Source organism: Klebsiella sp. A-Nf5 (assembly GCF_002810545.1).
Classification (GTDB): Bacteria; Pseudomonadota; Gammaproteobacteria; order Enterobacterales; family Enterobacteriaceae; genus Klebsiella; species Klebsiella variicola.
Map to the genome: position 1 here is coordinate 1 of NZ_PIOG01000069.1, position 57,405 is coordinate 57,405.

Genomic DNA, 57,405 nt, shown 5'->3' on the forward strand with positions numbered 1-57,405 from the left:
CAGCGAGACGGTGCCGGCGCTGAACGCAGGCAGCACAGAGCCAGCGAAATAATTGCAAACCACGGAATGATAACCCCCAGCACAAACCAGATCCCGGAGCGGCCGATATCATGCATCCGCCGACAACCGATCGCCAGCAGGGGGATCGCCATCAACAGCAGCCAGAGCGCGGCAAAGGGAATGACAACAAAGCTGAGGATGCCGTAGTGAGGGTCAACAAGGGTGGCCAGACACCAGGCCGCCAGCGGCGTAGTGGCGATCAATACATTGATGAGAAAAAACGTCCAGAACTGCTGCCGGCTGGCGCGGCCGCTAAAATTAAAGGTCTCTTTCCAGCCGCTCAAATACGCCTGTCCACAGGTCATTGCTTCTTTCCTTGAAAATCGAGTGATTTATCACGGCGCCAGGGCAATCACCTCCGCTGCCCAGCGCTGAAACCCTTCCACGTCGATATCGAGCGCCACCTGGGCGTTCGCCGGCTGACCCAGTCGTCCTTCGATATCCACCACCGTGGTGCCCGCGGTCCAGGTCCCCTGCGTCTCCACCGCCACAAAGCACGGCTGGAGAGTGAACAGTTCCGGGCGCGCCAGCCACGCAATAGCGCAGAGATCGTGCATTCGCAAACCACTGCTCATGCTGCCGCTGCGATAGTGACTAAACAGGGCATGAAGCATTTTACCGGTCTGGTTCAGCGTCGGTAGCGTCGCCAGGTAATCTGCCGCCAGCAGCGCCCGGTTGGTGACGTCCAGCCCGCACATCACAATCTCCAGCCCGCTGTGGAATACTTTCGCAGCGGCTTCCGGGTCGATAGCGATATTGAATTCCGCATTCGGCGTGAAATTGCCCCGCCCCGCGGAACCGCCCATGATCACCAGTCGGCGAATATTGAACACACATTCCGGATACTGGGTCAGCAGCAGCGCAATATTAGTCAGCGGACCAATCGCCACCAGGGTGATCGGCTCGGCAGCGTGCATCAGCGCATCGCGGATCGCCTGGAAGGCCGGCTTCGCCAGCGGTTGACGTTGATGCTCAACAAAGTCATACCCCTCCATGCCGGATTCGCCATGCACCGAGGCGGCGTCGCGTAACGGACGTACCAGCGGCATCGACGCTCCCTGCGCCAGCGGCACATCGGCATTCCAGAAGTGCAGCAGCTGCAGCGCGTTACGAGTCGTCTTCTCCACCGAGACATTGCCCGCCACGGTGGTCATCAGTTGCAGGTCCAGCTCGGGCGCGAACAGCGCCGCGGCAATGGCGGCAGCATCGTCGATGCCCGGGTCAGTATCAAGAATGATCGGTAAGCGCATGGTTTCTCCCTAAAAAAAATGCCAGACGTTAAGTCTGGCATCTTCTCATACTGCTGGAGGAAAGAACTTACTCTACTTCACGGACATCCACACGCAGCTCTTTCGGCACTTCAAAGACGATATTCTCTTCCCGGCCTTCCAGTGGCACGGCTTCGCCGCCGCCCAGCTCCTGCAGGCGGGTAATGACGTTCTGCACCAGAATATCCGGCGCCGATGCGCCCGCTGTCACGCCGACGCAGGCCGCATCCTTGACCCACGCTTCCTGAATATCAGAGGCGTCGTCAATCAGGTAAGCCGCTTTGCCCATTCGCTGCGCCAGCTCGGCGAGGCGGTTAGAGTTTGAGGAGTTTTTCGACCCGACCACCAGCACCACGTCAGCCTGCTCCGCCAGCGCGCGCACGGCTTCCTGGCGATTGGTGGTGGCATAGCAAATGTCATCTTTGCGCGGACCGACGATTTTCGGAAAACGCGCGCGCAGGGCGTCAATAACGTCAGACGTATCGTCGACGGAGAGCGTGGTCTGGGTCATAAACGACAGCCGGGCGTCATTTTTGACTTCCAGCGTCAACACGTCTTCCGGCGACTCGACCAGGTACATGCCCCCTTCCGGGTTATTATACTGCCCCATAGTGCCTTCGACTTCCGGGTGGCCGGCGTGGCCAATCAGAATCGACTCTTCGCCGCGGCGGCTGGCGCGGGCGACTTCCATATGGACTTTCGTCACCAGCGGACAGGTGGCATCGAACACCGTCAGGTCGCGGCTCTTCGCTTCGTTGCGTACCGCCTGCGAAACGCCATGGGCGGAGAAAATCAGGATCGCGCCGTCCGGCACTTCGCTGATCTGTTCGATAAAAATGGCGCCGCGCTTGCGCAGGCTATCCACGACATAGCGGTTGTGCACCACTTCATGGCGAACATAAATCGGTGCGCCATACAGCGTCAGCGCGTTTTCTACAATGCTGATAGCGCGGTCAACGCCAGCGCAAAAACCGCGCGGGTTAGCCAACAGGATCTGCATGTTACTCCTCCAGCGCCGGATCGATCTCCAGCACTTCAATATCAAAATGAACGGTGCGCCCGGCCAGCGGATGGTTGAAGTCGACGGTGATGGAATCGCCGTTGACTTCGCGGATCACGCCAGGCATTTCGCTGCCATCCATTGCGGTAAAGAGCATAATCGCGCCGATTTCCGGCTCGCCAGCGTCGATAAACTCACGGCGAGAGAAATACTGAATCAGGTCCGGGCTCGTTACGCCGAAGGCGGCGTCAGGCTCCAGCGAAAAGGCTTTTTTCTCCCCCTCTTTCAGACCGAGAAGCTGTTGCTCCAGCCCTTCAGACAGAGAGGTGTCGCCGAGGCGAAACAGCGCCGGTTTGCCGTTGCTGCGCGTGGACTCGGCGGTGGAGCCGTCGTCCAGTTTCAGTGTGAAGTGCACCAGTACCGCGCTGTTGCTCTGTACGGATTTAGACATGCAAATTGCTCGCTTGTTTTAGGTCACCGGTTGCCCGGTGGCGCTATGCTAACCGGGCCGACGGGCGGCCACAAATTCTGTAGGCCGGGTAAGCGTAGCGCCACCCGGCATTGACATTTACGCCTGCTCTTTCGCGGCCGGTTTCGGCAAGAGACCTTCCAGCACAATCAGCGCTGCGCCGATGCAGATCGCACTATCGGCGAGGTTGAAGGTGGCGAAATGCCAGTCGCCGACGTAGAAGTCGATCATATCGACCACGAAGCCGTGCCACAGGCGATCGAACAAGTTACCCAACGCACCACCGATAATCAGGGCGTAGGCAATATTGTTCAGCTTTTGCGTCGCCTTCGAACGGTACATCAGTACCGTCAGTACCACACAAATGCCGAGCGCGATCCCGGAAAAGAACCAGCGCTGCCAGCCGCCGCTGTCGGCGAGGAAACTAAACGCCGCGCCATAGTTGCGGGCATAATGCAGATTAAGCGACGGGAACAGCGGAACCGTCTCCCCCAGAGCGAAGTTCTGGAGGATCAGGAATTTGCTACCCAGATCGATAATCAGCACGGCTACGACGACCCACAGCCAGCGTAGCCCCGTTGAACAGATCGATTTACTCATCAGGCGAATTTACGTTGCTCGCCGTCACCGGCGACGTTACTGACACAGCGACCGCAGATTTCTGCGTGTTCCGCTACCTTGCCGACGTCGCTGGTGTAATGCCAGCAGCGTGGGCACTTCTCGCCCTCGGCTTTGCTCAGGACCACTTTCAGCCCTTTCAGCAGATCGCTCTGCCAGGCATCAGCCGGCGCCTGGGCATAATCGGCAACGTTGGCGCCGGAGGTCAACAGGACAAATCGTAATTCATCGCCCAGCGCGTTGAGCTTGGCCGCCAGGTCGGCATCGGCATACAGCGTGACCGCTGCTTCCAGAGAGCCGCCGACTTTCTTATCCGCACGCGCCTGCTCGATCACCTTGTTGACTTCGCCGCGCACCTTCAGCAGCTCATCCCAGAAACCGTCGTTCATCGCTTCGTCGTCGGCCAGGCCGAACAGACCTTCATACCACTCGCCGGTGAAGACATATTTCTCACGATCGCCCGGCAGGTAGCCCCAGATTTCGTCCGCGGTGAAGGACATGATCGGCGCCATCCAGCGCACCAGCGCTTCCACGATGTGGAACAACGCGGTCTGGCAGCTGCGACGCGCCACGCTGTCCGCTTTCGCGGTGTACTGGCGGTCTTTGATGATGTCGAGGTAGAACGAGCCCATCTCGATGGAGCAGAAGCGCATCAGGCGCTGTACCACTTCATGGAAGTCGTAGGATTCGTAGGCTTTCAGGATATCTTCCTGTGCCGCCTGCGCGCAGCCGACCGCCCAGCGGTCCAGCACCACCATCTCTTCCGGTTTAACCATGTCTTTCGCTGGATCGAAACCGTTCAGGTTCGCCAGCAGGAAGCGGGCGGTGTTACGGATACGACGATAGCTGTCCGCGGCGCGTTTGAGGATCTCATCGGAGACCGCCATTTCGCCGGTGTAGTCGGTGGAGGCCACCCACAGACGCAGGATATCGGCGCCCAGCTTGTTCATCACGTCCTGCGGGCTAACGGTGTTACCGATAGACTTGGACATTTTGCGGCCCTGGCCGTCGACGGTGAAGCCGTGGGTCAGTACCTGGCGATATGGCGCTTTGCCTTTCATCGCCGTGGAGATCATCAGTGAAGACATGAACCAGCCGCGATGCTGGTCAGAGCCTTCCAGATACATGTCCGCGGCGTGACCGGCGAATTCCGGACGCACATCAACCACGGAAGAGTGGGTCGACCCGGAGTCAAACCAGACGTCGAGGGTATCCGGCACTTTCTCGTAGCTGTCGGCGTCATCGCCAAGGATGTCGCGGGAATTGAGATCCCACCACGCCTGGATGCCGTCAACCTCAACGCGTTTTGCCACTTCTTCCATCAGTTCGAGGGTACGCGGGTGCAGTTCGTGGGTTTCTTTGTGCACGAACAGCGACATCGGCACGCCCCAGGTACGCTGACGGGAGATACACCAGTCAGGACGGTTAGCGACCATCGATTCGATACGCGCCTGGCCCCAGTCCGGGATCCACTGCACGCCTTTGATCTCTTTCAGCGACTGCGCGCGCAGACCTTTCTGATCCATGCTCACGAACCACTGCGGGGTGGCGCGGAAGATGATCGGTGATTTGTGGCGCCAGCAGCACGGATAGCTGTGCTGCATTTTTTCCACGTGCAGCAGCGCGCCGCTGTCACGCAGCATCTCAACGATGATGTCGTTGGCTTTGAAGACATTGATGCCATCCAGAGACGGATAGGTACCAGGCAGGTAAGCACCGTCCGGGCCAACCGGGTTGGCGATTTCCAGACCGTATTTCTGGCTGATGGTGTAGTCGTCCGGACCGTGGCCGCCGGCGGTATGCACCGCACCGGTACCCGCGTCCAGCGTCACGTGGTCGCCAAGGATCGCCGGCACTTCGAAATCGAGGAACGGATGCTTAAAGCGCATCAGTTCAAGCTCAGCGCCTTGTACCGCCGCCAGGATGCGGTAATCCGTCGCGCCGATGCGCTTCATCACGCTCTCAACCAGATCTTTCGCCAGGATCAGCGCCTGACCGTCAACCTGCACCAGCGCATAGTCGAATTCCGGCGACAGAGAGATGGCGCGGTTAGCCGGCAGGGTCCACGGCGTGGTGGTCCAGATAACCAGCGACACCGGGCCGTTGACGTCGGCCACGCCGAATTTCGCCAGTACCGCGGCTTTATCTACCGCGTGGAACGCCACGTCGATAGACGGAGACGTTTTGTCGTAATACTCCACTTCCGCTTCCGCCAGCGCGGAACGGCAGTCAACGCACCAGTGCACCGGCTTAGCGCCTTTATGCAGGTGACCGTTGCCGATGATTTTACCCAGCGCACGGATGATGTTGGCTTCGGTTTTGAAGTCCATGGTCAGGTACGGACGCGACCAGTCGCCCAGCACGCCCAGGCGGATAAAGTCTTTACGCTGACCGTCGATCTGCTCAGCGGCATATTCACGGCACTTGGCGCGGAATTCAGCGGCGGTGAATTTCTCACCCGGCTTACCGTATTGCTGCTCGACTTTCAGTTCGATCGGCAGACCGTGACAGTCCCAGCCCGGAACGTACGGCGAGTCATAGCCCGTCAGTCCTTTGGACTTAACGATAATGTCTTTCAGAATCTTGTTAACCGAGTGACCAATATGAATGCTGCCATTCGCATAAGGAGGGCCATCATGCAGAATGAAGGTTTTTTTGCCTTTTTTGGCTGCACGAATGATGCCGTACAGGTCATCATCGGTCCAACGCGCCAGCATTCCCGGTTCGCGTTTGGCGAGGTCGCCACGCATAGGGAACCCTGTTTCCGGCAAATTCAGGGTCGATTTATAGTCACTCATCAGATTCTCGGTTCCGTATTTCGGTTTGATAAACACCAGTGGCTCAGGCCAGCCTGGTGAGCCCAAATAATTCGCGGGCCGTTAACTCATCACGTGCGATTTGCGCCTTCAGCTCGTCCAGCGACGCAAACCGCTGCTCATTACGTATTTTTTTACGCAGTACTACATTGATATGGCGACCGTAGAGGTCCATTACAACGTCCAACAAATGTACTTCAAGCTGCTGACGCACCCCCGATACCGTTGGACGGGTGCCAATATTGGCGACGCCCGCTATCGGTTTGTCGCCCAGCCCTGTTACTTCTACCGCATAGACCCCTTTAACCGGGGAAACCTGACGACGCAGCGGTAAGTTCGCCGTCGGAAAACCTATGGTACGGCCCAGTTCATCACCATGAACGACGCGTCCGGAGATGCTAAACGGATGGCCCAGCAGCGTCTCCGCCAGCAGGAGATCGTCATCGGCCAGCGCCTGGCGCACCGCCGTACTGCTGATACGCACCCCACCCTCGCAGAAGGTCTGGGTGCTGGTCACGTCGAAGCCGTATTCCGCTCCGGCCTTTTGCAATAACAAGAAATCCCCCTGGCGACCAGCGCCAAAGCGGAAATCATCACCGACGGCAAGGAACTGCACACCCAGGCGGCGCACCAGCAGTTCACTGATAAAATCCTGCGCGGTCAGCGCGGCGAAACGGCGGTCAAACCGCACGCACAGCACATAGTCGACCCCGCTTTCTGCCAGATAGCTCAGCTTCTCACGCAGTCGGGTTAACCGCGCCGGGGCTTTATCGGCGGCAAATAGCTCCAGCGGCTGGGGTTCGAAAATCATCACCACCACCGGTAAACCGCGCTGGCGGCCCTCTTCGCGCAACCGCTGCAACAGTGCCTGATGCCCGCGATGCACGCCGTCAAAATTGCCAATGGTCAGCACGCACCCGTGCGGCGCCTGACTGAGATTATGTATGCCGCGTATCAGCTTCATGTCTGGCTCAAAACAGTGAAAATCGTCCGAGTATACCTTGTACAACTGTCAACGTTAACCAACGATTGCGCCTCGGCAAAGAAAGTTCTCAGGAATTCATTCACTCAGCGAGAGAAAGCCGGAAAACTGCCCCTGCCCCGCGATTTTTATGGTGGAAAAGCTGTATTCGCCTGCAACAAGCTGGTAGAATCTTGCGCCATCACTACGTAATGAAGCGCTGTGGTGTTAAACGGCGCTTATTTGCACAAATCCATTGACAAAAGAAGGCTAAACGGGCATATTCCTCGGCCTTTGAATTGTCCATATAGAACACATTTGGGAGTTGGACCTTGGCTAATATCAAATCAGCTAAGAAGCGCGCCGTTCAGTCTGAAAAGGCTCGCAAGCACAACGCAAGCCGTCGCTCTATGATGCGTACTTTCATCAAGAAAGTATACGCAGCGATCGAAGCTGGCGACAAAGCTACTGCACTGAAAGCATTTAACGAAATGCAACCAATCGTGGACCGTCAGGCTGCTAAAGGTCTGATCCACAAAAACAAAGCTGCGCGTCATAAAGCAAACCTGACTGCACAGATCAACAAACTGGCTTAATCGCCTGCTTGCTGAACTTTGTTAAAGAAACCCGCGAAAGCGGGTTTTTTTATGCCTGTCATCTTCCCCGGTAGCGCGCACTGGCGCGACCCGAGCCACGCCAGCCCACGCCTGCAGGCTATCGGGGTTCGGTAAACAGTGACGAATAATCGCGATTACAAATGCGCTGTACCGCCGGATGCTGAATCATCCGTTCGGCAAAGATGGCGTGATACTCCTCCATCACGCTATCCATGCGGCCAATCTCGATAATCGATTCATCGTGGTAGAAATCATGCGCGTAGAGCGTCGGCGCGACAAATATCGCATTATGTGCGGCACCGAAGGCTTTCATGAGCGCCGCATCGTCAAACTCACCGAGGATCTCCACCTTCAGGCCCTGTACGTTAATCCAGTTCAGCAGTTTACGTCCCAGCATCGAACGCCGACCGGGGATCAGCAGCCGTCGCTCCTCCAGACAGGCCGGAAACGGCTTCGTCGGCGCCGGGTTCATGCACCAGAAGCTGACGCTGCACTCGCCAATCTTCACCGAAAATAGCCCTTCCTGCTGCGTCGAGTCGATCGGACAGTCAGAGATAATCATATCGAGCTTATGCTGGCTCAGTTGCTCCAGCAGCAGTTCATGGGTGGATTCAAAACAGCGCAGATGGATCTGCTCACTCTCGACGACAGCGGCATCCAGCACGCCGCTGACCAGCCGCTTGGATAAGGCATCAGCGACGCCAACATCAAACAGCAGATTCGACTCTTTGCGGTAGTTGACGATGTCGAGCATCTCCTGGCTCAGGGTAAACATGCGGTCGGCATAGCGGAAGACCAGTTCGCCCAGTTCGCTCGGCTCCAGTCCCCTTCCTTTTCGCTTAAACAACTTACCCTGCAGGCGCTCTTCCAGGGCTTTGATCTGCCCGGTAATCGTCTGCGGCGTCAGAAACAACGCCTCCGCCGCGCCAACGACGGATCCTTCTTTATACACGTGCCAGAAGTAGTACAGATGGTTGTAGTTGATATGTGACATGCTTCTCTCCCTGATAATGTCCAGGAGAGCCACGCAGGCTCTCCTGCAGAAAGGTTATACCGCGAGGCGAGTATCCGTCACGCGCTGACGCAGTATGAGGTATCCGACGACCGCTGATAGCACTGAGCCGATCAGGATGCCAAGCTTGGCCCAGTTGATCAACGCGGGGTCGACGCTGCCAAAGGCCAGGGTGGCAATGAAAATCGACATCGTAAAGCCAATCCCACACAGAATACCCACCGCCATGATCTGCTTGCAGGTGGTCCCCTCCGGCAGCGATGCCCACTTCAGCTTCAGCGCCAGCCAGCAGAACAGGCTGATCCCCAGCGGCTTGCCGATAAACAGCCCAGCCATGATGCCCAGCGGCAGAAGTGACGTCAGTCCGGCAAGGGTGACCCCCTGCAGCGAAACCCCAGCGTTAGCGAAGGCGAACAGCGGCAGGATCATAAACGCGACCCACGGGTGCAGAACATGCTCAAGCGCTTTGGCTGGTGACTTGCCATGCTTTTCCTCGAGCGGGATCATAAAGCCGACGATCACCCCGGCAAGGGTCGCATGAACGCCAGACTTCAGCACCGCCGTCCACAGCACCGCGCCAACCAGAATATAGATCCCGGTACGCCGCACGCCACTGAGGTTCAGGGCCACCAGCACCGCGATCGCCGCCGCCGCCACGCCCAGCGAGAGCATGGACAGGTCGTGGGTATAAAACAGCGCGATAATCACGATAGCCCCGAGGTCATCAATAATCGCCAGCGCCATCAGGAAAATCTTCAGCGCCGTCGGTACCCGGCTCCCTAACAGCGCCAGCACACCGAGGGCAAAGGCAATATCCGTCGCCGCCGGGATCGCCCACCCCTCTCTGGCGACAGGATCCTGAGCGTTAAAAGCCAGATAGACCAGCGCTGGCACAACCATCCCGCCGAGGGCGGCAATCACCGGAAACACCGCCTGACGGCGGCTTGCCAGCGAGCCCTGAATCAGCTCACGTTTGACCTCCAGGCCAATCAGTAAAAAGAACACCGCCATCAGGGCATCATTGATCCATAACAGCATGTTCTTATTGATCTCCAGCGCCCCTACACGCAGCTGGACTGGCGTATCAAGGAAGGAGTGATACAGACCGCTGGTCACGCTGGTATTGGCCATCACCATCGCCAGCACGGCGGCAATGATTAAGACAATGCCGCCGGAAGCATCGCTACTAAAGAATCGTTGCAGATGTTTCACTTTTACTTTCATCCTGTTGGTGAATAACTCGATAAAAGCATAATACACACACTGATAATTCGAAAAAATCAGATTTAAATTGCTTTAACATTCGTTTTTTACGAATAAAAGAGGAGGCATAAGGCAAAAAAAACCCGGGCAGCAAGGCCCGGGCCGGATATCAGTAAAAGCGCAATTAGCGGGTCAGGTCGTCGAAGAATTTCTTCACACCGTCAAAGAAGCTTTTCGAACGCGGGCTGTTGTTTTCCCCGGTCGGACCGCCGAAGCTCTCCTGCAGCTCTTTCAGCAGTTGCTTCTGCTTCTCGTTCAGCCCTACCGGCGTCTCCACCACCACGCGGCACAGCAGATCGCCCTGGGCGCCGCCGCGAACGGATTTTACGCCTTTGCCACGCATGCGGAACAGCTTGCCGGTCTGGGTTTCACCCGGCACTTTCAGGCTAACGCGGCCATCGAGCGTCGGCACTTCAATCTCACCACCCAGCGCCGCCATCGTGAAGTTGATCGGGACTTCGCAGTACAGGTTATTGCCTTCACGCTCAAAGATAGCGTGCTGCTTCACCTGGACCTGAACGTACAGATCCCCTGCCGGGGCGCCATGCTCACCGGCTTCGCCTTCGCCCGCCAGACGGATCCGATCGCCGGTATCCACACCTGCCGGAATTTTAACCGACAGGGTTTTCGTTTTCTCTACGCGCCCGTGGCCATGGCATTTGTTGCATGGATCTTTAATCAGCGTACCGCGTCCCTGACAGTGCGGGCAGGTCTGCTGTACCGCAAAGAAGCCCTGACGCATCTGCACCTGGCCTGCGCCATGACAGGTCGGACAGGTCTGCGGCTTGCTGCCGGCCTTGGCGCCGCTGCCGTGACAGACGTCGCACTCTTCCAGCGTTGGAATACGGATCTCTTTGGTGACGCCACGCACCGCTTCTTCCAGCGTCAGCTCCATGTTGTAACGGAGATCGGCGCCGCGCGCCGCGCGCTGACGGCCACGTCCGCCGCCAAAGATATCGCCGAAGACATCACCAAAGATATCGCTGAAATCCGCACCGCCGCCAAAACCGCCGCCGCCGCCCATGCCGCCCTGCTCAAAGGCCGCATGGCCATACTGATCGTAGGCCGCACGCTTCTGGGCATCAGTCAGGATTTCATACGCTTCTTTGATTTCTTTAAACTTTGCTTCGGCCTCTTTATCACCCTGATTGCGGTCCGGGTGATACTTCATGGCCAGGCGCTTGTAAGCCTTTTTGATTTCACGCTCTTCCGCTGTTTTGGAGACGCCTAAAATCTCGTAGTAATCTTGCTTTGCCATCGGTGTTTTTCAGCCCCTTAACATGCGTGCACGGGCGGAGAGGAAACCTCTTCGCCCGTGCCAGTGTTTTACCCGTTCAAAGGGCGATTATTTTTTATCTTTCACTTCTTCGAACTCAGCGTCGACAACATCGTCGTCTTTCGCGTTGCTCGCCTGAGCGTCAGCGGAACCCGCCTGCTGCTGAGCGTGCTGCTGCTGAGCAATTTCCATCAGCTTCTGAGAAGCCTGCGCCAGCGCCTGCATTTTCGCTTCGATGTCCGCTTTGTCTTCGCCTTTCAGGGAAGTTTCCAGCGCAGTCAGCGCAGACTCGATAGCCGTTTTGTCATCAGCCGGCAGTTTGTCGCCTGCTTCTTCAACCTGCTTGCGAGTGCTGTGCAGCAGATGGTCGCCCTGGTTACGGGTCTGTACCAGCTCTTCGAACTTACGGTCAGATTCGGCGTTAGCTTCTGCTTCGCGAACCATTTTCTGAATTTCTTCTTCATTCAGACCGGAAGACGCCTTGATGGTGATCTTCTGCTCTTTACCGCTGTTTTTGTCTTTCGCGGAAACGTGCAGGATACCGTCAGCATCGATGTCGAAGGTGACTTCGATCTGCGGCATACCGCGCGGCGCCGGGTTAATACCATCCAGGTTGAACTGACCCAGTGATTTGTTATCGGACGCGCGTTTACGCTCACCCTGCAGCACATGGATGGTTACCGCAGACTGGTTGTCTTCTGCGGTAGAGAACACCTGGCTGTGTTTCGTCGGGATAGTGGTGTTTTTGTTGATAAGCGCTGTCATCACGCCGCCCATGGTTTCGATACCCAGCGACAGCGGGGTAACGTCCAGCAGCAGAACGTCTTTAACTTCACCCGTCAGTACACCACCCTGAACCGCTGCGCCGATCGCCACAGCTTCATCCGGGTTAACGTCTTTACGCGGCTCTTTACCGAAGAACTCAGCCACTTTCTTCTGCACCATCGGCATACGAGTCTGACCACCAACGAGGATAACGTCGTTGATATCGGAAACGGACAGACCGGCATCCTGCAGGGCCACTTTCAGCGGTTCGATGGAACGGTTAACCAGATCTTCTACCAGGCTTTCCAGTTTCGCGCGAGTCACTTTGATGTTCATGTGTTTCGGACCGGTCGCATCTGCAGTGATATACGGCAGGTTAACGTCGGTCTGCTGAGCAGAAGACAGTTCGATCTTCGCTTTCTCAGCGGCTTCTTTCAGGCGCTGCATGGCCAGCGGGTCGTTACGCAGGTCAATGCCCTGATCTTTCTTGAACTCATCAACGAGGTAGTTGATCAGACGCGTATCGAAGTCTTCACCGCCCAGGTGGGTATCACCATTGGTCGCCAGTACTTCGAAGGTTTTTTCGCCGTCAACTTCGTCGATTTCGATAATAGAGATATCGAAAGTACCACCGCCGAGGTCGTATACCGCGATAGTGCGGTTACCGACTTCTTTATCCAGACCGTAAGCCAGCGCAGCCGCGGTCGGTTCGTTGATGATACGTTTGACTTCCAGACCGGCGATACGGCCGGCATCTTTGGTTGCCTGACGCTGCGCATCGTTGAAGTAAGCCGGTACGGTGATAACCGCTTCAGTTACCGGTTCACCCAGGTAATCTTCAGCCGTTTTCTTCATTTTTTTCAGCACTTCAGCAGAGATCTGCGGCGGTGCAGTTTTGGTGCCTTTCACATCCAGCCATGCGTCGCCATTGTCTGCGGCAACAATTTTGTATGGCATGATAGAAACGTCACGCTGAACTTCTTCGTCCTGGAAGCGGCGGCCAATCAGGCGTTTAATCGCAAACAGGGTGTTTTGCGGGTTTGTCACTGCCTGACGTTTAGCCGGCTGACCAACCAGAGTTTCACCATCCTGGGTATAGGCAATGATAGAAGGCGTGGTGCGATCGCCTTCGGCGTTCTCCAGCACGCGTGCAGTAGTGCCATCCATAATCGCTACACAAGAGTTGGTAGTACCCAGGTCGATACCAATAATTTTACCCATCTAAACGTCTCCACTAAAAATTCGATCAACATGTGGTTGTGAACCTGTAATAAGGGCGAAACGTGCGGTTTCAACTGCCCAGACATCATTTTTTTTCAGGTTCTTCACTGCGGTTGACTACAAGATGGGGTCGCCCACCCCGGCATCAAGGGGCAAGCCTAAAAATTTTTTGCACCGGGCCCCGACCTGAGTCGTGAAAAGCGTCCCGAGCGACATTGTCAGGCGCCAAAAGAGGCAGCGAAATGCATATATAAATGATGAATGTAAAAACAAAATATATTCATAATATCATTGACATAACCCGCAATACTTGCGCGCTAATGGCCCCACGCCCCTGGTGATAATATCCCTCGCCGTCGCACTTTACTTATTCAGGGGACAGATTGATGAAACCACTATTCCGGATTTCCGCGGGGCTTATCCTCGGCTTATCGTTTATCACCTCGGCGGCCGCCAATGACCATAAAATCCTCGGTGTGGTAGCCATGCCGCGCAATGAAACCAACGACCTGACGCTGAAACTCCCGGTCTGTCGGGTCGTCAAACGCATTCAGCTCAGCGCCGAGCGCGGCGATGTACAGCTCTCCGGGGCGACGGTCTACTTTAAGGCCAGCCGCGGCGCCAGCCATACGCTGAACGTCCCCGCCGGGATAAAAGAGGGCAGCACCTCCGGCTGGATCAACATCAATAGCGATAACGACAGCAAACGCTGTGTGAAGAAAATCGCCTTCTCCGGCCACACGGTCCACTCCTCAGATATGGCCTCATTAAAAATTATCGGCGACGACTAACCTCGTTATCCTGAGGAGGGATGATTTATGCATATTAACTATCTGGCAGATGACGATCTGGCCTTTCTTCCTGAGTGCAGCGAGGCGCATCTGGAAGCTTTTACCCGTATTCTGACCCACGGCGAAAACGGCAAACCCCGCCTCTCCAGCACGCTGCTGCGCAACGAGACCTTTTTAGCAATGGAGGGCCACCCTGAACGCTATCGCCGCAACTGGCAGCTGATTGCCGGAGAGCTACAGCATTTTGGCGGCGACAGCATCGCCAACACCCTACGCCGCCACGGCAAATTTTATCGCGCGATCCTGCTGGATGTGTGTAAACGGCTGAAGGCGAAGGTCGACAAACAGATGACGACGCCGCAGATCGAACAGCAGTTACTGGAACATTTCCTGCAGCACAGCTGGAATAAGCTGGATGCGGAGCAAAAGGCACAATTTCTTGCCGCGGTGGATTGCCGGAGCCATGAGCTGGAAAATCTGTTGCCCCATCTGCTGAGGCACCGCAAGCTAAGCGAAGGGGTCGCCCTGTTGCTGGACGAGCGCTTAACCGCCATTCTGCGCACCCATGCCGCCGTAAGCGTTATTGGTCATGGTCTGGTGCGCGGCGCCGGGCTGGGCGGGCCGCTCGGCGCCGCGCTGAACAGCGTCAAAGCGGTGAGCGGCAGCGCTTACCGGGTCACCATCCCTGCGGTCCTGCATATTGCCTGTTTACGGCAAATGATCCAGCCGCCGTCGGGCGCAACAGAAATTGGTGAAAAATACCCCGCCAGATCATAGACAGCCCTTCAGCGCCTCATTATTATGCCGCGCCCCGCCGCCAAGTCGCGGGGTAATGCTTCCCTTTTAATGATAATTTTGAGGAATTATGGGCAACACTAAGTTGGCTAATCCGGCACCGCTGGGCCTTATGGGCTTCGGCATGACCACTATTCTGCTTAACCTGGCGAATAGCGGCCTGTTCGCATTCGATGTAGCTATCCTGGCGATGGGCATTTTTTACGGCGGCATTGCGCAAATTTTTGCCGGCCTGCTTGAATACAAGAAAGGCAACACCTTTGGCTTAACCGCTTTTACCTCCTACGGCAGCTTCTGGCTGACGCTGGTGGCTATCCTCCTGATGCCGAAAATGGGTCTGGCGGAAGCGCCTAACGCGCACTTCCTCGGCATGTACCTCGGCCTGTGGGGCGTCTTTACCCTGTTTATGTTCTTTGGCACCCTGAAAGCAGCCCGCATGCTGCAGTTTGTCTTCCTGAGCCTGACCGTGTTGTTCGCGCTGCTGGCGATTGGTCATCTGGTGGATAACGAAGGCATTGTGAAAGTCGCTGGCTGGGTCGGCCTGGTTTGTGGCGCCAGCGCTATTTACCTGGCGATGGGTGAAGTGCTGAACGAGCAGTTCGGCCGCACCGTGCTGCCGATCGGCGAACCACGTTAATCGTCCGCCGCCGTCCTGTCACAGGGCGGCGGCAGGTCATCATCGGTAGACCAGACTCAACGCTGCAGTTCCCCTTCCGGCAATCCCGCCGACGCCGTCATCCCCTGACGCAGCCAGATACCTAATCCTAGCCCCATCAGCGAGAGGGCCAGCACATACCAGGCTGGCGCCATCGGCGACACGCCCATCAGCATGGTGACCGCAATCGGCGTCAGGCCGCCAAAGATCGCGTACGACAGGTTGTAGGAAAATGAGATGCCGGTGAAGCGCACTTCAGCCGGAAAGGCCCGCACCATGACATAAGGCACCGCCCCTACCACCCCGACGCAGAGCCCCACCGTGCCGTAGAGCAGAAACAGCCGCTGCGGGCTGGCGCCGGACAGGTGGTAAAATGCCCAGCTGGCAACCGCCAGCAGCAGGCTGCCGACGATGAAAGTCCGGCTGGCGCCAAAGCGATCCGCCGCCAGCCCGGCGAGCAGACAGCCGATGCACAACATAATCGTGGCGATGCTATTAGCCTGCAGGGTAATCGCCGGCGCAAAGCCATAGTGTTTCTGCAACCAGACCGGCGACATCAGGATCACCACCACCACGCCCGCCGACAGCAGCCAGGTCAGCAGCATAGAGACCACCACCGCCTTCTGGTGCTTGAGCGCCACCGCTTTTACCGGCAGCTCCTGCGCCAGCGCTTTACGCTGCTGCATCTCAAGAAAAATCGGCGTCTCCTGCAGCCAGCGACGCAGATACATCGCAATCAGACCAAATACACCGCCCAGCAGAAAGGGGATCCGCCAGCCGCCGTCGTGGATCCCCTGCGGCGTCAGGCTGGTGTTGATAAGCGTCGCCACCACCGACCCCAACAGAATGCCAACCGTCAGGCCGGCCGTCAGCGTACCGCAGGCGATACCAATGCGTTTTTCCGGGACATGCTCAGCGACAAACACCCAGGCGCCAGGAACCTCGCCGCCGATTGCCGCCCCCTGCAGAATACGCATCAGCAGCAACAGCAACGGCGCAGCAATGCCCACCGAGCTATAGGTCGGCAGCAGGCCAATCGCCAGGGTCGGCAACGCCATCAGCAGGATGCTGAGGGTGAACATTTTCTTGCGTCCCACCAGATCGCCAAAGTGGGCCATGATGATCCCTCCCAGCGGGCGCGCCAGATAACCAGCGGCGAAAATGCCAAAGGTCTGCACCTGGCGCAGCCATTCCGGAATATCAGCGGGGAAGAAGAGTTCGCCGACGACGGCGGCGAAGAAAACGAAGATGATAAAGTCATAAAACTCCAGCGCGCCGCCAAGGGCGGCCAGCGTCAGCGTTTTATAATCCTGGCGGTTGAGCGGTCGGTTTGCATATGACATAACGCGATTTCATCCTGAGGTGTGCAGCGTGTTTTATAGCGTGTAAAGTAAACAGCACTATATCGTAAATAAAACGGCACACCATCAGCGATGCAGGTTATGTCACAAATGCATCAAATTCAGGATAAAGTTTCGCGCCTGGCGCTCTTTGGACGAAATGCTTCTACCACACGGCCATCAGTTTCGACATAAGGGCCCTCGAGCAACTGTACACAATAAGGTACACTTGCAAAAATACCGTGCACCAGAACCTTGCCGTCAGCATCTTTTACCCCTTCGAGGGTTTCCTGAATCGCTTTCGGTTGTCCGGGAAGGTTAAGGATCAGCGCCTGCTTGCGGATCACCCCGACCTGCCGGGAAAGGATAGCCGTCGGCACAAAGTGTAGGCTAACCTGGCGCATTTGCTCGCCGAAGCCCGGCATCTCGCGATCGGCAATCGCCAGCGTTGCGTCAGGCGTCACATCGCGACGCGCAGGGCCGGTTCCGCCGGTGGTCAGCACCAGATGGCACCCCATCTCGTCAACCAGTTCGCACAGCGTTTGCTCAATGATCACCTGCTCATCCGGAATCAGGCGGGTTTGCAGTTCGAAAGGGGTGGTGAGGGCACGCGCCAGCCACTCTTCCAGTGCCGGGATGCCTTTATCCTGATAGACGCCGCTGGAGGCGCGATCGGAGATGGAAACTAAGCCGATTCGTAAGGTATTCATGGTTATTCCGTTCAAACTGTGGCGTTAAACGAAATGATACACTGCCGGAGACGGGACAGACAGTGTAATGTGGCCGACGGGCGTCGGCCACCTGCGGGATTACAGCAGTTCGCCGATCATTTTTTCCAGTTTTTCCTGGTCGATCGCAAACTTACGGATACCTTCCGCCAGTTTGTCTACCGCCATCGGATCCTGGTTATGCTGCCACAGGAATTCAGATTCGGTAATACGTTCCGGACGCGCTTTCACTTCACCGGTATAAACCAGTTTACGCTCAATCGCGCCTTCGCTTTCAGACAGCTCTTTCAGCAGCGCCGGAGCGATGGTCAGGCGGTCACAGCCGGCCAGTTCCAGGATTTCGCCAACGTTACGGAAGCTGGCGCCCATCACTACGGTTTCATAGCCGTGCTGCTTGTAGTATTCGTAGATTTCGCTAACGGAAACCACGCCCGGATCTTCTGCCGGCGCGTACTCTTTCTTGTCGGTGTTCGCTTTGTACCAGTCGAGGATACGGCCCACAAACGGCGAAATCAGGAAGACGCCCGCTTCGGCGCAAGCGCGAGCCTGAGCGAAGGAGAACAGCAGCGTCAGGTTACAGTTGATGCCTTCTTTTTCCAGCTGTTCAGCAGCGCGAATGCCCTGCCAGGTGGAAGCCAGCTTGATAAGAATACGATCGTTGCTGATGCCCGCGTCGTTATACAGCTTGATGATGCGCTTGGCTTTCGCGATAGACGCTTCAGTGTCATAGGAGAGGCGTGCATCCACTTCGGTAGAAATGCGGCCCGGGATCAGCTTCAGGATTTCGAGACCGATGTTCACCGCCAGCTTGTCGGAAGCATCGAGGATCTGCTGCGCGCGATCGCTGCTCTGGCTACGTGCCCAGGCCACAGCGTCGTCAATCAGCTTACGGTACTCAGGGATCTGAGCCGCGCCGAGAATCAGGGAAGGGTTAGTGGTGGCATCCTGAGGCTGATACAGCTTCATTGCCGCAATATCTCCGGTGTCAGCGACGACAGTGGTGTACTGACGCAGAGAAGTTAATTTATCCGTCATGATATATTTCTCTTAAACAGCAGTTAAGGGGATGTAACCGGTCTGCCCAGATGATAACACGCTGCCGGGTCAGCGCAACCGCCGACGAGAGAAGAGCGCAGAGTGTGATAAACTGCGCCGCTTAATTTGCTGAAAGCGAAAGGATTGTCACTTAATTGGTAACGCTTACACAAGCGTACCGGCATGGACAAGAGGATGTTTAATGCCTGATTTTCTCTCATTTATCAATGAAATACTCTGGGGCTCAGTGATGATTTATCTGTTACTGGGCGCGGGTATCTGGTTTAGCTGGCAAACCCGGGGTATTCAGTTCCGCTACGTGCGCAAATTCGGCCGCAGTCTGAAAAAAAGCCTGCACCCGCAGCCGGGTGGTTTAACGTCCTTCCAGGCGCTCTGTACCAGTCTTGCCGCCCGGGTCGGCAGCGGCAACCTTGCCGGGGTGACGCTGGCGATCGCCGCCGGCGGGCCTGGAGCCGTATTCTGGATGTGGGTTTCCGCCCTGCTCGGCATGGCCAGCAGCTTCGCTGAGTGTTCCCTTGCCCAGCTATACAAAGAGCGCGACAGCCAGGGGCAGTTTCGCGGTGGCCCGGCGTGGTATATGGCGCGCGGCCTCGGCATGCGCTGGATGGGCGTTCTGTTTTCGATCCTCCTGCTGCTGGCCTATGGATTTATCTTCAACACCGTGCAGGCTAACTCGGTGGCCCATGCCCTGCACTATGCGTTCGATCTGCCGGCGGCAGTCAGCGGCGGCGTGCTGGCCATTTTCGTTTTCCTGGCCATTCTCCGTGGCCTGCGCGGCGTGGCGCGCCTGATGCAGTGGCTGGTGCCCGTCATGGCGCTGCTGTGGATCGCCACCAGCTTGCTCATCGGCCTGTGGCACATCACCGCCCTGCCGACCATTTTTGCCACCATCTTTCGCTGCGCCTTCGGCTGGCAGGAAGCTGCCGCCGGCGCGGTGGGCTACTCCATCAGCCAGGCGCTGACCAGCGGCTTCCAGCGCGGCATGTTCTCCAATGAAGCAGGGATGGGTTCTTCGCCTAACGCCGCCGCGGCCGCCGCCTCCTGGCCGCCGCATCCGGCAGCGCAGGGGATCGTACAGATGATTGGCGTGTTTATCGATACCATCGTGATCTGTACTGCCAGCGCGATTATCGTCATGCTGGCGCCGCGCCCCGACAATGAATATACGCTCAATGGTATTCAGGACTTGCAACACGCAATGAGCGTGCTGATCGGCGGCTGGGGAGCGGATTTTATCGCCCTCATCGTGCTGCTGTTCGCCTTTAGCTCTATCGTGGCCAACTACGTGTATGCAGAAAATAATCTGGTCTTTCTGCGTCTGGACAAGCCGCGCTATATCTGGGCGCTGCGTATACTCACCGTCCTGATGGTGCTGCTGGGAACCCTGGTTAGCCTGCCCGTCGTCTGGCAGAGTGCGGATATCATCATGGCGATGATGGCGATGACCAACCTGACAGCCATCCTGCTGCTCTCCCCGACGGTGCGGATTATCGCCAGCGATTATCTGCGCCAGCGGCGGCTGGGCATCCAGCCCACTTTCGATGCGGCCCGCTACCCGGATATTCACCAGCAGCTGGCCCCGGGCGCCTGGAATGAACTGCCGCGCGAATAGCGCGGCAATCGCAGCTATCGATCCCACCATGCACTTTTTTTGTTAAAATTCGTCGAAATTACCTGCAAGGACTGGATATGCTGATTCTGATTTCACCTGCTAAAACGCTCGATTATCAAAGCCCGCTGGCAACGACTCGCTATACCCAGCCCGAACTCCTCGAGTATTCTCAACAGCTTATCGGCATCGCCCGTCATCTGACCGCGCCACAAATCGGTAAGCTGATGAGTATAAGCGACAAGCTAGCGGATCTTAACGCCACCCGCTTCCACGACTGGCATCCTGACTTTACGCCGCAAAATGCCCGTCAGGCGATCCTCGCGTTCAAGGGCGATGTCTACACCGGCCTACAGGCAGAAACGCTCACCGAGGACGACTTTGACTTCGCCCAGCGACACCTGCGCATGCTCTCCGGCCTGTATGGCGTGCTGCGCCCGCTGGACCTGATGCAGCCCTACCGCCTGGAGATGGGGATCCGTCTGGAAAACCCGCGCGGCAAAGATCTGTACCAGTTCTGGGGCGATACCATTACCGAGAAGCTGAATCAGGCACTGCAGGCCCAGGGTGACGATATCGTCATCAACCTGGCTTCCGATGAGTATTTTAAATCGGTGAAAACGCAAAAACTGCAGGGCCAGCTGATCAAGCCGGTGTTCCTCGATGAGAAAAACGGTAAATTCAAAGTGATCAGCTTCTATGCAAAAAAAGCGCGCGGTCTGATGAGTCGCTACATTATCGAAAATCGCTTAACCCAGCCGGAGCAGCTCAAGGCATTTAGTAGCGAAGGCTATTTCTTTGATGCGGACGCGTCGGAGAAAGGTGAAATGGTGTTTAAACGCCACGAGCAGTAAGCCTGAATGCCCCCAGCCTCGGGCCGGGGGCAAGAATAATCAGTCGTCGTGGTGATGCCGCTCGTGCCCATGGCCATGATGACCTTGATCGTCATCGTCGTCACGATCGTGGTGGCGATAATCATCATGCGGACGCCAGCGATCATCGCGCCAGTCGTAATGTTGAGCCCACCAGTCACGATCGCGCCAATGATCGCCATCCCAGTAATGCCCATAATCATCGCGATCGCCGATTTGCAGTTTCACCGCCGGGATCAGGGTGATTTCGTCAGCATGAACCAACGCAGGAGCGACCAGCAGCATAGAAAGTGCCAGCAAAACAGGTTTCAGCGTTGTCATAAGTTACCTCTTCTCTCCGTCCCCATTATGGGTCGATAACAAAATATTAACGCTACAAAACTATTCTGTTTATTCTCTGCAATCTGAATCTAGAGTCCGCCGCATTTATTGCTCGTCTGTACACAATATCTCCATTTTCGAGCGAAAAAAAACCGGGCACGAGGCCCGGTTTAGCAGAGAGCTGAACGACAATACTAGCCCATCATCAGCTTACGCAGCGCGGCGAAATCCGCCGGCAGATTGTGGGACAGCAGCGGCAGATCGGCGCGGTCGGCCAGCTCTTTCGGCAGCGGCAGGGTCTCCTGCAGGATCTCTTCCACGCTCTCTTTGAATTTCGCCGGATGCGCGGTGCCGAGGAACAGGCCGTACTCTCCCGGCTGCAGCTGATCGCGCAGCGCGCGCCAGGCAATCGCCGCGTGCGGCTCAGAGATGTAGCCGATGGCCTTCAGCTCACGCATCGCTGCTTTGGTGGTCTCATCATCGACCGCAGCATACCCCAGCTCGCTCAGTTGCCAGATTTTACGGCGGAACAGCTCTTCGACGCGTGGCCAGTTGTTCGGCTGGCTGACATCCATGGCGTTGGACAGCGTCGCCTGGGTGGCTTTTGGCGCCCACTCACCGCCCTGCAGATAACGGGGAACGGTGTCGTTCGCGTTGGTAGCGGCAATAAAGCGCTTAATCGGCAGCCCCAGCGACTTGGCCAGCAGACCGGCGGTTAGATCGCCGAAGTTACCGCTTGGTACGGAAATTACCAGTTGATTGCGGGCTTCCTGCGGCAGCTGCGCCGCCGCTTCGAAGTAGTAGCAGATCTGCGCCAGCAGGCGGCTGATATTGATGGAGTTAGCCGAGTTGAGCCCCAGCGCGACCTTCAGCTCTTCATCGTCAAACGCCTGCTTCACCAGCGCCTGGCAGGCATCGAAGTCGCCGTCAATCGCCACGGTTTCAATGTTGCCGCCGAGAGTACAGAACAGTTTCTCCTGCAGCGGACTGATCTTACCGCGCGGATAGAGGATCACGACCTTAACGTTCGGCAGACCGTAGAAGGCATGCGCCACCGCCGCCCCGGTGTCGCCAGAGGTTGCAGTCAGTATGGTGACCGGCTTATCACCGGCTATATGGGTCAGCATTTGCGCCATAAAGCGGCCGCCGAAATCCTTGAACGCCAGCGTGGGGCCATGGAACAGCTCCAGACAGCCGACATCATCCTGAACCTTGCTTACCGGTGCCGGAAACGCAAACGCCGCGCCGACCCGTTGCTGCAGAACATCTTGTGGGATCTCATCGCCGATAAAGGCCGATAAAATTTTGGCGCTGCGGGTGACAAAATCCTGCGCCAGCATGTCGTCGATTTCTGTCAGGCTGAATTCCGGCAGATCGTGCGGAAAGAACAGGCCCTGATGTTTGCCAAGTCCCTGGGTGACGGCCTGCGCAAAGCTGACCTGCTCGTTATGATCTTTTAAGTTATACAGTTTCATTGGTTATCCCACTACGCGTGCGCCCGCCGTGTCCAGCCGGCAAATATGAACAAAGCCTTCCTGATTCTGCAGATAGTGCGCGCCAAGCCAGTCGGCGACGCGCTGTGCGGTGTCCGGTTTATCACACAACGCAAACAGCGTCGGGCCAGAGCCGGAGATGCCGCAAGCCTGCGCACCGATCTCCATTGTCGCCTGGCGCGCTTCGCTAAAGCCCGGCAACAGTTTGGTACGGTACGGTTCGGCAATGACATCTTTCATCAATTTTGCCGCCAGCTGCGGCTGGCGGGTGTAGCAGGCATGAATAAAGCCCGCGAGGTGGCGACCATGGGCGATACAATCCTGGCGGCGGTATTGTGCCGGCAGAATCGCCCGCGCTTCGGCGGTGGATACTTTAATCCCCGGATAGGCCAACACCCACAGCCACTCATCAAACCCCGGCACCTGCTGGCTGATAATCCCGTTATCTTCGATCATCAACTGCATGCCGCCAAGATAGCACGGCGCCACGTTATCGTAGTGAATGCTGCCGGAGATACGCCCTTCCATCTCCCCCATCAGCGCCAGCATCCGCGTCTCGTTGAGCGGCTTACCGCAGAACTCGTTCATGGCCACCAGCGCGGCGACCACCGAGCAGGCGCTGGAGCCGAGCCCGGAGCCGATCGGCATGTTTTTTTCCAGGGTCATCGTCACCGGTACCGTCTTACCGATCTCCCGGCAAAAGCTTTCCCAGCACTGATAAACAATGTTTTCCTGCGGCGCCGTCGGCAGCTTACTGGCGAAGCGTCCCAGATTGTGCAGACTGAATTGCTCCGCCGCTTCAACTGTGACGTTATCGCCCAGCAGCGTGCCATCCACCGGCGTGACCGCCGCGCCCAACACATCAAACCCGACGCTCATATTGGCACTGGAAGCCGGGGCATATACTTTGACCATCTTAAACTCCTAACTTCCAGGACAAGGTGCGCAGCAGGTCGGCAAATACGCCGGCCGCCGTGACGTCGTTCCCGGCACCATAGCCGCGCAGCACCAGCGGCAGTGGCTGATAATAGTGGCTGTAAAAGGCCAGCGCGTTCTCACCATTTTTGACTTTGAATAACGGATCGTTGCCGTCAACGGCGGCAATTTTCACGCGGCAGGTACCATCCTCTTCGATGTTACCGACGTAGCGCAAGACTTTACCTTCATCACGTGCCTTAGCAACCCGCGAGGCAAACCCATCGTCCAGCGAGGGCAGACGGGCCATAAAGGTGCCGACGTCGCCGCTGGCGTCGAAGTCCGCCGGCAGCGCCGACTCCACGATAATGTCCGACAGCTCCAGTTCACGCCCGGTCTCACGGGCCAGAATCAACAGCTTACGCGCGACATCCACCCCGGATAAATCGTCGCGCGGATCCGGCTCGGTATACCCCATCTCACGGGCCAGCGCCGTCGCGGCTGAGAAACTCACCCCCTCGTCCAGCTTGCCGAAGATAAAGGACAGAGAGCCGGAAAGGATCCCGGAGAAGTGGCGCAGCTCATCGCCGGCGTTGAGCAGGTTCTGCAGGTTCTCAATCACCGGCAGGCCAGCGCCAACGTTAGTGTCATAGAGGAACTTGCGGCGCGAGCTGCTGGCCGCATGGCGCAACTGGTGATAGTAATCCAGCGAAGAGGTATTGGCCTTTTTGTTCGGCGTCACCACATGGAAACCTTCGCGCAGGAAGTCGGCGTACTGATCGGCGACCGCCTGGCTGGAGGTACAGTCGACGATCACCGGATTGAGCAGGTGGTACTCTTTCACCAGACGGATCAGGCGGCCAAGATTAAACGGCTCTTTCGCCTCCGCCAGCGCTTCACTCCAGTTCTCCAGATTCAGGCCATGAACGCTGGTCAGCAGCGCCTGAGAATTGGCTACACCGCAAACGCGCAGATCGATATGTTTGTTCTTCAGCCACCCCTGCTGGCGCTTGATCTGCTCCAGCAGCGCGCCGCCGACGCCGCCGACGCCGATGACGAATACTTCAATCACCTGGTCGGTGTTGAACAGCATCTGATGGGTCACGCGCACGCCGGTGGTGGCGTCGTCATTGCTGACTACCACCGAAATAGAGCGCTCGGAAGAGCCCTGGGCAATCGCCACGATATTGATATTGGCGCGGGCCAGCGCTGCAAAAAATTTCGCCGAGATACCGCGCAAGGTACGCATCCCGTCGCCCACCACGGAGATGATGGCCAGACGCTCCATAATGGCCAGCGGCTCCAGCAGCCCCTCTTTCAGCTCGAGATAAAACTCATCTTCCATCGCCCGTTTGGCACGAGCGCAATCGCTCTGCGGCACGCAGAAACTGATGCTGTACTCCGAAGAGGATTGGGTGATCAATACCACCGAGATGCCAGCGCGGGACATGGTGGCGAAGACGCGGGCCGCCATACCGACCATCCCTTTCATCCCCGGACCGGAGACGTTGAACATCGCCATATTGTTGAGGTTAGAGATGCCTTTCACCGGCAGATCGTCTTCATCGCGACTGGCGCCAATGAGCGTTCCCGGCGCCTGCGGGTTGCCGGTATTTTTGATCAGGCATGGGATCTGAAACTGAGCGATAGGGGCAATGGTGCGCGGATGCAGCACTTTCGCGCCAAAGTAGGAGAGCTCCATCGCCTCCTGATAAGACATTGATTTCAGCAGACGCGCATCTGGCACCTGGCGCGGATCGCAGGTATACACCCCGTCGACATCGGTCCAGATTTCGCAACAGTCCGCGCGCAGGCAGGCGGCCAGTACCGCAGCCGAATAGTCGGAGCCGTTACGCCCCAGCACCACCAGTTCGCCCTTCTCATTGCCAGCGGTAAATCCGGCCATCAGGATCATATGGTCTGCCGGGATCTGGCTGGCGGCAATGCGGCGGGTGGATTCGGCGATATCGACCGTGGATTCCAGATAGTGGCCCACCGCGAGCAGTTTTTCGACCGGGTTAATCACACTGACTTTATGACCACGGGCTTCCAGCAGACCCGCCATGATGGCGATGGAGAGCTTTTCGCCACGGCAGATCAGCGCGGCGTTCACTCCGTCCGGGCACTGGCCCAGCAGGCTGATGCCGTGCAGGACATGCTTAATCTGAGCAAATTCCTGCTCAACGAAGGCTTTCAGCTGGGCAAGCGGGAAAGCGGGCTGGGCATCGGCAAGGCCCTGAAGAAGTTCGGCAAAAATGCGTTCAGCGTCGGTAATATTCGGGAGGGCATCCTGGCCACCGATCGTTTTTTCAATCATCGCCACCAGATGGTTGGTGATCTTCGCCGGGGCAGACAGTACGGTCGCTACCTGCCCCTGCCTGGCATTACTCTCCAGAATATCGGCAACCCGCAGAAAACGTTCCGCATTTGCCACTGATGTACCGCCGAACTTCAACACTCGCATGGTTCTTACCCCTTGATCTCTTGTCAAAAAAAAAGCCCGCACTGTTCAGGTGCGGGCTTTTTTCTGTGTTTCCTGTACGCGTCAGCCCGCACCGTTACCTGTGGTAATGGTGGTGGTGATAATGGTGGTAATCATGCCGATGCGATTCATGGATGTTGTGTACTCTGTATTTTTATCTGTCTGTGTGTCCTGCCTATATTGGTTAAAGTATCTGCCTTCTTAAGTCAATGAATTTCTCAATTAACCCTATTTCAGCCAGCTTGCGTATTGCGCCGTCACGGCAAGAAAAAACATCCAGATCGGCGGAACCCGACCCTCAAAAACAGCACAGATAACCATAATTAAAAAATATTACAGAGCTTTATTCTGGGAGGTTTTTTTCAATATCATGCAGCAATCGATGCAACATTGCCGTGTCACGCTGCTGCAGCAGCCCCATTCGTTGCGCCAGCCAGTCGACCAGTTTGGCATCCTCCTCCACGCCTAAACGCGAAAGTAATGCCTCGGTGCGGACGCGTAACGCCTGCAGCTGATGATGGTCTGCGGCGGCGGCGGTGGGCGCCGTTTGTTGCATAAGCGATGCTAATTGATAACAGTAGACCATCACCGACTGGCCGAGATTCAGCGACGGATAATCCGCCACCATCGGCACGCCGGTGAGCACATCGGCCAGGGCCAGCTCCTCGTTGCTCAACCCGGAGTCTTCACGGCCAAATACCAGCGCCGCATGCGTCATCCACTGCGCCTTCTCCTCCAGCAGAGGTAACAGCTGCTGCGGCGTGGCGTAATAGTGAAACCGCGCGCGACTACGGGCGGTGGTGGCGACGGTAAAATCGACGTCGTGCAGCGCTTCGGCAAGGGTTGGATAGGTGGTGATGCCATCGAGGATGTCGCCTGAGCCATGCGCCACCCAGCGTGCCGCCGGCGCCAGGTGGGCTTCACTGTCCACGATCCGTAGATCGCGAAATCCCATGGTTTTCATCGCTCTGGCGGCGGCGCCGACGTTTTCTGCCCGGGCTGGGGCCACTAAAATGATCGTTAAACGCATTGCAGTTTCTTTCTCTCTCTCAGGCGTTGGCGAAGCGCTGGCCGCACCATTTTACGCGGTGAAAATTTACAAATTTGCAACAAAAATCACTAAAATTGCGTTTGCTTACCCATAAAAAAATCTAAACTGTTCTCAGGAGGCCATGACAAGAAGTATGTTAACAGAACCCATTTATCCATATGATGGGCAATGAAATTTCATCTGAGGCATCGTTCCACGCATTGGATTCACTGTATTTATTAATTTATCCACGCAACTAGTTGAGCTGTGTAAGGATTGTGACTATAAAGAGCATGACGATGCAATGATTTCACAAGACTGTTAACGTGCTACAATTGAACTTGATATATGTCAACGAAGCGTAGTTTTATTGGGTGTTCGGCCTCTCTTAGCCTGTTATGTTGCTGTTAAAATGGTTAGGATGACAGCCGTTTTTGACACCGTCGGGTCCAGAGGGAAAGTACCCACGACCAAGCTAATGATGTTGTTGACGTTGATGGAAAGTGCATCAAGAACGCAATTACGTACTTTAGTCATGTTACGCCGCGCATGTTAATTTGCGACATGCAGCAGGCAGGTCAGGGACTTTGGTACTTCCTGTTTCGATTTAGTTGGCAATTTAGGTAGCAAACATGCAGACCCCGCACATTCTTATCGTTGAAGACGAGTTGGTAACACGCAACACGTTAAAAAGTATTTTCGAAGCAGAAGGTTACGATGTATTCGAAGCGACCGATGGCGCGGAAATGCATCAGATCCTGTCTGAAAATGATATCAACCTGGTGATCATGGATATCAACCTGCCGGGTAAAAATGGTCTTCTGCTGGCGCGCGAGTTGCGTGAGCAGGCTGACGTCGCGCTGATGTTTTTAACCGGCCGCGACAACGAAGTGGATAAGATCCTTGGCCTCGAAATCGGCGCTGACGACTATATCACTAAACCGTTTAACCCGCGTGAACTGACTATCCGCGCGCGCAACCTGCTCTCCCGTACCATGAATCTCGGTACCGTGAGCGAAGAGCGCCGCAGCGTGGAGAGCTACAAGTTCAATGGTTGGGAACTCGATATCAACAGCCGCTCACTGGTGAGCCCGAACGGCGAGCAGTACAAGCTGCCGCGCAGTGAATTCCGCGCGATGCTGCACTTCTGCGAAAACCCGGGCAAAATTCAGTCTCGCGCCGAGCTGCTGAAGAAAATGACCGGTCGTGAGCTGAAGCCGCATGACCGTACCGTTGATGTGACCATTCGTCGGATTCGTAAACACTTCGAGTCTACTCCGGATACCCCGGAAATCATCGCCACTATTCACGGTGAAGGCTACCGTTTCTGTGGCGATCTGCAGGAATAATGCGTTTTATTCCGCAGCCATGATGTGAAAACGGCGCCCCAAGGGCGCCGTTTTTTATGCCGTCACTCTTTCCAGAGGCGCAGCTTGTCATCATCGGCAGTCGGCGGCGGAGGCGCACTGCCTTTCGGTAACGATAACGCATACCAGTCCACCCGGCGGGTCAAAAACATCAGGACGCTCAGCGCCAGCGCCAGTACCCCGGTACCCAGCAGCAGCGCGCTGTCCTCGGAATGCAGCAGCAACCACATCACCCCATCCAGCAGTAGCAGCGCGGCGACAAACAGCAGGCTGTTACGCCATCCCCTGAGCACTGCCTGTAAATAGACCCCGTTCATCACCGCGCCGGACAGGCTGGCCGCCAGCCAGGCGGCGGTAAACCCAACGTGCTCCGAGAGCGCCAGCAGCACCAGGTAAAACAGCACCAGCGACAGGCCCACCAGCAGATACTGCATTGGATGCAGGGGACGATGAGTCAGGCTCTCGAACACGAAAAAGGCCATAAAGGTCAGCCCGATTAACAGGATGGCGTATTTTGTTGCCCGGTCGGTTAGCTGGTACTGGTCGGCAAGCGTCATCACATCGGCACTGAACGCTGGCAGCCGCGACCACGGGATCTCCATATCATCCTTAAAATAGCTCCCCATATCGTTAGCGAACCAGCTGCTTTGCCAGTGGGCGCGATAGCCGGCAGCACTCACTTCCCGTTGCGTTGGCAGGAAGCTGCCGAGAAAGCCGGGATGCGGCCAGTTACTGGTCAACTGCAGCTCGCTGTTACGCCCGATCGGCACCAGTGAAAATTCTCCCGTCCCGTTCAGATCGAGAGAAAAGGCTATCTCAAGCGGCTTGTTGTCCTCCGCCAGCGCAGGCATCGGCATATGAATACCTGCGCCATCGCCACTTATCCCCAGCCCCGGCTCCACGCTTAATACGTTACCGTTGACCTCCGGGGCATGGATGGCGCCAATGCCGCGGGCATCGCCGACGCTCACCACCAGCCGCGGCTGGCCCAGGACAATATTCGATTTTCTCAACGCCGCCAGACGCAGCGGATCAAACGAGGCCTTAATCTGCAGGGCGTTATGCCAGACCTGGCCGCTGTAGATGCCTACCCTCCGCGACTCCACGGTCTGTTTGCCGTTGACCGCCAACGACTCCGGCAGCCAGTAGTACTCCCAGCGCCGCTGATATTCGACCTCTTTTTGGTTCTCCATGCGGGTCAGGGTCTCGGTCACCGGAATGGCGATCAGCGGCCCGGCGAGTTTTTGCGAGCCGCTGGTGCTCTGCTCAATGGCGTCCACCACCTCGCTGCGATAATCCGCCCGCTCATTAATAAGCTCCCTGACCATCATTAGCGGCAAAGATAACAGCACAACACAACCGATTAACGTGGTGATTTTCCAGAATAACGGTGATTTCAACATAGCCTTTCTCCCTATCGTGATGGCCTCCTCACTGTAGGGCGGCTATGTGGGGGGAATTTGAAGCTATGTGAAGGGACGGTGAAGTCGCAGCGTGGCGACCGCACCGCCTTCGGGGCGATTGTGCAGACGAATATCGCCCTGATGCAGGCGCGCCACTTCACGAACGAACGCCAGCCCAAGGCCGCTGCTCTTATGGCCATCTTCGCGCGGCAGCGAGTAGAAGCGTTCAAAAATACACGCCTGCGCATAGTCCGGAATACCACACCCGTTATCGATGACGCTCAGTTGCACCTCTTCATTCCGCTTCTCCACGGCCAGGACGATCTCGCCGCCCTGGGGGGTAAAATCAATCGCGTTGTCGAGCAGGTTACCCAGCGCCTGGGCCAGCAGTTCGCCATCACCATTGACCGTTATCCCGCACGTCTGCCAGCGCAGAGTGATGGCTTTCGTCGCCAGGGCGATGTCGCGCTCCTCCGTAAGGCGTTGGAATAGCGCGTCAACCGATACCGGCTGCCGCCTTATCTCCAGCTGGTTTTCCAGTCGCGCCTGCTGGAGCAATCGCTCTACCAACAGCTGCATCCGGGTGTTCTGCGCGAGGATATTGGCGGTAAACCGCGCCGCTACCTCAGGCGGAGGCCCTTCACGCAGGATCTCCGCCGCACCGCGGATGGCCGCCAGCGGGCTCTTCAGCTCGTGAGTCAGGTCATAGACATAGTTTTCGATGGCATTTTTGCCCTCGAGCTTCACCCGCATGCTCTCCAGGGCCTGCGCCAGCTTGCGCAGTTCGCTGCTGCCCACCTCAGGCAGCGGCAGCGGACGCTCCGCGGTCACCGAATCCGCATAGCGCACCAGCTTGCCGATAGAAAAATTGATCCACCAGACGACGCCGCAGCCAATCAACAGCGCAATGCCCAGCAGGGCGCCACCGGCCCAGAGGATCCGCCGCTCGCTGCGCTTAATGACCGGCGTCATCGCCAGGTTGGGTTTACCGACGCTCAGCACGCCGATAATCCGCCCCTCATCCATCACTGGCGCGGCGATATACATGACTGAGCTGGTTTCATCATGCGGATCGCTGCGTGTACTGCGCGCGCCGTACTGGCCGCGCAAGGTGAGCCAGACGTCGTTCCAGCGCGAATAGTCCTGCCCTGTCGCCTGCCCGCTGGAGTCAAACACCACTTTGCCCCTGGCATCAGTCAGATAGACACGGTACTCATTACGCACCTTTTTAATTCCGCCAATATGAGCGTTGAGAGGCTGCTGGTTGAGCTGTTGAAAGGCCTGGGCCAGCCTGCCCTGCTGCGGGTTTGCCGCCAGCAGGTCTTCACGCGCCAGCGCCGCCAGCAGGGTGGCGGTATCGTTGAGTGTCCCCTCCGTCGCCCGGCGCACGCCCGGCTTCACTTCCTGGACAAAGATCGACAGCACAAACCACGCGGCGATAGCGACGATAAGAAAATAGCCCAGCAGCAGGCGCATGCCAATGCGCATCAGCCACGCCCCAGGCTGTAGCCCATGCCGCGATGGGTATTGATCGGCGTAACCTCAGGATTCACTGCCCGCAGCTTGGCGCGCAGGGTTTTGATATGGGTATCGACGGTACGGTCGAGGCTTTCCCAGGCATCGCTCCACACCAACTCCATCAGTTGCTGACGGGAGAAGACGCGACCGGGCGCATGCAGCAGGGTTTTCAACAGCAGGAATTCGTAGCGCGTCAGGTTCAGCGGCTGGCCGAACCAGCTTATCGACGCCGCCTGCTCATCGAGCACAAACTCGCCGACGCGTACCACCGGTGAAGGCGCGGCAAATTTCTGCAGTCGCCGCAGCACGGTTCGCACCCGCGCGCAGACTTCGCGCGGCGAAAACGGCTTGGCGATATAATCGTCTGCGCCGATTTCCAGCCCAAGCAGCTTATCGACCTCGTCGCTCCGCGCCGTCAGAAACAACACCGGCAGCGCCGGATAACGCGTCAGCAGGCGCCGACAGAGCTCAAAGCCGCTGATATCCGGCAAGCCGACGTCGAGGATGGCGACATCGGGGGCCTGATGCGCCGCCGCCTCCAGCGCGGGCAATCCGCGGCCAAAGACGGTGACCTGGAAGCCCTCCTGCTGCAGCATATAAACCAGGGTATCAGCGATACTCTGTTCATCCTCAACTAACCAAATCCGTGGCTGCTGCATGCGCGCTCCCGTTTATTTATTCCATGGCATGATCGGCACGGCGCTGATGGCGTTCTTCGGCGAGCCATCAACCACTTTATCCGAGTAGGTCAGATAGACCAGCGCATTGCGCTTGGCATCATAGAAGCGAACGACCTGCAGTTTTTTAAACACCAGCGAGGTGCGCTTCTGGAACACCACGTCGCCCTGGCTTTTGCCGTTTTTGATTTTGTCCGTCAGCTCAATCGGCCCAACCTGCTGGCAGGAGATGGCCGCGTCGGAGGTATCTTCCGCCAGCCCCAACCCGCCCTTGATCCCGCCGGTTTTCGCCCGGCTGATATAGCAGGTCACGTTCTGCACATCCGGATCGTCAAAGGCTTCGACGACAATTTTGTGATCCGGCCCTAACCATTTGAAGACCGTATCCACGGAACCAATCTGCTCCGCCTGAGCCATCTGGCAGCCGGCCAGCAGCAGCAGGCCCATCGCAAACTTCTTGTATTTCATATTGTTACCATTATTAAAAAATATAGCTGAGTGATTATCACGCACTTAGCAGAAAAGGTTTATAGATCACAGCTTTACAAAATTATCGTTCAGCTCCACTGACCTTCCGCATTTAAAAGCAAAAAAAACACTGAATGCTAAAACATCAAAAAATGCTATTATCCGCTACTTTAATATCAGGCACCTGTGTTTAAGGATGGGGACATTTTATGGATCAAGCAGGGATTATTCGCGATCTCCTTAGCTGGCTGGAAGGTCACCTGGATCAGCCGCTTTCTCTGGACAATGTGGCGGCGAAGGCAGGTTATTCCAAGTGGCATTTACAGCGAATGTTTAAGGATGTCACCGGCCATGCCATCGGTGCCTATATTCGCGCGCGCCGGTTATCGAAATCTGCTGTCGCATTACGTCTTACCGCCCGTCCAATCCTTGATATTGCGCTTCAGTACCGTTTCGACTCACAGCAGACCTTCACCCGGGCATTTAAAAAGCAGTTCTCGCTGACGCCGGCGCTCTACCGCCGCTCACCGGACTGGAGCTCGTTCGGTATGCGTCCGCCGCTGCGTCTTGGCGAATTCACGCTGCCAAAACATGAATTTGTCGCCCTGCCTACCACTCAGTTGCTCGGCGTCACCCAGAGCTATACCTGTAAGCTCGAGGAAATCTCCGATTTCCGCAATCAGATGCGCGTCCAGTTCTGGCGGGACTTCCTCGGTAATTCGCCGTCGATCCCTCCGGTGCTCTACGGGCTGCATGAGCCGCGTCCGAGCCTGGAGAAAGACGATGAGCAGGAAGTGTTCTATACCACCGCGCTGACGCCGGAGATGGCTAATGGCCATCTGCAGAACGCCCACCCGGTCACCCTGGAGGGCGGCGAGTATGTCATGTTTACGTATGAAGGGCTGGGCACCGGCCTGCAGGAATTCATCCTGACGGTCTACGGCACCTGCATGCCGATGCTAAACCTGACCCGTCGCAAGGGGCTGGATATTGAACGCTTCTACCCTGAGGATGAAAACCGGGATCAGGCTACGCCGATTCAGTTACGCTGCGAGTATCTGATCCCGATTCGTCGTTAACGCTGCAGCTCGTCCATCGCGGGGGCGTCAAGATGCGAGACGTCGCCCGCCGTTTCCACCACCCAGCCGGAAGCCAGCCACGGGCTTTGCTGATAGTCAACGCGCGAGATAGAGCAGTTGCGCAGTCGCAGACGACGCTCAGCGTATGCCGGCAGCCCTAAAATCGTGCTCACCAGGCAGCCCAGCGCCATACCATGACTCACCAGCAGCGGTCGGCTACCGGCCGGTAACTCCAGACAGGATGCCAGCGCCGCATGCATTCGCTCGCTGAGCTCCTGCATCGATTCGCCCTGCGGAATACGACCATCCGGCGTGCCGTTGACCAGCTGGCGACGCCAGCCCTCTTCCTCTTCGCTGAGCGAGTCGATATGGCGCTTCTCCAGCACCCCCATATCCAGCTCGCGCAGACGCGCATCGGCGATCACGCTGCAACCACAGGCTTCGGCGATAATCTCTGCTGTACGGCGGGTTCGCCCCAGATCGCTGGTAATGATATGGGTGATCCCCAGCGTTCTGGCGCGCTCGCCAACCTGCCAGGCCTGGCGCTCACCGTGTGCGGTCAGCGGGCTATCGGACTGACCCTGAATACGTCGCTCGGCGTTCCACTGCGTTTCACCGTGGCGAACAAGGTATACCTGTAACATGCTTTTATTCCGTTCTGAACTCGTCATCAACCAGCTTAGGGCATTACCGCCTGCCCTGAGGGTGATTTAGAGTATACTGCGATGACGTTAGTTTATTCTGAGTTGTTTTGATTATGCACCATGTTGTCTCAGCGACCACTAATCCCGCCAAAATTCAGGCAATTCTGCAGGCTTTTAACGAGATTTTCGGCGAAGGATCCTGCCATATTGAGTCCGTCTCCGTCGAGAGCGGCGTGCCGGAACAGCCCTTCGGCAGCGAGGAAACGCGCGCTGGCGCACGAAATCGTGTCGCCAATGCGCGCCTCGCCCAGCCCGATGCCGATTTCTGGGTGGCCATTGAGGCCGGTATCGACGATGGCAGCACCTTTAGCTGGGTGGTCATTGAAAGCGCTGATCGGCGCGGAGAAGCGCGCTCAGCCACGCTGCCGTTACCTGAGGTTATTCTTGAGCAGGTTCGCGCTGGTGAAGCCCTGGGACCGGTCATGTCGCAGTATACCGGCATCGACCAGATCGGTCGTAAAGAGGGAGCGATTGGGGTTTTCACCGGTGGCAAATTAACCCGCAGCAGCGTTTACCATCAGGCGGTCGTGCTGGCGTTGAGCCCGTTCCATAACGCTATTTATCGCTAGCCAGCAGCGTCTGCTCCAGCCACTGACGCAGTTCGGCCGGCGCTGATTTCAGGCTGTTCGACCCGCGGGTAATGGTCGCAATCCCGGCGCCGAGCTCATTTTTCAGCTCGCGCTGGCTCATCTCGCCACGCAGCAGCTCTTCAATAATGCGCACCCGGGTGCCCAGCGCTTCGCGCTCGTCGGGTGTCAGCATCAGCTGCAGCAATGGCAGATGCAGATCCTCCGTATAGGCCTGCTGCAGCAGCGCCACGAAGCGCAGCCACTCCTGATGACGTTGTTCGGCAACGGCCGCGGAATAAGGAGATTGTTGGGTCATATCGCGCCACCATATTGAGACGGGCAGCTTACGCTGCCCGTCGAATGTACTCTTCAACGAGTACAAAGCATAACATACTTCCCGGCGATCAGTAACGCTGCCGCCACTCCGCATCGCTGAACAGCTTATCCTGCTGGCCCATAAAGTAGCGATAGTAGGCGTCATAGGAGAGGACATTCTTCACGTAGCCGCGGGTTTCCGAGAACGGAATACTCTCGATAAACGCCACCGCATCGATCCGTCCGGCGCTGTTCCCCTGCCAGGTACGAACCCGGCCCGGCCCGGCGTTATAGGCCGCCGAGGCATAGATACGGTTATTGCCGAACTGCTGGTAGACATACTGCAGATAGCTGGTGCCGATATTGATATTGGTTTCCGGATCCAGCAGCTGCGACGGGCCGCTGTAGCCGGGAATGCTGAACATGCTGACGGTATGCGTCGCGGTGCCCGGCATAATCTGCATCAGTCCACTGGCGCCAACCGGCGAGCGCACTTTCGGGTTCCAGGCACTCTCCTGGCGGGCAATCGCCATCGCATAGCTCTGCGGGATATCTTTGCCACTGATGTAACGCGCGAACAGATCGTTATACGCCAGCGGGAAGCGCTCCTCCAGCTGATCCCACAGTTTGCCGGCTATCGTCGCCTGCACGCTCAGATCCCACCAGTGCTGATCAAAAGCGTAACGCGCCAGCTGCGCCTGCTGGGATTTGGTACGGCTGGTGACCAGATTCGCCCATTCGGTGCGCGCGGTGTTATCCATATTCCAGTACATCAGTTCGCGTACCCGAGCCATCTCCGGACCGGAAGCCAGCGCTGGATCGATCGTTCCCGAGGCTTTATCGATGCGGAAGGTATACTCCTCGCCAAGTCGCTGCGCAGCGACCATCGGGTAGAAACCTCGCTGTTGCATCAACGAGCGAAGGATCGCCTGCGCCTCCTCGTCCCTGCCGCGCTCCAGCAGCAGATCCGCTTGCCAGTAGCGCCATTCGTCTTTCTCTTTCGCCTCCATTGGCAGGCGCGCCAGCCAGGTGTTCAGGCCATGGCGATCGCCCGTTCCCAGCGCCATCCGCACGCGCCGCTCCACCAGCGGCGTGGACTGTGAGCGCATGATCGCGTCATCGCGCCAGATAGCCTGCTCTTCGGTCACATCGGTACCCATCAGGCGCCAGGCGACAATATCACGTAACTCCTGAGTCTGATCCTCATTGAGCTGCTGAGCCTGCACCAGCGAAGGGATCATCAGGCGGGCATTTTCCACATCCTGACGGGCGACGCTGGCGAAGGCGACGGCGGCCATCTGGCGGGTAAAGTCGGTCGCTCCGGTGGTGCGGGCGAAGGTCAGGACGCTGTTTGGATCGTTAGCCAGCGCGACGACGGCGGAAGCGATGCTCTGATAGTTGGCGGGCATCTGCTGAGCCAGCGATCTGACCAGCCCGATATTGCCGGCCTTCATCGCCAGGCGGATCCGTTCGAGATAGGCCAGCGGATCCTGCTGTCCGGAGTCGCGCCAGGCGCTGAACAGCGGCTCACAGGCGCCAGGCTGGTTCTTGCCCGTCAGCCACAGCTCTTTCGCCCCGCTCCAGGCTTCCTGCGACTGCCCTACGCTCAGCTTGGCGTAGTAATAGTTGCACTGCGCCTCGGTGCTGGTCGGCTTATCGGGACTAAACGCCAGTAGGCCGCGCCAGTCGCTGCGCCGGGCCAGTTCATTCACAAAGCGCGAACGTAATGAACGCGCCGGGGGCAGCGTCGGATTGGCGTCAATAAAGTTTTTCACTACCAGCGCCGGCTGGTTCATCAGATCGTCGGTGATCTGCCGGTACTGCAAATAGGGATACAGGGGATAAGTGCTTAACGTGGGCATCAGCTGATCGACCACATCCATCTGCCGGCTATCCCACGCCTGCTTAATTTGTGCGTAGCGACTGCGTTGTTCATCCAGTGAATCCGCATGCGCCAGCTGACTCAACGTCAACAGACCAACGCTGGCAGCCAAAAGATGCCACGCTATTTTTTTGGCTTTTTCCACAAGCTCTTCCTCTTTCCGGTGCATTTTCGCAGCATCGTGCCGCTTAAAAGCCCCTGCCGGTTCGACAGGCAGCTTTACTTATGCTAATCAGACAACGCTAAACGCGCCATGTCCTGGACATTTTTTTACGCTTCTGTGAATCCTGTCGCCTCGCTGGGATTAGCGCGCGAAAAAGGCTACACTTCGGCTTTGAACTATCTATCAAAATAGAAAGAGGCGAAGTCCAACGTGGCTCAATTCGTTTATACCATGCATCGTGTCGGCAAAGTGGTCCCGCCGAAACGTCATATTTTGAAAAATATCTCCCTCAGCTTCTTCCCTGGCGCGAAAATCGGTGTGCTCGGTCTGAACGGCGCCGGTAAGTCTACCCTGCTGCGCATCATGGCCGGTATCGACACCGAGATCGAAGGTGAAGCGCGTCCGCAGCCTGGCCTCAAAATCGGCTACCTGCCGCAGGAGCCGCAGCTCAACCCGGAGCACACTGTGCGCGAGTCCGTTGAAGAAGCGGTCGCCGAAGTGGTTAACGCGCTGAAGGGTCTGGACGAAGTCTATGCCAAATACGCCGAGCCGGATGCGGATTTCGATAAGCTTGCCGCCCAGCAAGGTAAGTTCGAAGAGATTATCCAGGCGCACGACGGTCACAACCTGAACGTGCAGCTTGAGCGCGCGGCCGATGCCCTGCGCCTGCCGGACTGGGATGCGAAAATCGCTAATCTTTCCGGTGGTGAACGCCGCCGCGTCGCGCTGTGCCGCCTGCTGCTGGAAAAACCAGACATGCTGCTGCTCGACGAACCGACTAACCACCTGGATGCCGAGTCCGTCGCCTGGCTGGAACGCTTCCTGCACGACTTTGAAGGTACCGTCGTAGCGATTACCCACGACCGTTACTTCCTCGACAACGTCGCCGGCTGGATCCTCGAGCTTGACCGCGGCGAAGGTATTCCATGGGAAGGTAACTACTCCTCCTGGCTGGAGCAGAAAGATCAGCGCCTGGCACAGGAAGCGTCTCAGGAAGCGGCGCGTCGCAAATCTATCGAGAAAGAACTCGAGTGGGTTCGCCAAGGTGCCAAAGGCCGTCAGTCCAAGGGCAAAGCCCGTCTGGCACGCTTTGAAGAGCTTAACAACGTCGAATACCAGAAACGTAACGAAACCAACGAACTGTTCATTCCGCCAGGCGCGCGTCTGGGCGATAAAGTTCTGGAAGTCAGCAACCTGCGTAAATCCTACGGCGACCGTCTGCTGATCGACGATCTGAGCTTCTCGGTACCGAAAGGCGCTATCGTCGGTATCATCGGTCCGAACGGCGCGGGTAAATCCACCCTGTTCCGCATGATGTCCGGCCAGGAACAACCAGATTCCGGCACCATCACCCTGGGTGAAACCGTTAAGCTGGCCTCCGTCGATCAGTTCCGCGACGCGATGGACAACAGCAAGACCGTGTGGGAAGAAGTGTCCGGCGGCCTGGATATCATGAAGATCGGCAACACCGAGATGCCGAGCCGCGCCTACGTGGGCCGCTTTAACTTCAAAGGCGTCGACCAGGGTAAACGCGTTGGCGAACTGTCCGGCGGTGAACGCGGTCGTCTGCACCTGGCGAAGCTGCTGCAGGTGGGCGGTAACGTCCTGCTGCTCGATGAACCCACCAACGACCTGGATATCGAAACCCTGCGCGCGCTGGAAAACGCCCTGCTGGAGTTCCCGGGCTGCGCGATGGTTATCTCGCACGACCGCTGGTTCCTTGACCGTATCGCCACCCACATTCTGGATTACCAGGATGAAGGTAAAGTTGAGTTCTTCGAAGGTAACTTTACTGAATACGAAGAGTACAAGAAACGCACCCTCGGCGCCGACGCGCTGGAGCCGAAGCGAATCAAGTACAAGCGTATCGCGAAATAAAACGCAAAAAGGCAACTTCGGTTGCCTTTTTTAATGTTTGCTCCCTCTCCCACCGGGAGAGGGTTGGGGTGAGGGCTACAGCCCGCAGAGGACCTACCCCTGCTCCCCCATCAGCTGCTTCACCAGCTCGACGCAGCGCAGGAAACGCGCATCGTAGTCCGACTCCTTAACATGGACAAACTCGATCTCGTTCTCTTTCAGCAGCGACACCAGCAGCGACTGAAACTCCTTGCGATCCACTGAGCTCCCAAGACTGCGCAGTCCATCGGCCACCCACGGGGTATTGTTCTCCAGCAGGATCACCAGGTCGAAACGGTATTCATCAATCAGCGCCTGCACGAACGGGTGCTCACGCCCTTCGTACTTCAGGCAGAAGGCCTGAGTGCTGACGAAATCGGTATCGATAAATGCCACTTTGTTGGCGTATTTCACTGCAAAATCAATATACTGCGCATGCCCGAGGGCAATTTTATCGTAATCCGAATACTGGAGCGCCATCTCATCGCCGCCGAGATGCGAAAAGACATAATCCCTGCCATACTCCCAGGCGCTGGTGGTATTGAAGATATTGGCGAGCTTATTGACCAGCGTCGATTTACCGCTCGACTCGCCGCCGAGGATCGCCACCGTCCGCACAAAGAACGGTTTCACTTCCGTCGGAATATATTCCCAGTAGCGGAACGGGTTCTCACGGATCTGCCCGCCGCTAATATTCATAAAGGTCCGCTTAGGATCGATAAGCACCGTCTCGATCCCCAGATGCTCAAGGTACTGCGGCGCATCGGCCTCTTCCGAGGTATAGATCCGGTTCGGCTCGATCCCTTTTTCGCTCATAAAAGCGCGGATCCCATGACTCCAGACGTCCCAGCCGTGCGGATAGGGCTCCATTCCCTCTTCATTGAAGGCGTGGATGCGAATATTCTTCTGATATTTAAAGGTCTGCAGCAGCCAGCGCAGGCGGTCAGGCACCGTCGGCTGTTGCGACATGGCGCTCTCTTCAAACAGCTCGCGGTCGCGGGTGTCATCATAGCCCATGATGATATGCAGCTCATCGACCTGACTACAGGCGCGCTGTATCAGGTAAATATGCCCGGTATGCAGCGGGTAAAACTTACCAAACACCACACCGACGCTTTTCTGTCGGCGGGGAAACTCCAGCCCGAGAAAACGATGCAGTGCTTCAAGCTTCTGCGCGCTCGGGCTTTTGATTTTGGCGTTCAACAGCTGGCTGAGATACCCTTTGGTCATTCCGCTGGCTTCCGCCACCTGCTGCAGCGTACAGCCTTTCTGCTTAATGGCGCTTTTTAAATAGTCAAATGACGACATCGCTAATCTCCTTTTAACTTATTATAAGTCGTCAAAAACGCTTAGCGCGTCTGAAAGCTTTTTCACACCAAAGATTTGCATGCCTTCCGGCACTTTTTTCGGCACATTGGCCGCCGGGACGATGGCGCGGCGGAAACCATGCTTCGCCGCTTCGGAGATACGCTCCTGACCGCTCGGCACCGGGCGGATCTCGCCGGCTAGCCCGACTTCGCCAAAGACGACCAGATCCTGCGGCAGCGGGCGGTCACGCAGGCTGGAAACCATCGCCAGCAGCAGCGCCAGGTCGGCGCTGGTTTCTGTGACTTTGACCCCGCCAACCACGTTGACGAAGACGTCCTGATCGGCCATCTGCAGGCCGCCGTGGCGGTGCAGCACCGCCAGCAGGATCGCCAGACGGTTCTGTTCCAGCCCCACCGCCACGCGGCGCGGGTTGGACATCATCGAGTGATCCACCAGCGCCTGGATCTCCACCAGCAGCGGACGAGTCCCTTCCCAGACCACCATCACCGAACTGCCGGAGGTGACTTCATCTCCCCGGCTGAGGAAGATAGCGGATGGGTTGCTGACTTCGCGCAGGCCCTGCTCGGTCATGGCGAAAACGCCGAGTTCATTGACCGCGCCAAAACGGTTTTTGTGGCTGCGCAGGGTGCGGAAACGAGAATCGGCATCGCCGTCCAGCAGTACCGAGCAGTCGATACAGTGTTCCAGCACCTTCGGACCGGCCAGCGAGCCGTCTTTGGTAACGTGGCCGACCATCACAATCGCCACGCCGCGAGTTTTGGCAAAGCGTGTCAGATAGGCTGCGGTTTCACGTACCTGGGCGACACTGCCCGGCGACGACTGCACGTCAGCCATATGCATCACCTGAATGGAGTCGATCACCATCAGTTGCGGCTTTTCTTCATCGGCAATCTGACAGATCTGCTCAATGCTGGTTTCCGAGAGCATGTTCAGGTTCGCCGTTGGCAATCCGAGACGATGCGCGCGCATCGCCACCTGCTGTAGGGACTCCTCCCCGGTGACGTACAGGGTTTTCATCCCCTCCGCCAGTTTGCAGAGGGTTTGCAGCAGCAGCGTCGATTTCCCAGCTCCTGGGTTGCCGCCAATCAGGATAGCGCTTCCCGGCACTACGCCGCCGCCCAGCACGCGGTCAAATTCTTTAAAGCCGGTGGAGAAACGCGGCAGCGCTTCCAGGCTGATGTCCGACAGCTTCTGTACCTTCGACACGCCGGCGTTACCGGCATAGCCTGACAGACGCTCGTTTCTCGCCACCTGCGGCGACGCGGCGATGCGCATCTCGGTGATGGTATTCCAGGCATGGCAGGCGCTGCACTGCCCCTGCCAGCGCGGATAATCCGCACCACATTCATTACAGACAAATGCGCGTTTTGGAGCTTTCGCCACGTTTACCTCTTACTTTTGGTTCATGCTGCCCGAGAGAATACAGAATACCCCCATCAGGTCAGCGTGGCGGATAGTCACTTCCGCCTGTTCATTCACTTTAGGCTTCGCGTGATAGGCGATGCCGAGGCCTGCCGCCTTAATCATCGGCAGGTCGTTGGCGCCATCACCGATAGCCACAGTTTGCGCCGTTGGGATCTCATACTTTTCCGCCAGCTTGCGCAACGTATTGGCTTTATATTTCGCATCGACGATATCGCCGAGCACGTTGCCGGTGAGCTTGCCGTCGCGGATCTCCAGTTCATTGGCGAACACCGCGTCGAGATGTAGCTTGTCGCGCAGGTACTCCGCAAAGAAGGTGAAGCCGCCGGAGGCGATCGCCACTTTCCAGCCCAACGTTTCCAGCTTGAGCACCAGCTGTGCCAGGCCCGGCATCAGCGGCAGCGCGTCGCGAACCTGCAGCAAAATACTGGCATCCGCATCTTTCAGCGTCGCTACGCGCTGGCGCAGGCTGGCGGTGAAGTCCAGCTCCCCGCGCATCGCCCGCTCGGTCACTTCCGAGACCAGCTCGCCGGTGCCGGCCAGTTTCGCAATCTCATCAATGCATTCGATCTGGATCGCCGTGGAGTCCATGTCCATCACCAGTAGCCCTGGGGTGCGCAGATGGGGGATTTTACCCAATGGCGCGACGTCCAGCCCCGCCTCATGCGCCAGTCGCGTCGCACGGGGAGTCAGCGAACCGGCCAGGCGGATCACCTGGTAATCCTCGACCACCCAGGAAGCAACGATCACTAACGCGGCGCCCAGCTCGCGCTGCCAGTCCGTCAGACGGCGCTTATTCAGCCCACGCCCGTACAGCAGCCAGCCGCTGCGCCCGGCGTGATAATCCAGCGGCATGACCTCATCGCCGCTCAGGGAAAGCGGCAACCCAGGCCACAGGGAAACGTCTTCAGGCAGGTCGCACCAGGTCAAACTGTTAGGCATTACGGCTCCACATCTCTTCATTCAGGCGAGGAAAATAACGCATGAGGCTACCTTGTAACCAGCGCTTCTGGCAACATTAAGCTGCAAATTTTCAAAGGTGGAATATGGTTCGCGCAAAACTGAAATTCCGGCTGCATCGTGCGGTCATTGTCCTTATCTGTCTCGCCCTGCTCGTCGCATTGATGCAGGGCGCTTCGTGGTTCAGTCAGAACAGTCAGAAACAACGCAATCCGCAGTTGGAAGAGCTGGCCCGCACGCTGGCGCAGCAGGTGGTACTGAATCTCGTACCGCTGATGCGCAGCGAAACACCGGACGAGAAGCGCATTAATCAACTGTTGACGCAGCTGACCCATAACAGCCGCGTACTGGACGCCGGCGTGTATGACGAACAGGGCGACCTGGTGGCACGCTCTGGCGAAAGCGTCGAGGTTCGCGACCGGCTGGCGCTGGATGGCAAAAAAGCCGGCGGCTACTTCAACCAGCAGATTGTCGAGCCGGTTCCGGGAAAAAACGGTCCGCTGGGCTACCTGCGTCTGACCCTCGATACCCATACCCTGGCGACCGAGGCGAAGCAGGTGGATAATACCACCAATATATTACGCCTGATGCTGTTGCTGTCATTGGCTATCGGCGTGGTGCTGACCCGCACGCTGCTGCAGGGCAAACGCACCCGCTGGCAGCAATCGCCCTTCCTGCTCACCGCCAACAAGCCGGTTGAGGATGAAGACGATGAAAAGAAAGGAAATCTATAATGTCCACATTGCGCCTCCTGCTCTCTGACTCTTACGACCCGTGGTTCAACCTGGCGGTCGAGGAGTGTATTTTCCGCCAAATGCCGGCCACCCAGCGGGTGCTGTTCCTGTGGCGCAATGCCGATACCGTTGTCATCGGCCGCGCCCAGAATCCGTGGAAGGAGTGTAATACCCGACGCATGGAAGAGGACCACGTGCGGCTGGCCCGTCGCAGCAGCGGCGGCGGCGCGGTGTTCCACGACCTCGGCAATACCTGCTTTACCTTTATGGCAGGCAAACCGGAGTACGACAAAACCGTCTCCACCGCTATCGTGCTGGCGGCGCTGAATTCGCTCGGCGTAACCGCCGAAGCCTCCGGGCGCAACGATCTGGTGGTCAAAACTGACAACGGCGACCGCAAAGTCTCGGGCTCCGCCTATCGCGAAACCATGGACCGCGGTTTTCATCACGGTACCCTGCTGCTGAATGCCGATTTAAGTCGCCTCGCTAACTACCTCAATCCGGACCAGAAAAAGTTACAGGCTAAAGGCATTACCTCGGTGCGCGGTCGCGTGGCGAACCTGGTTGATCTGCTGCCGGGCATTACCCATCAGCAAGTTTGCGAGGCGATTCAGGAGGCGTTCTTCAGCCATTACGGCGAAAGGGTGGACGCCGAGGTGATCTCCCCGGACAACACGCCGGACCTGCCGAATTTTGCCGAGACCTTCGCCCGCCAGAGCAGCTGGGAGTGGAACTTCGGTCAGGCGCCGGCCTTCTCTCATCTGTTGGACGAGCGCTTTCGCTGGGGCGGCGTTGAGCTGCATTTTGATGTCGAGAAAGGTCATATCACCCGCGCGCAAGCCTTTACCGATAGCCTGAACCCGGCACCGCTGGAGGCCCTGGCGGCACGCTTAGTTGGCTGTCAGTATCGGGCGGAAGTCTTGCAGCAACAGTGTGAGGCGCTGGTCGGCGATTTCCCGGAGCAGGAAGCGGAACTGAAAGAACTGTCGGCGTGGATAGCCGGCGCGGTGCGCTAATAAAAAGCCCGCTGCGCTTAGCGGGCCTGGAAAACCGTAGGCCGGGTCAGGCGAAGCCGCCACCCGGCACAACAGGTCTTACTCTTTATCGCCCAGCAGTACCGATTCCAGCGCGATTTTGATCATATCGTTGAAGGTCGTCTGACGCTCAGCGGCAGTGGTCTGCTCGTGAGTACGGATGTGGTCGGAAACGGTACAGATGGTCAGCGCTTTCGCGCCGAACTCCGCCGCGACGCCATAGATCCCGGCCGCTTCCATTTCCACGCCCAGGATGCCGTATTTTTCCATCACGTCAAACATGGACGGGTCCGGCGTATAGAACAGGTCAGCGGAGAAGATGTTGCCAACGCGCGCGTCAACGCCCAGCGCTTTCGCCGCGTCTACCGCGTTACGCACCATGCCGAAATCGGCAATCGCCGCGAAATCATGGTCTTTGAAACGCAGACGGTTCACTTTAGAGTCGGTGCACGCGCCCATGCCGATCACCACGTCACGCAGTTTGACATCTTCACGCACCGCGCCGCAGGATCCGACGCGGATGATTTTCTTCACGCCGAAATCGGTGATCAACTCTTTGGTGTAGATTGAGCAGGACGGGATACCCATCCCATGGCCCATCACGGAGATTTTGCGGCCTTTATAGGTGCCGGTGAAGCCCAGCATGCCGCGTACGTTGTTCACTTCACGCACGTCTTCAAGGAAGGTTTCTGCAATGTGCTTCGCGCGCAGCGGGTCGCCCGGCATCAAAACTACGTCAGCGAAATCGCCCATTTCTGCGTTAATGTGAGGAGTTGCCATCTTCAGTTCCTTTTATATTGTTGTTTTTGCCGGGTGGCGGCTACGCCTTACCCGGCCTACAAATCGTAGACCCGGATCGCTGTGCGCCACCGGGCAATGACCTCAGAACATGGCTTTGCCATATTCCATGTCAGACGTACCAAAGTATTTCGCAATAGTCTGGCCGATGTCCGCGAAGGTTTCACGGTGACCGAGCGAACCCGGTTTGACTTTCGGGCCGTACACCAGCACCGGGATATGCTCGCGAGTGTGGTCGGTACCGGTCCAGGTCGGGTCGCAGCCGTGGTCGGCGGTGAGGATCAGAATGTCGTCTTCCCCTACCAGCTCCATCAGCTCCGGCAGACGGCGGTCGAACAGCTCCAGACCCGCTGCGTAGCCGGCGACATCGCGACGGTGGCCCCAGGAGGAGTCAAAGTCGACGAAGTTAGTGAAGACGATGGTCTCGTCGCCGGCTTCCTTCATCTCTTTGATGGTCGCGTCGAACAGCGCGTCCAGCCCGGTGGCTTTCACTTTCTTAGTGATGCCGCAGTTGGCGTAGATGTCGGCGATTTTACCGACGGACACCACGTGGCCGTTTTTCTCGTCAACCAGCTTCTGCAGCACGGTCGGCGCCGGCGGCTCGACCGCCAGGTCGTGACGGTTGCCGGTACGCTGGAAGTTACCGGCTTTATCGCCGATAAACGGACGGGCGATGACGCGGCCAATGTTGTAGCCGCCTTCGGTCAGCTCTTCGCGGGCGATTTCGCACAGCTCATACAGCTTGTCGAGGCCAAAGGTCTCTTCGTGACAGGCGATCTGGAACACCGAGTCAGCAGAGGTATAGAAAATCGGTTTCCCGGTTTTCATGTGCTCTTCGCCCAGTTGATCGAGGATCACCGTCCCGGAAGAGTGGCAGTTGCCGAGGTAGCCCGGCAGGTTCGCACGCTTCACCAGCTTATCCAGCAGCTCCTGCGGGAAGCTGTTTTCATGATCGCTGAAGTAGCCCCAGTCAAACAGCACCGGCACACCGGCGATTTCCCAGTGACCGGACGGCGTATCTTTACCAGAAGAGAGTTCATGCGCCCAGGCATAGGCACCAATCACTTCGGCATTGCCATCCATTCCGGCGGCAATTTTACCGGTAGAACCTTCATGCGCTTTCACCAGACCCAGACGGGTCAGATTCGGTAAATTCAGCGGGCCTTTGCGGCCATTGTCAGCCTCGCCTTTGGCGCAGGCTTCCGCAATGTGGCCCATCGTATCGGCGCCGACGTCGCCAAAGCGGTCAGCGTCTTCCGTTGCACCAATCCCAAAGGAGTCCAGCACCATGATAAATGCACGTTTCATCTTGTTCTCCATACATCTTGCGCTGCAAAAAAGCGATCAGATCAGTATATCGCTATTCAGTGATGCGGCGATAGACTGTCGGTGTAATTTCCGGGGCTTTATCGTCCAGTTTAATGGCCGCGTTGACCGCTTTCGCGGCCTCCTGCCAGCTGTTCTCGTCTTTGGCATGGATCACCGCCAGCGGACGCTGTCCGTCGACGCGGTCACCCAGACGCGCCATATCGGTAAAGCCAACGCTATAGTCAATGGTGTCTGATGCCTGGCGGCGGCCGCCACCCATAGAAACCACTGCCATTCCCAGCGCGCGAGTATCCATCGCGCTGATAAAACCTTCGGTATCAGCATAGACCGCTTTGCTCAGCATCGCCGTCGGTAGATAATGATCATAATTCTCGACAAAGTCGGTCGGCCCTTTCTGCGCCGCGACCATGCGGCCAAAGACTTCCGCCGCTTTACCGTTATCCAGCACCGCCTGCAGCTTCGCGCGCGCCTCGGCGTCATCCGCCGCCAGCTTGCCGGAGATCAGCATTTCCACACACAGCGCCATCGTCACGTCGAACAGGCGTGGGTTGCGATATTCGCCGGTCAGGAACTGCACCGCTTCGCGAACTTCAACGGCGTTGCCGGCGCTGGATGCCAGCACCTGATTCATATCGGTCAGCAGCGCTGTGGTACGCACGCCAGCGCCGTTGGCAACACCCACGATCGCTTCGGCCAGCGCGGCAGAGAGTTCATAAGTCGGCATAAAGGCACCACTGCCGACTTTGACGTCCATCACCAGCGCGTCCAGCCCTTCCGCCAGTTTCTTGGCCAGAATCGAGGCGGTAATCAACGGGATGGAGTCCACCGTCGCGGTAATATCGCGGGTGGCGTAGAAACGTTTGTCGGCCGGAGCAAGCGAGCTGGTCTGCCCGATAATCGCCACGCCGACATCTTTAATAATCTCGCGGAAGCGGTTGTCGTCCGGGAAGATATCGAAGCCCGGGATCGCTTCCAGTTTATCCAGCGTACCGCCGGTATGGCCGAGACCACGCCCGGAGATCATCGGTACATAACCGCCGCAGGCGGCCACCATTGGTCCCAGCATCAGCGAGGTCACGTCACCCACGCCGCCGGTGGAATGTTTATCGACGATCGGGCCGTTGAGGTTAAGGCTTTTCCAGTTGAGAACGGTGCCGGAATCCCGCATCGCCATGGTCAGCGAAACACGCTCCGGCATAGACATATCGTGGAAGAAAATGGTCATCGCCAGCGCGGCGATCTGTCCTTCTGAGATAGTATTGTCGCGGATGCCGTTGATGAAAAAGCGGATCTCTTCATCGCTTAATGCATGACCATCACGTTTTTTACGAATAATTTCTTGTGCGAGAAACACGGTAACCTCCCAAAGAGAATAAATTGCCGGATGATGGCTCGAACGCCTTATCCGGCCTACAGGCATCCATTCGTAGGCCGGATAAGCGCAGCGCCATCCGGCAAATCAAGGGATTAGTAGCTGCTGGCGCTCTTGCCGTCGCCGTGGCCGAGCGCTTTCAGCAGGCTAGCCAGCAGGCTGGATGCGCCAAAACGATAGTGACGAGAATCGGCCCAGTCGGCACCGAACAGTTCATCTGCGATCGCCAGGAACTGCTGCGCATCTTCCGCGCTGCGTACGCCGCCGGCAGGCTTGAAGCCAACGGTTTTCTCAACGCCCATATCGCGGATCACTTCCATCATGATGCGCGCACTTTCCGGCGTCGCATTCACCGGCACTTTACCGGTCGAAGTTTTGATAAAGTCAGCGCCTGCTTTGATAGAGATTTCAGACGCTTTGCGGATCAGCGCTTCTTCTTTCAGCTCACCGGTTTCGATGATCACTTTCAGCAGCACGTTGGCCGCCGCACAAGCCTCTTTACAGGCTTTCACCAGGTCGAAACCAACCTGCTCGTTGCCGGCGATCAGCGCGCGGTACGGGAAGACCACGTCCACTTCATCGGCACCGTAAGCGATCGCTGCGCGGGTTTCCGCCAGCGCAATGTCGATATCGTCATTACCATGCGGGAAGTTGGTGACCGTAGCGATGCGAATATCCGGCGTCCCTTGCTCATTCAGCGTCTTACGGGCAATCGGGATGAAGCGCGGGTAGATGCACACCGCCGCAGTGTTACCCACCGGGGTTTTCGCCTGATGACACAGGGCAATGACTTTCTCATTGGTGTCGTCGTCATTCAGAGTGGTCAGATCCATCAGTTTTAACGCGCGCAGGCTGCTTGCTTTTAAATCAGTCATTTCATACTCCGCCGGCGTCAGGCCGGATCAATAGTTTGTTCACCTTGCGAGTCTGTTACTATTGTAACATCCACTCGCCACCACACTTCGACATTCATCACAGTTAATGAAAACCACTTACTAATTTGCATTACTGTAATGTGATATAAGTCACAATTAATCATCAGTTATCGCGACGCTTACCTTTACGTCCTGTTTAAGCATAACCGGCAAAGCGCAGTGAGTGATGATGTTATTATTCTAACATATTCCACTGAAGTTTCTCGACGCCACGGCGCACAATTTGTGCACACCGTCGCCATAAACAACACTTTATTATTGAGATATAAAGAATTTTAGATGGATAAAAAATGATGGAATTATCACAACAGGCGCAACCCGAGGCCTGCTTCGCCTCGGACGGAAACGGAGAAACTTAGGCCGCCAGCGCGGAAAAGAGGCTTTTTGTATTCGCCATCATCGCGGCTTCAATCGTCGGTGCGGGTTCCGCGCGCAGTTCACATAGCGCGTCAAATACGCGCGCCACCTGTTCAGGGCGGTTCGGCTGGCCCTGAAAACCATTCAGCGGCATATCCGGCGCATCGGTCTCCAGCAGCAGCGCGGAAAGTGGCAGACGCGCCATCACTTCACGGGTTTTGCTGGCGCGGGGATAGGTAATGGTGCCGCCAACGCCAATCTTATAGCCGAGCTGAACGAAGCGCTCGGCCTGCTGCAGGCTGCCGGCGAAGCCATGTACCACGCCGGTGCGCGGCAGGGCATGTTTTTTCAGCAGCATCGCCAGCTTATCGTGGGTGCGTCGGGAGTGGAGGATCACCGGCAGATCGTAACGCTTCGCCAGCCTCAGTTGCTCCTCCAGCAGCGCTTGCTGACGGTCAAACTGCGGATCGTCGCGATAGAGATCGAGGCCAATCTCCCCCACCGCCACCAGTTTTGGCGGGCGCAGGGACAGACACTTCTCCAGCTGCGCCAGCCCCTCATCGGCATGCTGCTCAATGACGATCGGATGCATGCCCAGCGCGGCGTACAGCGCCTCATGCTGCGCCGCCAGCGCCAGCACCCGGTTAAAACGCGCAGCGGAAATGGCCGGGACAATGATCTGCCCGACACCAGCCTGCGCCGCTCGCGCCAGGCTGGCGGTTTCATCCTCGGCGAAGGGAGGAAAATCGAAGTGGCAGTGGGTATCGATAAAACGGTGGCTCATGCCAGATCCTCATGATCAAAGCTGGCGTCATTCGCCTGCGGTGCAGGAATGATGGTCGCCTGAGGCGCTTCATTGGCCACCGGTACGGGCGGCACCACCACCGGCGCAGGCCGGGCAATACGCGGCGCATGGCGCAGCAGCGGCGGCCGATCAGCCAGCAGTTTACCTACCGTCGCCAGGAAATAGCGGCCACACTGACGGCCGGTTTTGTAGTCCTCCAGCAGCGCCGGCAGACGACTGCCAAGTGCCATACTGCGTAACGGCCGCTGCGGGTAGATTTCGAAGATCCGCAGCTTACCGGGCGGCTTCTCGATGAACTGCTGGATAGCGCGGTAAGTGTTTTCGTGGTGGTGCACCAGATTGACCAGCGGCTGTAGGCTGCTCTCCCCCAGCCAGCGCTCCATCCGCTTAAACCACTGCGGGGTATAAAACATCTGCGAGGGGACGGTACGGATCACCACGATGGTCTGCGCACCACGGCGGGCCGCCTCCTGCACCGGGACGGCATCGCTAATACCGCCGTCAAGGTAGCTGACACCGTCAAGCAACACGCCGCTGCGATAAAAACCGGGGATGGCGCTGGAGGCGCGGATCAGGTCCAGCCATGTTTGCGGCGTCGGCGAAAAATAGCTGGCAGAGTAATCGTCACCGCGGCAGGCACACATCCACAGCTCTTTCCCCAACGCGAACTGCGCTTCGGCGTAGTTCATGGCCAGCGGCATTTGCTGTGAGGTGGCCTCCACCAGCCAGTCGAGGTCGATAAGGTTGCCGCCGCGGACAAAGCGCATCGGATCGAAAAACTGGCGTGAGGTGGTGTAGCGGGTAATGACTTTACGGGCATACCCTTGTTGATTACACATATAGGCAGAGAGATTTTGCGCGCCGGCGGAGGTGCCCAGCATCAGGTCGAAGGGGTTAAATCCGGCGCGCATGAATTCGTCCAGCACCCCGGCGGTGAAAATCCCTCGTTGCCCCCCCCCTTCGCACACCAGCGCCAGCTTGCCCGGTCGAAAGGGTTTAACCGCCAGCGGGGCGATATTGCCCAGCGTGACGGGAATGCGTTGCCCCACCCTGCTTTCCTGTTCGATTGGTCTTCTCCTGACAAAGTAACGCAATTTGTCTGTCGCTTAAACCGCGAAAGCCAGTCCGGAGGACTGGCTTTGTGTAAGATGACGTGTCAGTAAAAACGCTCAGGCTTCAGCATCGCCCGGATTGTGGGCCGCCTAAGGACGTCTGCGTCCTGTAAACAGGCTCACCAGGAACAGGATAATCCCGACGACAAAGACGATTTTCGCGGCGCCAGCGGCAGTACCCGCCAGACCACCAAAGCCCAGGGCCGCAGCAATTAATGCAATGACCAGAAAAATAATTCCCCATCGAAACATACTTTTCTCCTTACCATAATGGACGGTGAACAGCGGCTTTCGCACCCTTTCTGTATAGCTCATCGCTCAGTGGATGCTGCTATTCGTTCGGCAACCTTGGCCAGACCACACTTTTGTTAATAACTTGATTTACTTAACGCTAAGATCGTTGCGGACACTTTTCACGCCGGATACCGCTTTCGCAATCTCTGCCGCACGCTCCGCCTGCGCCGCGGAAGTCACCGTACCGGTCAGGTGCACCGCGCCGGCGTTGGTTTCGACTTTCACATTGCGTGAAGGAACAATATCATCCGCCAGCAGCTTGGCTTTCACTTCACTGGTAATGGCGGTATCCCCGGCATACCCTTTCAGCGTCGCTGTCTCACTCGATGAGGTGTGATGGACCTTCAGCTTATCGTCGACGCGAGAGACGCCTTCGACCCCTTTCGCTACGCTCAGTGCCTGGCTTTTCTGCTCAGCGCTGTTCACGTTGCCACTGAGGGTGACCACTTTGTTTTCCGTTTTCACCGAGATATCGCCGGAGTTAATATCTTTATGGTCGATCAGCGCCGCTTTTACCCGCGCGGTAATGGTGCTGTCGTCCATAAAATCGCCGACTTTGTTAATCGAATTGTCTACCGCCTCTCCCGCATTGCTGGCAGCCGACTTCGCACTGTCTACCGTTGTTTTTTCCGTCTCTGCCGAGGCGTTCAACGCGGCTAAGCCTAAGAAGAGCGCCAGCAACATATTGGCATTCTTTAGTCTGGTCATCGTGATGTCCTCGTTTTTTCACCAGCGCAGGCGTCTGAAAGCAGTGAATTACGCCAGCATTTTTAAAATCACGAATTAAATATAGTAGACAGACGAAGGGGTTGCGGATGATATGGACAAAAAACAGACGAATTAGCGGTGTTTTAAGAACTTTCCAGAAGGAGGGAAACGCGGGCCTGGGAAGAAAAAAGCGCGGGCTATGCCGCGCTTCATCAGGGATTAGTGCTCGCGCGTTTTGCGGAACACCACGTCAGGATAACGCTCCTGCGTCAGGTTCAGGTTGACCATCGTCGGGGCGATATAGGTCAGGTTATCGCCGCCATCCAGCGCCAGCTGAACTTCGTTTTTACGTTTAAACTCTTCGAATTTCTTCACGTCCGTGGATTCAACCCAGCGCGCGGTGGCCACGTTGACCGATTCGTAAATCGCTTCCACGTTGTATTCGCTTTTCAGACGCGCTACCACCACGTCAAACTGCAGCACACCAACGGCGCCGACGATCAGATCGTTATTGGCGATCGGACGGAAGACCTGTACCGCACCCTCTTCAGAGAGCTGAACCAGCCCTTTCAGCAGCTGTTTCTGCTTCAGCGGATCCTTCAGGCGAATACGACGGAACAGTTCCGGTGCGAAGTTCGGAATACCGGTGAACTTCATCATCTCGCCCTGGGTGAAGGTATCGCCAATCTGAATGGTGCCGTGGTTATGCAGGCCGATGATATCGCCCGGATACGCTTCTTCAACGTGAGAACGGTCGCCAGCCATAAAGGTCAGCGCGTCGGAAATCACGACGTCTTTACCGATACGCACCTGACGCAGCTTCATGCCTTTTTCATATTTGCCGGACACCACGCGCATGAAAGCCACACGGTCGCGGTGTTTCGGGTCCATGTTGGCCTGAATTTTAAACACGAAGCCGGTGAATTTCTCTTCCGTGGCGGTGACTTCACGCGTATCGGTGTTACGCGGCATCGGCGCCGGCGCCCACTCCACCAGGCCATCCAGCATATGGTCAACGCCGAAGTTACCTAACGCGGTCCCGAAGAACACCGGGGTGATTTCGCCCGCCAGGAACAGATCTTTATCGAACTCGTTTGACGCGCCCTGCACCAGTTCCAGCTCGTCGCGCAACTGCTGCGCCAGGTCTTCCCCCACCGCCGCGTCGAGATCCGGGTTGTTGAGCCCCTTCACGATGCGCACTTCCTGAATGGTGTGGCCTTTACCGGTCTGATACAGGTAGGTTTCATCTTTGTAGAGATGATAAACGCCTTTGAACAGCTTGCCGCAGCCGATAGGCCAGGTAATCGGCGCGCAGCCGATTTTCAGCTCATTCTCAACTTCATCCAGCAACTCCATCGGATCGCGGATATCACGGTCGAGTTTGTTCATAAAGGTGAGGATCGGCGTGTCGCGCAGACGGGTAACTTCCATCAGCTTACGGGTCCGGTCTTCAACGCCTTTCGCCGCGTCGATCACCATCAGACAGCAGTCAACCGCCGTCAGAGTACGGTAGGTATCTTCGGAGAAGTCTTCGTGCCCCGGCGTATCCAGAAGGTTCACCAGGCAGTCGTGATACGGGAACTGCATCACCGAGGTGGTGATTGAGATTCCACGCTGCTTTTCCATCTCCATCCAGTCGGACTTTGCATGCTGGCTGGAGCCACGGCCTTTTACGGTACCGGCGGTCTGAATCGCCTGTCCGAACAGCAGCACCTTTTCGGTGATGGTGGTCTTACCGGCATCCGGGTGAGAAATAATGGCAAAAGTGCGGCGTTTGGCCACCTCTTGCAGATAAGGAGACAACGTCATAATTAATCTTCTAAGTAAACGCAGCAACGGGCTGCGCATGTGGAATACGAAAAATTGCGGCTATTTTACCCATCAATGGGGGGGAGGCAATCAGTGTTTACACAGGAGCTGCTCCAGTTCGCTTAACGAGGTCACCGTCCAGTCGGGCCGCAGGTCTGCCGGCAGCGTTTGCTGATGCGCATTCAACCAGCAGGTGGCCAGTCCGGCATTGACGCCGCCGCGGATATCCGACTCGGCGGTATCGCCGACCATCAATACCCTGTCGCGCGACGGGTTACCCGCCTGCGCCAGCGCGTAATCGAAGATGCGCGCATCCGGCTTGGCGACGCCGACTTCTTCAGAAATAATCAGTAAATCAAAGTGATCGCGTAAACCTGTGCGTTCCAGACGAGTCTGCTGCAGCGAGGTAAAACCGTTGGTGATGATGCCCATCCTGACCTTGCCCTGCAGCGCGTTGAGCAGCGAGACCGCCCCCGGCAGCGGGGCACAGATTTCCGCCATCGCATTCATAAACGCGTCGTTGAGCTCACCCGGCTTAACGTTCAAACGTTCCGCCCAGCTGTCAAAGCGCTGGTGCTGCAGCTGCAGCGAGGTAATGACGCCGTTTTGATAATCCACCCACAGCGGCTTATTCACGGCCTGATAGTCCTGAAAATCTTCGGCGGTAAATGTCACGCTGTAGTCGAGAAACATCCGCTGTAAGCCGCTGAAAGAATCAAACGAAAACAACGTTTCATCGGCATCAAAGAAAATCCAGTCCCATTTCATCGTATCACCTTGTCTTACATACTGATTGGCAGAGCCATAATGATGGCGTCTTCGCGCCCGTCGACCGTCGGATAGTAGTTGCGGCGGATGGTCGCTTCGTTAAAACCCACGCTTTCATAGAGCGCAATGGCGGCAGCGTTGGAAGCGCGCACCTCCAGCCACAGCGTGACGACGCCGCGTTTTTCAACTTCATCAATAACATGTTCCAGCAGTTCCCGTCCCAGGCCACGGCGCTGGTATGCGGGGTCGACGGCGATGTTAAACAGCGTCGCTTCATCAAGGACAATCTGAGTAATGGCAAATGCCGCCATTTCCCCATCCACTGCCAGTTGGTAATTCAGATAACGTTCACCCTGATTGCTGGCAAAGGTCTGTTCGCTCCACGGGAAAGCGTGGGCGCGTTTTTCGATTTGCCAGGCGTTGGATAAATCAGCCGTGCTGAGGGTAGAAATCGTGTTCATGTGCGCAGATTTGTTGCCAGAGCGCCCTGCGAGCGGGCGCGCTGGTCTGAAGTTCATCAAAAGCGGGGGTGGACACCTGGGCGCCCGCCAGCGGCAGCGACGCCTCTGTGCCCAACCGCCAGCTGTTGCAACGGCTGTCTTGCGGCAGCATCGCCACCCGCTCGGGGGTAAGCTGCAGGACCTGATCTGGCGTCACGGCCAGCGCGCGTAATATGTCGCCAATCAGCGGCTCTGTCAGCGACGGCGGGGTTTCTGCCACCATCACCAGACGAATATGTTCAGGAAGCGAGATAGCGATTTCGCCCTGCAACGCCCCCGGTCGGCGCAGCGCCCACTGGGTAATGCCCAGCTGCTGTAATTGCCAGTCTCGTCGGGATGTCATAGCGAAACACTCCTGGTAAACAAGCGCGCAATATAGCAAATCCGTCGTATCTGCGCCAACAAACTACTATAATCGGCGCCAGTCTTAATGAAGGAGTGTTTCATGTCCGCTTTTACCCCGGCAAGTGAAGTCTTGCTGCGCCACAGTGATGATTTCGAGTCCGCCCGCGTTCTGTTTGCCGGTGACCTGCAGGATGACCTGCCTGCGCGTCTGGATACCGCGGCCAGCCGCGCTCATACCCAACAGTTCCACCACTGGCAGGTCCTGAACCGTCAGATGGGTGACAACGTCCGTTTTAGCTTAGTGGCCGAGGCCACCGACGTCGCCGATTGCGACACCCTGATCTACTACTGGCCGAAGAACAAACCCGAGGCGCAGTTCCAGCTGATGAACCTGCTCTCTCTGCTGCCAGTGGGAATCGATATTTTCGTCGTTGGGGAAAACCGTAGCGGCGTTCGCAGCGCAGAGCAAATGCTGGCCGAGTATGCCCCGCTGAATAAAATCGACAGCGCCCGTCGCTGTGGTCTCTATCATGGCCGTCTGGAAAAGCAGCCAACCTTCGACGCCGAAGCATTCTGGGGCGAGTATGCGCTGGATAATCTGACAATTAAAACGCTGCCTGGCGTGTTTAGTCGCGACGGTCTGGACGTCGGCAGTCAGCTGCTGCTGTCCACTCTCGAGCCGCATACCAAAGGGAAAGTGCTGGACGTCGGCTGCGGCGCTGGCGTACTGGCCGCGGTGTTGGCCAGCCATTCGCCGAAGGTGCGTCTGACCCTGTGCGACGTCAGCGCCCCGGCAGTTGAAGCCAGCCGCGCGACACTTGCCGCTAATGGTTTTGCAGGCGATGTGTTTGCCAGCAACGTCTTCTCCGAGGTCAATGGCCGGTTCGATATGATTATCTCCAACCCGCCATTCCATGACGGACTGCAGACCAGCCTCGAAGCGGCCCAGGCGCTGATCCGCGGCGCAGTTCGCCATCTGAACAGCGGCGGCGAACTGCGCATTGTCGCTAACGCCTTCCTGCCATATCCCCAGGTACTGGATGAGATGTTCGGCTTCCATGAGGTGATCGCCCAGACAGGACGCTTTAAGGTCTATCGCACCATCATGACCCGCCAGGCGAAAAAATAATCGCCTTCTCGCGCCAGCGACCCATTCGGGTACCGCTGGCGCTTCCTCCAGGCAAACCCGCCCATTTTTGCAGCAATCGATACAACCTGCATAATTAACTATTGACGTGCCGCCGAAAACCACTAGAATGCGCCTCCGTGGTAACGATACTTTCATAGTGTCGATGGTATGCGAAGGTGGCGGAATTGGTA

Annotated in this window: 56 protein-coding genes, 1 tRNA gene and 1 other annotated feature (1 of these 58 only partly in view); of the genes, 14 read left to right on the top strand and 43 right to left on the bottom strand. The window is 57.2% G+C overall.

Going from position 1 to position 57,405, the window contains the following annotated elements:
• The 7 genes from CWM53_RS07625 to ribF all read right to left on the bottom strand — a co-directional run.
• Positions 1-365 (bottom strand): DUF805 domain-containing protein (locus CWM53_RS07625; protein ID WP_100631971.1); only part of this gene is annotated, 365 nt, incomplete at its 3' end.
• A 30-nt stretch (positions 366-395) separates the two neighbouring features.
• Positions 396-1,310 carry a ribonucleoside hydrolase RihC gene (gene rihC, locus CWM53_RS07630; RefSeq protein WP_002887981.1) on the bottom strand — a complete coding sequence of 305 codons (915 nt, stop codon included), beginning with the start codon at positions 1,308-1,310 and terminating at the stop codon, positions 396-398.
• Between the two features lie 67 nt (positions 1,311-1,377).
• Positions 1,378-2,328 carry a 4-hydroxy-3-methylbut-2-enyl diphosphate reductase gene (gene ispH, locus CWM53_RS07635; RefSeq protein WP_074387103.1) on the bottom strand — a complete coding sequence of 317 codons (951 nt, stop codon included), beginning with the start codon at positions 2,326-2,328 and terminating at the stop codon, positions 1,378-1,380.
• A gap of 1 nt (position 2,329) precedes the next feature.
• Positions 2,330-2,779, bottom strand: a complete 450-nt coding sequence (gene fkpB, locus CWM53_RS07640) for an FKBP-type peptidyl-prolyl cis-trans isomerase (protein ID WP_061155819.1) — start codon at positions 2,777-2,779, stop codon at positions 2,330-2,332.
• Positions 2,780-2,896: 117 nt separating this feature from the next.
• On the bottom strand, positions 2,897-3,397 hold the full coding sequence (gene lspA / locus CWM53_RS07645; RefSeq protein ID WP_100730388.1) for a signal peptidase II: 501 nt from the start codon (positions 3,395-3,397) through the stop codon (positions 2,897-2,899).
• Entirely contained in the window at positions 3,397-6,213 is a 2,817-nt protein-coding gene (gene ileS, locus CWM53_RS07650) for an isoleucine--tRNA ligase (protein WP_100730410.1), read from the bottom strand. Before ileS ends, lspA begins: the two co-directional genes overlap by 1 nt.
• A gap of 43 nt (positions 6,214-6,256) precedes the next feature.
• Positions 6,257-7,195 (bottom strand): bifunctional riboflavin kinase/FAD synthetase, encoded by a 939-nt coding sequence (gene ribF, locus CWM53_RS07655; protein WP_061155821.1) that lies wholly within the window; start codon positions 7,193-7,195, stop codon positions 6,257-6,259.
• A gap of 329 nt (positions 7,196-7,524) precedes the next feature.
• Here ribF and rpsT point away from each other — a divergent pair, with 329 nt between their 5' ends.
• Positions 7,525-7,788: a 30S ribosomal protein S20 gene (gene rpsT / locus CWM53_RS07670; RefSeq protein WP_003018940.1), complete on the top strand. Its 264-nt coding sequence runs from the start codon at positions 7,525-7,527 to the stop codon at positions 7,786-7,788.
• 118 nt (positions 7,789-7,906) lie between these two features.
• Here the strand turns inward: rpsT and nhaR are convergent, their stop codons facing one another.
• The 4 genes from nhaR to dnaK form a co-directional block, all read right to left on the bottom strand.
• The gene (nhaR, locus tag CWM53_RS07675; protein ID WP_061155822.1) at positions 7,907-8,803 is read right to left on the bottom strand and encodes a transcriptional activator NhaR; all 897 of its coding nucleotides are present in this window, start codon (positions 8,801-8,803) and stop codon (positions 7,907-7,909) included.
• 54 nt (positions 8,804-8,857) lie between these two features.
• The gene (gene nhaA, locus CWM53_RS07680) at positions 8,858-10,033 is read right to left on the bottom strand and encodes a Na+/H+ antiporter NhaA (protein WP_074387124.1); all 1,176 of its coding nucleotides are present in this window, start codon (positions 10,031-10,033) and stop codon (positions 8,858-8,860) included.
• A 175-nt stretch (positions 10,034-10,208) separates the two neighbouring features.
• Entirely contained in the window at positions 10,209-11,342 is a 1,134-nt protein-coding gene (gene dnaJ, locus CWM53_RS07685; protein ID WP_008807497.1) for a molecular chaperone DnaJ, read from the bottom strand.
• 87 nt (positions 11,343-11,429) lie between these two features.
• Positions 11,430-13,346: a molecular chaperone DnaK gene (gene dnaK, locus CWM53_RS07690; protein ID WP_100631972.1), complete on the bottom strand. Its 1,917-nt coding sequence runs from the start codon at positions 13,344-13,346 to the stop codon at positions 11,430-11,432.
• Positions 13,347-13,732: 386 nt separating this feature from the next.
• On the opposite strand from dnaK, the gene CWM53_RS07695 reads away from it, so the two are divergent.
• The 3 genes from CWM53_RS07695 (at position 13,733) to satP (ending at position 15,569) form a co-directional block, all read left to right on the top strand.
• Positions 13,733-14,137, top strand: coding sequence for a DUF2541 family protein (locus CWM53_RS07695; protein WP_008807499.1), 405 nt, complete (start codon positions 13,733-13,735; stop codon positions 14,135-14,137).
• Positions 14,138-14,164: 27 nt separating this feature from the next.
• Complete coding sequence (gene msyB / locus CWM53_RS07700; RefSeq protein ID WP_008807500.1) at positions 14,165-14,914, top strand: acidic protein MsyB; 750 nt, start codon at positions 14,165-14,167, stop codon at positions 14,912-14,914.
• A gap of 88 nt (positions 14,915-15,002) precedes the next feature.
• Positions 15,003-15,569, top strand: a complete 567-nt coding sequence (gene satP / locus CWM53_RS07705) for an acetate uptake transporter (RefSeq protein ID WP_012542907.1) — start codon at positions 15,003-15,005, stop codon at positions 15,567-15,569.
• 56 nt (positions 15,570-15,625) lie between these two features.
• On the opposite strand, the gene CWM53_RS07710 is transcribed toward satP, so the two are convergent.
• The 3 genes from CWM53_RS07710 to tal all read right to left on the bottom strand — a co-directional run bounded on the left by CWM53_RS07710 (position 15,626) and on the right by tal (position 18,690).
• Positions 15,626-16,930, bottom strand: a complete 1,305-nt coding sequence (locus CWM53_RS07710; protein ID WP_100730389.1) for an MFS transporter — start codon at positions 16,928-16,930, stop codon at positions 15,626-15,628.
• A 119-nt stretch (positions 16,931-17,049) separates the two neighbouring features.
• Positions 17,050-17,637, bottom strand: a complete 588-nt coding sequence (gene mog / locus CWM53_RS07715) for a molybdopterin adenylyltransferase (protein WP_008807503.1) — start codon at positions 17,635-17,637, stop codon at positions 17,050-17,052.
• 99 nt (positions 17,638-17,736) lie between these two features.
• The gene (tal, locus tag CWM53_RS07720) at positions 17,737-18,690 is read right to left on the bottom strand and encodes a transaldolase (protein WP_061155827.1); all 954 of its coding nucleotides are present in this window, start codon (positions 18,688-18,690) and stop codon (positions 17,737-17,739) included.
• A gap of 202 nt (positions 18,691-18,892) precedes the next feature.
• Between tal and CWM53_RS07725 the strand changes: the two genes are divergently transcribed.
• Complete coding sequence (locus CWM53_RS07725) at positions 18,893-20,323, top strand: alanine/glycine:cation symporter family protein (RefSeq protein WP_074387105.1); 1,431 nt, start codon at positions 18,893-18,895, stop codon at positions 20,321-20,323.
• A gap of 77 nt (positions 20,324-20,400) precedes the next feature.
• On the top strand, positions 20,401-21,174 hold the full coding sequence (gene yaaA / locus CWM53_RS07730) for a peroxide stress protein YaaA (RefSeq protein ID WP_074387106.1): 774 nt from the start codon (positions 20,401-20,403) through the stop codon (positions 21,172-21,174).
• Between the two features lie 39 nt (positions 21,175-21,213).
• On the opposite strand, the gene CWM53_RS07735 is transcribed toward yaaA, so the two are convergent.
• The 7 genes from CWM53_RS07735 to yjjY form a co-directional block, all read right to left on the bottom strand.
• Positions 21,214-21,513 carry a DUF2502 domain-containing protein gene (locus tag CWM53_RS07735; protein WP_074387107.1) on the bottom strand — a complete coding sequence of 100 codons (300 nt, stop codon included), beginning with the start codon at positions 21,511-21,513 and terminating at the stop codon, positions 21,214-21,216.
• 194 nt (positions 21,514-21,707) lie between these two features.
• Positions 21,708-22,988, bottom strand: coding sequence for a threonine synthase (thrC, locus tag CWM53_RS07740; protein ID WP_074387108.1), 1,281 nt, complete (start codon positions 22,986-22,988; stop codon positions 21,708-21,710).
• 3 nt (positions 22,989-22,991) lie between these two features.
• On the bottom strand, positions 22,992-23,921 hold the full coding sequence (gene thrB, locus CWM53_RS07745) for a homoserine kinase (protein ID WP_100730390.1): 930 nt from the start codon (positions 23,919-23,921) through the stop codon (positions 22,992-22,994).
• Position 23,922: 1 nt separating this feature from the next.
• Positions 23,923-26,385, bottom strand: coding sequence for a bifunctional aspartate kinase/homoserine dehydrogenase I (gene thrA / locus CWM53_RS07750; protein WP_100730391.1), 2,463 nt, complete (start codon positions 26,383-26,385; stop codon positions 23,923-23,925).
• 25 nt (positions 26,386-26,410) lie between these two features.
• Positions 26,411-26,528 (bottom strand) — a sequence feature (Thr leader region).
• Positions 26,467-26,535 carry a thr operon leader peptide gene (thrL, locus tag CWM53_RS07755; protein WP_004222578.1) on the bottom strand — a complete coding sequence of 23 codons (69 nt, stop codon included), beginning with the start codon at positions 26,533-26,535 and terminating at the stop codon, positions 26,467-26,469. (Overlaps the previous feature by 62 nt.)
• Before the next feature lie 211 nt (positions 26,536-26,746).
• Complete coding sequence (locus tag CWM53_RS07760) at positions 26,747-27,433, bottom strand: tRNA/rRNA methyltransferase (protein WP_061155833.1); 687 nt, start codon at positions 27,431-27,433, stop codon at positions 26,747-26,749.
• 396 nt (positions 27,434-27,829) lie between these two features.
• The gene (gene yjjY, locus CWM53_RS07770; RefSeq protein ID WP_001541509.1) at positions 27,830-27,970 is read right to left on the bottom strand and encodes a protein YjjY; all 141 of its coding nucleotides are present in this window, start codon (positions 27,968-27,970) and stop codon (positions 27,830-27,832) included.
• Between the two features lie 95 nt (positions 27,971-28,065).
• Between yjjY and arcA the strand changes: the two genes are divergently transcribed.
• The gene (gene arcA / locus CWM53_RS07775) at positions 28,066-28,782 is read left to right on the top strand and encodes a two-component system response regulator ArcA (protein WP_002887843.1); all 717 of its coding nucleotides are present in this window, start codon (positions 28,066-28,068) and stop codon (positions 28,780-28,782) included.
• Between the two features lie 62 nt (positions 28,783-28,844).
• On the opposite strand, the gene creD is transcribed toward arcA, so the two are convergent.
• The 4 genes from creD to creA all read right to left on the bottom strand — a co-directional run bounded on the left by creD (position 28,845) and on the right by creA (position 32,866).
• The gene (creD, locus tag CWM53_RS07780; RefSeq protein WP_165784244.1) at positions 28,845-30,203 is read right to left on the bottom strand and encodes a cell envelope integrity protein CreD; all 1,359 of its coding nucleotides are present in this window, start codon (positions 30,201-30,203) and stop codon (positions 28,845-28,847) included.
• Positions 30,204-30,266: 63 nt separating this feature from the next.
• Entirely contained in the window at positions 30,267-31,691 is a 1,425-nt protein-coding gene (creC, locus tag CWM53_RS07785) for a two-component system sensor histidine kinase CreC (RefSeq protein ID WP_100730392.1), read from the bottom strand.
• Positions 31,691-32,380, bottom strand: a complete 690-nt coding sequence (creB, locus tag CWM53_RS07790; protein ID WP_012542916.1) for a two-component system response regulator CreB — start codon at positions 32,378-32,380, stop codon at positions 31,691-31,693. The genes creC and creB overlap by 1 nt, the downstream gene beginning before the upstream one ends.
• 12 nt (positions 32,381-32,392) lie before the next feature.
• The gene (gene creA / locus CWM53_RS07795; protein ID WP_012542917.1) at positions 32,393-32,866 is read right to left on the bottom strand and encodes a protein CreA; all 474 of its coding nucleotides are present in this window, start codon (positions 32,864-32,866) and stop codon (positions 32,393-32,395) included.
• A gap of 209 nt (positions 32,867-33,075) precedes the next feature.
• Here creA and robA point away from each other — a divergent pair, with 209 nt between their 5' ends.
• Positions 33,076-33,945 (top strand): MDR efflux pump AcrAB transcriptional activator RobA, encoded by an 870-nt coding sequence (gene robA, locus CWM53_RS07800; RefSeq protein ID WP_008807515.1) that lies wholly within the window; start codon positions 33,076-33,078, stop codon positions 33,943-33,945.
• Here robA and gpmB read toward each other — a convergent pair.
• Positions 33,942-34,589 carry a 2,3-diphosphoglycerate-dependent phosphoglycerate mutase GpmB gene (gene gpmB / locus CWM53_RS07805; RefSeq protein WP_074387112.1) on the bottom strand — a complete coding sequence of 216 codons (648 nt, stop codon included), beginning with the start codon at positions 34,587-34,589 and terminating at the stop codon, positions 33,942-33,944. The genes robA and gpmB overlap by 4 nt on opposite strands.
• Before the next feature lie 113 nt (positions 34,590-34,702).
• Here gpmB and yjjX point away from each other — a divergent pair, with 113 nt between their 5' ends.
• Entirely contained in the window at positions 34,703-35,218 is a 516-nt protein-coding gene (yjjX, locus tag CWM53_RS07810; RefSeq protein WP_100631977.1) for an inosine/xanthosine triphosphatase, read from the top strand.
• Here the strand turns inward: yjjX and trpR are convergent.
• On the bottom strand, positions 35,205-35,534 hold the full coding sequence (trpR, locus tag CWM53_RS07815) for a trp operon repressor (RefSeq protein WP_100676412.1): 330 nt from the start codon (positions 35,532-35,534) through the stop codon (positions 35,205-35,207). The two genes, yjjX and trpR, sit on opposite strands and share 14 nt — an antisense overlap.
• Before the next feature lie 88 nt (positions 35,535-35,622).
• Complete coding sequence (gene sltY, locus CWM53_RS07820; RefSeq protein WP_100676449.1) at positions 35,623-37,560, bottom strand: murein transglycosylase; 1,938 nt, start codon at positions 37,558-37,560, stop codon at positions 35,623-35,625.
• A gap of 228 nt (positions 37,561-37,788) precedes the next feature.
• Between sltY and ettA the strand changes: the two genes are divergently transcribed.
• Positions 37,789-39,456: an energy-dependent translational throttle protein EttA gene (gene ettA / locus CWM53_RS07830; RefSeq protein ID WP_061155838.1), complete on the top strand. Its 1,668-nt coding sequence runs from the start codon at positions 37,789-37,791 to the stop codon at positions 39,454-39,456.
• Between the two features lie 93 nt (positions 39,457-39,549).
• Here the strand turns inward: ettA and nadR are convergent, their stop codons facing one another.
• From nadR to serB, 3 genes are read right to left on the bottom strand one after another with little or no spacing between them, the layout of a single operon-like run.
• A complete protein-coding gene (nadR, locus tag CWM53_RS07835) occupies positions 39,550-40,782 on the bottom strand; it encodes a multifunctional transcriptional regulator/nicotinamide-nucleotide adenylyltransferase/ribosylnicotinamide kinase NadR (protein WP_002887802.1) in 1,233 nt (410 codons plus the stop codon).
• A 21-nt stretch (positions 40,783-40,803) separates the two neighbouring features.
• Positions 40,804-42,186 (bottom strand): DNA repair protein RadA, encoded by a 1,383-nt coding sequence (gene radA / locus CWM53_RS07840; RefSeq protein WP_061155839.1) that lies wholly within the window; start codon positions 42,184-42,186, stop codon positions 40,804-40,806.
• A gap of 9 nt (positions 42,187-42,195) precedes the next feature.
• Positions 42,196-43,167: a phosphoserine phosphatase gene (serB, locus tag CWM53_RS07845; RefSeq protein ID WP_016160266.1), complete on the bottom strand. Its 972-nt coding sequence runs from the start codon at positions 43,165-43,167 to the stop codon at positions 42,196-42,198.
• Between the two features lie 104 nt (positions 43,168-43,271).
• On the opposite strand from serB, the gene CWM53_RS07855 reads away from it, so the two are divergent.
• Together CWM53_RS07855 and lplA are read left to right on the top strand one after the other, a co-directional pair.
• Positions 43,272-43,919 carry a YtjB family periplasmic protein gene (locus CWM53_RS07855; RefSeq protein ID WP_012542920.1) on the top strand — a complete coding sequence of 216 codons (648 nt, stop codon included), beginning with the start codon at positions 43,272-43,274 and terminating at the stop codon, positions 43,917-43,919.
• On the top strand, positions 43,919-44,935 hold the full coding sequence (gene lplA / locus CWM53_RS07860) for a lipoate--protein ligase LplA (protein WP_061155840.1): 1,017 nt from the start codon (positions 43,919-43,921) through the stop codon (positions 44,933-44,935). Before CWM53_RS07855 ends, lplA begins: the two co-directional genes overlap by 1 nt.
• Positions 44,936-45,013: 78 nt before the next feature.
• Here the strand turns inward: lplA and deoD are convergent, their stop codons facing one another.
• The 12 genes from deoD to CWM53_RS07920 all read right to left on the bottom strand — a co-directional run bounded on the left by deoD (position 45,014) and on the right by CWM53_RS07920 (position 56,083).
• A complete protein-coding gene (deoD, locus tag CWM53_RS07865; RefSeq protein ID WP_002887789.1) occupies positions 45,014-45,733 on the bottom strand; it encodes a purine-nucleoside phosphorylase in 720 nt (239 codons plus the stop codon).
• A 102-nt stretch (positions 45,734-45,835) separates the two neighbouring features.
• Positions 45,836-47,059 (bottom strand): phosphopentomutase, encoded by a 1,224-nt coding sequence (gene deoB / locus CWM53_RS07870; RefSeq protein WP_012542922.1) that lies wholly within the window; start codon positions 47,057-47,059, stop codon positions 45,836-45,838.
• Positions 47,060-47,111: 52 nt separating this feature from the next.
• A complete protein-coding gene (deoA, locus tag CWM53_RS07875; protein ID WP_074387116.1) occupies positions 47,112-48,434 on the bottom strand; it encodes a thymidine phosphorylase in 1,323 nt (440 codons plus the stop codon).
• A gap of 113 nt (positions 48,435-48,547) precedes the next feature.
• Positions 48,548-49,327 carry a deoxyribose-phosphate aldolase gene (deoC, locus tag CWM53_RS07880; RefSeq protein ID WP_015368381.1) on the bottom strand — a complete coding sequence of 260 codons (780 nt, stop codon included), beginning with the start codon at positions 49,325-49,327 and terminating at the stop codon, positions 48,548-48,550.
• A gap of 415 nt (positions 49,328-49,742) precedes the next feature.
• Positions 49,743-50,528: a TatD family hydrolase gene (locus tag CWM53_RS07885; RefSeq protein ID WP_100730393.1), complete on the bottom strand. Its 786-nt coding sequence runs from the start codon at positions 50,526-50,528 to the stop codon at positions 49,743-49,745.
• Positions 50,525-51,598, bottom strand: coding sequence for a patatin family protein (locus CWM53_RS07890; protein ID WP_100730394.1), 1,074 nt, complete (start codon positions 51,596-51,598; stop codon positions 50,525-50,527). Before CWM53_RS07890 ends, CWM53_RS07885 begins: the two co-directional genes overlap by 4 nt.
• A 153-nt stretch (positions 51,599-51,751) precedes the next feature.
• Complete coding sequence (locus tag CWM53_RS07895; RefSeq protein WP_002887716.1) at positions 51,752-51,913, bottom strand: DUF1328 domain-containing protein; 162 nt, start codon at positions 51,911-51,913, stop codon at positions 51,752-51,754.
• 129 nt (positions 51,914-52,042) lie between these two features.
• On the bottom strand, positions 52,043-52,663 hold the full coding sequence (gene osmY, locus CWM53_RS07900) for a molecular chaperone OsmY (protein ID WP_100730395.1): 621 nt from the start codon (positions 52,661-52,663) through the stop codon (positions 52,043-52,045).
• Positions 52,664-52,882: 219 nt separating this feature from the next.
• Positions 52,883-54,472 carry a peptide chain release factor 3 gene (prfC, locus tag CWM53_RS07905; RefSeq protein ID WP_002887711.1) on the bottom strand — a complete coding sequence of 530 codons (1,590 nt, stop codon included), beginning with the start codon at positions 54,470-54,472 and terminating at the stop codon, positions 52,883-52,885.
• A 90-nt stretch (positions 54,473-54,562) separates the two neighbouring features.
• The gene (gene yjjG, locus CWM53_RS07910) at positions 54,563-55,240 is read right to left on the bottom strand and encodes a pyrimidine 5'-nucleotidase (protein ID WP_061155848.1); all 678 of its coding nucleotides are present in this window, start codon (positions 55,238-55,240) and stop codon (positions 54,563-54,565) included.
• A 14-nt stretch (positions 55,241-55,254) separates the two neighbouring features.
• Positions 55,255-55,701, bottom strand: a complete 447-nt coding sequence (gene rimI / locus CWM53_RS07915) for a ribosomal protein S18-alanine N-acetyltransferase (RefSeq protein ID WP_008807531.1) — start codon at positions 55,699-55,701, stop codon at positions 55,255-55,257.
• The gene (locus CWM53_RS07920; protein WP_074387121.1) at positions 55,670-56,083 is read right to left on the bottom strand and encodes a DNA polymerase III subunit psi; all 414 of its coding nucleotides are present in this window, start codon (positions 56,081-56,083) and stop codon (positions 55,670-55,672) included. Before CWM53_RS07920 ends, rimI begins: the two co-directional genes overlap by 32 nt.
• Positions 56,084-56,185: 102 nt before the next feature.
• On the opposite strand from CWM53_RS07920, the gene rsmC reads away from it, so the two are divergent.
• Positions 56,186-57,214, top strand: a complete 1,029-nt coding sequence (gene rsmC / locus CWM53_RS07925) for a 16S rRNA (guanine(1207)-N(2))-methyltransferase RsmC (protein ID WP_074387122.1) — start codon at positions 56,186-56,188, stop codon at positions 57,212-57,214.
• Positions 57,215-57,384: 170 nt separating this feature from the next.
• Positions 57,385-57,405 (top strand) — tRNA-Leu (locus CWM53_RS07930); it runs 66 nt beyond the window's last position.

Coding starts and splice junctions, on each gene's coding strand:
- rihC (WP_002887981.1), bottom strand. CDS start 1,310: ATGCGCTTACCGATCATTCTTGATACTGACCCGGGCATCGACGATGCT.
- ispH (WP_074387103.1), bottom strand. CDS start 2,328: ATGCAGATCCTGTTGGCTAACCCGCGCGGTTTTTGCGCTGGCGTTGAC.
- fkpB (WP_061155819.1), bottom strand. CDS start 2,779: ATGTCTAAATCCGTACAGAGCAACAGCGCGGTACTGGTGCACTTCACA.
- lspA (WP_100730388.1), bottom strand. CDS start 3,397: ATGAGTAAATCGATCTGTTCAACGGGGCTACGCTGGCTGTGGGTCGTC.
- ileS (WP_100730410.1), bottom strand. CDS start 6,213: ATGAGTGACTATAAATCGACCCTGAATTTGCCGGAAACAGGGTTCCCT.
- ribF (WP_061155821.1), bottom strand. CDS start 7,195: ATGAAGCTGATACGCGGCATACATAATCTCAGTCAGGCGCCGCACGGG.
- nhaR (WP_061155822.1), bottom strand. CDS start 8,803: ATGTCACATATCAACTACAACCATCTGTACTACTTCTGGCACGTGTAT.
- dnaJ (WP_008807497.1), bottom strand. CDS start 11,342: ATGGCAAAGCAAGATTACTACGAGATTTTAGGCGTCTCCAAAACAGCG.
- dnaK (WP_100631972.1), bottom strand. CDS start 13,346: ATGGGTAAAATTATTGGTATCGACCTGGGTACTACCAACTCTTGTGTA.
- CWM53_RS07695 (WP_008807499.1), top strand. CDS start 13,733: ATGAAACCACTATTCCGGATTTCCGCGGGGCTTATCCTCGGCTTATCG.
- msyB (WP_008807500.1), top strand. CDS start 14,165: ATGCATATTAACTATCTGGCAGATGACGATCTGGCCTTTCTTCCTGAG.
- satP (WP_012542907.1), top strand. CDS start 15,003: ATGGGCAACACTAAGTTGGCTAATCCGGCACCGCTGGGCCTTATGGGC.
- CWM53_RS07710 (WP_100730389.1), bottom strand. CDS start 16,930: ATGTCATATGCAAACCGACCGCTCAACCGCCAGGATTATAAAACGCTG.
- mog (WP_008807503.1), bottom strand. CDS start 17,637: ATGAATACCTTACGAATCGGCTTAGTTTCCATCTCCGATCGCGCCTCC.
- tal (WP_061155827.1), bottom strand. CDS start 18,690: ATGACGGATAAATTAACTTCTCTGCGTCAGTACACCACTGTCGTCGCT.
- CWM53_RS07725 (WP_074387105.1), top strand. CDS start 18,893: ATGCCTGATTTTCTCTCATTTATCAATGAAATACTCTGGGGCTCAGTG.
- yaaA (WP_074387106.1), top strand. CDS start 20,401: ATGCTGATTCTGATTTCACCTGCTAAAACGCTCGATTATCAAAGCCCG.
- CWM53_RS07735 (WP_074387107.1), bottom strand. CDS start 21,513: ATGACAACGCTGAAACCTGTTTTGCTGGCACTTTCTATGCTGCTGGTC.
- thrC (WP_074387108.1), bottom strand. CDS start 22,988: ATGAAACTGTATAACTTAAAAGATCATAACGAGCAGGTCAGCTTTGCG.
- thrB (WP_100730390.1), bottom strand. CDS start 23,921: ATGGTCAAAGTATATGCCCCGGCTTCCAGTGCCAATATGAGCGTCGGG.
- thrA (WP_100730391.1), bottom strand. CDS start 26,385: ATGCGAGTGTTGAAGTTCGGCGGTACATCAGTGGCAAATGCGGAACGT.
- CWM53_RS07760 (WP_061155833.1), bottom strand. CDS start 27,433: ATGCGTTTAACGATCATTTTAGTGGCCCCAGCCCGGGCAGAAAACGTC.
- yjjY (WP_001541509.1), bottom strand. CDS start 27,970: ATGACTAAAGTACGTAATTGCGTTCTTGATGCACTTTCCATCAACGTC.
- arcA (WP_002887843.1), top strand. CDS start 28,066: ATGCAGACCCCGCACATTCTTATCGTTGAAGACGAGTTGGTAACACGC.
- creD (WP_165784244.1), bottom strand. CDS start 30,203: ATGTTGAAATCACCGTTATTCTGGAAAATCACCACGTTAATCGGTTGT.
- creC (WP_100730392.1), bottom strand. CDS start 31,691: ATGCGCATTGGCATGCGCCTGCTGCTGGGCTATTTTCTTATCGTCGCT.
- creB (WP_012542916.1), bottom strand. CDS start 32,380: ATGCAGCAGCCACGGATTTGGTTAGTTGAGGATGAACAGAGTATCGCT.
- creA (WP_012542917.1), bottom strand. CDS start 32,866: ATGAAATACAAGAAGTTTGCGATGGGCCTGCTGCTGCTGGCCGGCTGC.
- robA (WP_008807515.1), top strand. CDS start 33,076: ATGGATCAAGCAGGGATTATTCGCGATCTCCTTAGCTGGCTGGAAGGT.
- gpmB (WP_074387112.1), bottom strand. CDS start 34,589: ATGTTACAGGTATACCTTGTTCGCCACGGTGAAACGCAGTGGAACGCC.
- yjjX (WP_100631977.1), top strand. CDS start 34,703: ATGCACCATGTTGTCTCAGCGACCACTAATCCCGCCAAAATTCAGGCA.
- trpR (WP_100676412.1), bottom strand. CDS start 35,534: ATGACCCAACAATCTCCTTATTCCGCGGCCGTTGCCGAACAACGTCAT.
- nadR (WP_002887802.1), bottom strand. CDS start 40,782: ATGTCGTCATTTGACTATTTAAAAAGCGCCATTAAGCAGAAAGGCTGT.
- serB (WP_016160266.1), bottom strand. CDS start 43,167: ATGCCTAACAGTTTGACCTGGTGCGACCTGCCTGAAGACGTTTCCCTG.
- CWM53_RS07855 (WP_012542920.1), top strand. CDS start 43,272: ATGGTTCGCGCAAAACTGAAATTCCGGCTGCATCGTGCGGTCATTGTC.
- lplA (WP_061155840.1), top strand. CDS start 43,919: ATGTCCACATTGCGCCTCCTGCTCTCTGACTCTTACGACCCGTGGTTC.
- deoD (WP_002887789.1), bottom strand. CDS start 45,733: ATGGCAACTCCTCACATTAACGCAGAAATGGGCGATTTCGCTGACGTA.
- deoB (WP_012542922.1), bottom strand. CDS start 47,059: ATGAAACGTGCATTTATCATGGTGCTGGACTCCTTTGGGATTGGTGCA.
- deoC (WP_015368381.1), bottom strand. CDS start 49,327: ATGACTGATTTAAAAGCAAGCAGCCTGCGCGCGTTAAAACTGATGGAT.
- CWM53_RS07885 (WP_100730393.1), bottom strand. CDS start 50,528: ATGAGCCACCGTTTTATCGATACCCACTGCCACTTCGATTTTCCTCCC.
- CWM53_RS07895 (WP_002887716.1), bottom strand. CDS start 51,913: ATGTTTCGATGGGGAATTATTTTTCTGGTCATTGCATTAATTGCTGCG.
- osmY (WP_100730395.1), bottom strand. CDS start 52,663: ATGACCAGACTAAAGAATGCCAATATGTTGCTGGCGCTCTTCTTAGGC.
- prfC (WP_002887711.1), bottom strand. CDS start 54,472: ATGACGTTGTCTCCTTATCTGCAAGAGGTGGCCAAACGCCGCACTTTT.
- yjjG (WP_061155848.1), bottom strand. CDS start 55,240: ATGAAATGGGACTGGATTTTCTTTGATGCCGATGAAACGTTGTTTTCG.
- rimI (WP_008807531.1), bottom strand. CDS start 55,701: ATGAACACGATTTCTACCCTCAGCACGGCTGATTTATCCAACGCCTGG.
- CWM53_RS07920 (WP_074387121.1), bottom strand. CDS start 56,083: ATGACATCCCGACGAGACTGGCAATTACAGCAGCTGGGCATTACCCAG.
- rsmC (WP_074387122.1), top strand. CDS start 56,186: ATGTCCGCTTTTACCCCGGCAAGTGAAGTCTTGCTGCGCCACAGTGAT.